Source organism: Aequorivita lipolytica (assembly GCF_007997135.1).
Classification (GTDB): domain Bacteria; phylum Bacteroidota; class Bacteroidia; order Flavobacteriales; family Flavobacteriaceae; genus Aequorivita; species Aequorivita lipolytica.
Map to the genome: position 1 here is coordinate 173015 of NZ_VORU01000001.1, position 57671 is coordinate 230685.

General features: G+C 38.3%; 45 protein-coding genes (2 of these 45 running past the window's edge). 30 read left to right on the forward strand and 15 right to left on the reverse strand.

The features are described 5' to 3' along the window. From ESV24_RS00710 to ESV24_RS00740, 8 genes are all read left to right on the forward strand, one after another. Positions 1–614: the 3' end of an NADP-dependent malic enzyme gene (locus ESV24_RS00710; RefSeq protein ID WP_111813452.1), read on the forward strand. It extends 1669 nt beyond the left edge of the window; 614 of the gene's 2283 nt are visible here — the last part of the coding sequence; its start codon lies off the left edge, out of view; its stop codon occupies positions 612–614. 105 nt (positions 615–719) lie between these two features. Then, positions 720–1301, forward strand: coding sequence for a Holliday junction branch migration protein RuvA (gene ruvA, locus ESV24_RS00715; protein WP_111813454.1), 582 nt, complete (start codon positions 720–722; stop codon positions 1299–1301). A 3-nt stretch (positions 1302–1304) separates the two neighbouring features. Continuing rightward, positions 1305–8537: a T9SS outer membrane translocon Sov/SprA gene (gene sov / locus ESV24_RS00720; protein ID WP_111813456.1), complete on the forward strand. Its 7233-nt coding sequence runs from the start codon at positions 1305–1307 to the stop codon at positions 8535–8537. 20 nt (positions 8538–8557) lie between these two features. Then, positions 8558–8938: a glycine cleavage system protein GcvH gene (gene gcvH / locus ESV24_RS00725; protein WP_111813458.1), complete on the forward strand. Its 381-nt coding sequence runs from the start codon at positions 8558–8560 to the stop codon at positions 8936–8938. After that, positions 8907–9302: a VanZ family protein gene (locus ESV24_RS15635; protein WP_111813460.1), complete on the forward strand. Its 396-nt coding sequence runs from the start codon at positions 8907–8909 to the stop codon at positions 9300–9302. The genes gcvH and ESV24_RS15635 overlap by 32 nt, the downstream gene beginning before the upstream one ends. A gap of 66 nt (positions 9303–9368) precedes the next feature. Further along, positions 9369–10091: an energy transducer TonB gene (locus tag ESV24_RS00730; RefSeq protein ID WP_111813462.1), complete on the forward strand. Its 723-nt coding sequence runs from the start codon at positions 9369–9371 to the stop codon at positions 10089–10091. A 112-nt stretch (positions 10092–10203) separates the two neighbouring features. After that, positions 10204–10983 (forward strand): energy transducer TonB, encoded by a 780-nt coding sequence (locus ESV24_RS00735; RefSeq protein ID WP_111813464.1) that lies wholly within the window; start codon positions 10204–10206, stop codon positions 10981–10983. A 108-nt stretch (positions 10984–11091) separates the two neighbouring features. Beyond that, a complete protein-coding gene (locus tag ESV24_RS00740; RefSeq protein ID WP_111813466.1) occupies positions 11092–13182 on the forward strand; it encodes a gliding motility protein RemB in 2091 nt (696 codons plus the stop codon). Between the two features lie 57 nt (positions 13183–13239). Here ESV24_RS00740 and ESV24_RS00745 read toward each other — a convergent pair whose 3' ends face one another. Then, positions 13240–14223, reverse strand: a complete 984-nt coding sequence (locus ESV24_RS00745) for an MBL fold metallo-hydrolase (RefSeq protein WP_111813468.1) — start codon at positions 14221–14223, stop codon at positions 13240–13242. A 125-nt stretch (positions 14224–14348) separates the two neighbouring features. Here ESV24_RS00745 and cyoE point away from each other — a divergent pair, with 125 nt between their 5' ends. From cyoE to ESV24_RS00765, 4 genes are all read left to right on the forward strand, one after another. Then, positions 14349–15242, forward strand: a complete 894-nt coding sequence (cyoE, locus tag ESV24_RS00750; protein ID WP_111813470.1) for a heme o synthase — start codon at positions 14349–14351, stop codon at positions 15240–15242. Between the two features lie 97 nt (positions 15243–15339). Then, complete coding sequence (locus ESV24_RS00755) at positions 15340–15921, forward strand: cytochrome c oxidase subunit 3 (RefSeq protein WP_111813471.1); 582 nt, start codon at positions 15340–15342, stop codon at positions 15919–15921. A 46-nt stretch (positions 15922–15967) separates the two neighbouring features. Continuing rightward, entirely contained in the window at positions 15968–16951 is a 984-nt protein-coding gene (locus tag ESV24_RS00760; protein WP_111813473.1) for a cytochrome c oxidase subunit 3, read from the forward strand. An 18-nt stretch (positions 16952–16969) separates the two neighbouring features. Continuing rightward, the gene (locus tag ESV24_RS00765) at positions 16970–17353 is read left to right on the forward strand and encodes a cytochrome C oxidase subunit IV family protein (protein ID WP_111813475.1); all 384 of its coding nucleotides are present in this window, start codon (positions 16970–16972) and stop codon (positions 17351–17353) included. 146 nt (positions 17354–17499) lie between these two features. Here ESV24_RS00765 and ESV24_RS00770 read toward each other — a convergent pair whose 3' ends face one another. Further along, a complete protein-coding gene (locus tag ESV24_RS00770) occupies positions 17500–18876 on the reverse strand; it encodes a T9SS type A sorting domain-containing protein (RefSeq protein WP_111813476.1) in 1377 nt (458 codons plus the stop codon). A gap of 265 nt (positions 18877–19141) precedes the next feature. On the opposite strand from ESV24_RS00770, the gene ESV24_RS00775 reads away from it, so the two are divergent. The 12 genes from ESV24_RS00775 (at position 19142) to tsaB (ending at position 29810) form a co-directional block, all read left to right on the forward strand. After that, a complete protein-coding gene (locus ESV24_RS00775; RefSeq protein ID WP_111813478.1) occupies positions 19142–19786 on the forward strand; it encodes a hypothetical protein in 645 nt (214 codons plus the stop codon). Between the two features lie 103 nt (positions 19787–19889). Then, complete coding sequence (locus ESV24_RS00780; RefSeq protein ID WP_111813480.1) at positions 19890–20531, forward strand: SCO family protein; 642 nt, start codon at positions 19890–19892, stop codon at positions 20529–20531. Between the two features lies 1 nt (position 20532). Continuing rightward, on the forward strand, positions 20533–21060 hold the full coding sequence (locus ESV24_RS00785; protein ID WP_111813482.1) for a DUF420 domain-containing protein: 528 nt from the start codon (positions 20533–20535) through the stop codon (positions 21058–21060). Between the two features lie 53 nt (positions 21061–21113). After that, positions 21114–21347 carry a hypothetical protein gene (locus ESV24_RS00790; protein WP_111813484.1) on the forward strand — a complete coding sequence of 78 codons (234 nt, stop codon included), beginning with the start codon at positions 21114–21116 and terminating at the stop codon, positions 21345–21347. Positions 21348–21487: 140 nt separating this feature from the next. Next, positions 21488–22195: an ABC transporter ATP-binding protein gene (locus tag ESV24_RS00795; RefSeq protein ID WP_111813486.1), complete on the forward strand. Its 708-nt coding sequence runs from the start codon at positions 21488–21490 to the stop codon at positions 22193–22195. After that, positions 22188–23432: an ABC transporter permease gene (locus ESV24_RS00800; RefSeq protein ID WP_111813488.1), complete on the forward strand. Its 1245-nt coding sequence runs from the start codon at positions 22188–22190 to the stop codon at positions 23430–23432. The genes ESV24_RS00795 and ESV24_RS00800 overlap by 8 nt, the downstream gene beginning before the upstream one ends. Further along, on the forward strand, positions 23425–24696 hold the full coding sequence (locus ESV24_RS00805; protein WP_111813490.1) for an ABC transporter permease: 1272 nt from the start codon (positions 23425–23427) through the stop codon (positions 24694–24696). The genes ESV24_RS00800 and ESV24_RS00805 overlap by 8 nt, the downstream gene beginning before the upstream one ends. Before the next feature lie 15 nt (positions 24697–24711). Next, on the forward strand, positions 24712–25131 hold the full coding sequence (locus ESV24_RS00810) for a DUF1801 domain-containing protein (protein WP_111813492.1): 420 nt from the start codon (positions 24712–24714) through the stop codon (positions 25129–25131). 61 nt (positions 25132–25192) lie between these two features. Continuing rightward, complete coding sequence (locus tag ESV24_RS00815; RefSeq protein ID WP_111813494.1) at positions 25193–26362, forward strand: efflux RND transporter periplasmic adaptor subunit; 1170 nt, start codon at positions 25193–25195, stop codon at positions 26360–26362. A 69-nt stretch (positions 26363–26431) separates the two neighbouring features. Then, on the forward strand, positions 26432–27868 hold the full coding sequence (locus tag ESV24_RS00820; protein WP_111814096.1) for a TolC family protein: 1437 nt from the start codon (positions 26432–26434) through the stop codon (positions 27866–27868). Between the two features lie 2 nt (positions 27869–27870). Beyond that, positions 27871–29151 (forward strand): efflux RND transporter periplasmic adaptor subunit, encoded by a 1281-nt coding sequence (locus ESV24_RS00825; RefSeq protein WP_111813495.1) that lies wholly within the window; start codon positions 27871–27873, stop codon positions 29149–29151. Next, positions 29151–29810, forward strand: coding sequence for a tRNA (adenosine(37)-N6)-threonylcarbamoyltransferase complex dimerization subunit type 1 TsaB (gene tsaB, locus ESV24_RS00830; protein WP_111813497.1), 660 nt, complete (start codon positions 29151–29153; stop codon positions 29808–29810). Before ESV24_RS00825 ends, tsaB begins: the two co-directional genes overlap by 1 nt. 288 nt (positions 29811–30098) lie before the next feature. On the opposite strand, the gene ESV24_RS00835 is transcribed toward tsaB, so the two are convergent. The 5 genes from ESV24_RS00835 to ESV24_RS00855 form a co-directional block, all read right to left on the reverse strand. Further along, complete coding sequence (locus tag ESV24_RS00835; protein WP_111813500.1) at positions 30099–30800, reverse strand: hypothetical protein; 702 nt, start codon at positions 30798–30800, stop codon at positions 30099–30101. Between the two features lie 53 nt (positions 30801–30853). Next, positions 30854–31699 (reverse strand): mechanosensitive ion channel family protein, encoded by an 846-nt coding sequence (locus ESV24_RS00840; protein WP_111813502.1) that lies wholly within the window; start codon positions 31697–31699, stop codon positions 30854–30856. An 8-nt stretch (positions 31700–31707) separates the two neighbouring features. Further along, the gene (locus ESV24_RS00845; protein WP_111813504.1) at positions 31708–33819 is read right to left on the reverse strand and encodes a thioredoxin domain-containing protein; all 2112 of its coding nucleotides are present in this window, start codon (positions 33817–33819) and stop codon (positions 31708–31710) included. A gap of 73 nt (positions 33820–33892) precedes the next feature. After that, positions 33893–34093 carry a dodecin family protein gene (locus ESV24_RS00850; protein ID WP_111813506.1) on the reverse strand — a complete coding sequence of 67 codons (201 nt, stop codon included), beginning with the start codon at positions 34091–34093 and terminating at the stop codon, positions 33893–33895. A gap of 162 nt (positions 34094–34255) precedes the next feature. Beyond that, positions 34256–35176 carry a NifU family protein gene (locus ESV24_RS00855; protein WP_111813508.1) on the reverse strand — a complete coding sequence of 307 codons (921 nt, stop codon included), beginning with the start codon at positions 35174–35176 and terminating at the stop codon, positions 34256–34258. A 76-nt stretch (positions 35177–35252) separates the two neighbouring features. Here ESV24_RS00855 and ESV24_RS00860 point away from each other — a divergent pair, with 76 nt between their 5' ends. The 5 genes from ESV24_RS00860 (at position 35253) to ESV24_RS00880 (ending at position 48864) form a co-directional block, all read left to right on the forward strand. Further along, a complete protein-coding gene (locus tag ESV24_RS00860; protein ID WP_146743119.1) occupies positions 35253–43766 on the forward strand; it encodes a T9SS type B sorting domain-containing protein in 8514 nt (2837 codons plus the stop codon). 7 nt (positions 43767–43773) lie between these two features. After that, entirely contained in the window at positions 43774–44775 is a 1002-nt protein-coding gene (locus ESV24_RS00865) for a PorP/SprF family type IX secretion system membrane protein (RefSeq protein WP_111813512.1), read from the forward strand. Between the two features lie 486 nt (positions 44776–45261). After that, complete coding sequence (locus ESV24_RS00870) at positions 45262–47361, forward strand: tetratricopeptide repeat-containing sensor histidine kinase (RefSeq protein WP_249041578.1); 2100 nt, start codon at positions 45262–45264, stop codon at positions 47359–47361. A gap of 114 nt (positions 47362–47475) precedes the next feature. Beyond that, a complete protein-coding gene (locus ESV24_RS00875) occupies positions 47476–48207 on the forward strand; it encodes a LytR/AlgR family response regulator transcription factor (protein ID WP_111813516.1) in 732 nt (243 codons plus the stop codon). A gap of 144 nt (positions 48208–48351) precedes the next feature. Beyond that, positions 48352–48864, forward strand: a complete 513-nt coding sequence (locus ESV24_RS00880; RefSeq protein ID WP_111813518.1) for a gamma carbonic anhydrase family protein — start codon at positions 48352–48354, stop codon at positions 48862–48864. Here ESV24_RS00880 and murI read toward each other — a convergent pair whose 3' ends face one another. From murI to ESV24_RS00920, 8 genes are all read right to left on the reverse strand, one after another. Next, positions 48865–49656 (reverse strand): glutamate racemase, encoded by a 792-nt coding sequence (gene murI, locus ESV24_RS00885; protein ID WP_111813520.1) that lies wholly within the window; start codon positions 49654–49656, stop codon positions 48865–48867. Positions 49657–49747: 91 nt separating this feature from the next. Beyond that, the gene (locus tag ESV24_RS00890) at positions 49748–50260 is read right to left on the reverse strand and encodes an OmpH/Skp family outer membrane protein (RefSeq protein ID WP_111813522.1); all 513 of its coding nucleotides are present in this window, start codon (positions 50258–50260) and stop codon (positions 49748–49750) included. 64 nt (positions 50261–50324) lie between these two features. Then, positions 50325–51200: an OmpH/Skp family outer membrane protein gene (locus tag ESV24_RS00895; protein WP_111813524.1), complete on the reverse strand. Its 876-nt coding sequence runs from the start codon at positions 51198–51200 to the stop codon at positions 50325–50327. 39 nt (positions 51201–51239) lie between these two features. Then, positions 51240–53840, reverse strand: a complete 2601-nt coding sequence (bamA, locus tag ESV24_RS00900; protein ID WP_111814100.1) for an outer membrane protein assembly factor BamA — start codon at positions 53838–53840, stop codon at positions 51240–51242. Next, positions 53821–54564, reverse strand: a complete 744-nt coding sequence (gene uppS / locus ESV24_RS00905) for an undecaprenyl pyrophosphate synthase (protein ID WP_111814098.1) — start codon at positions 54562–54564, stop codon at positions 53821–53823. Before uppS ends, bamA begins: the two co-directional genes overlap by 20 nt. 7 nt (positions 54565–54571) lie before the next feature. Continuing rightward, positions 54572–55267, reverse strand: coding sequence for a type IX secretion system protein PorG (porG, locus tag ESV24_RS00910; protein ID WP_111813526.1), 696 nt, complete (start codon positions 55265–55267; stop codon positions 54572–54574). A gap of 100 nt (positions 55268–55367) precedes the next feature. Next, complete coding sequence (locus tag ESV24_RS00915; RefSeq protein ID WP_111813528.1) at positions 55368–56252, reverse strand: NAD kinase; 885 nt, start codon at positions 56250–56252, stop codon at positions 55368–55370. 133 nt (positions 56253–56385) lie between these two features. Next, complete coding sequence (locus ESV24_RS00920; RefSeq protein ID WP_111813530.1) at positions 56386–57042, reverse strand: CBS domain-containing protein; 657 nt, start codon at positions 57040–57042, stop codon at positions 56386–56388. A gap of 88 nt (positions 57043–57130) precedes the next feature. Between ESV24_RS00920 and ESV24_RS00925 the strand changes: the two genes are divergently transcribed. Then, positions 57131–57671 carry the 5' portion of a pyridoxine 5'-phosphate synthase gene (locus tag ESV24_RS00925; protein WP_111813532.1) on the forward strand. The gene runs 173 nt beyond the window's last position, so the window shows 541 of its 714 coding nt (coding positions 1–541); it begins with the start codon at positions 57131–57133; its stop codon lies beyond the right edge, outside the window.

Sequence of the window (57671 nt, forward strand, 5' to 3'; positions counted from 1 at the left end):
ACCCTTCTGTGGTTGTTCCAGTTTTTGAAACTGTTGGAAGATTCGAAGGTGTTACCAAAGTAGCTACAACAAACTTGATGCTTACCAAACGCGGTCCTTTGTTTATTTCGGATACTTCTATAAACATCGACCCAACTGCCAAGGAGCTTGCGAAGATTGCGCAAATGACGAATTATACAATGAAAATGTTCGGCTTGCAACCTGTAATTGCAATGATTTCATATGCTAATTTTGGTTCTTCAAAAGATCCGCACGCAACAAAAGTACGCGAGGCTGTAGATTTGCTTCACAAAAGTAACCCAGACATGATAGTAGATGGTGAGCTACAAACCGATTTTGCGTTGAATCCAGAATTACTTCAGAAGAAATTTCCGTTTTCAAAACTTGCGGGCAAAAAAGTGAATGCACTTATTTTCCCGAACCTCGATTCTGCCAATAGCAATTACAAATTATTGAAAGAATTGAATGGTGTTGAATCCATTGGCCCAATTATGTTGGGGATGGCAAAACCTGTCCACATTTTGCAACTTGGCGCAAGTGTAGAAGAAATTGTAAATATGAGTGCTGTTGCGGTTGTAGATGCGCAGCAGAAAGAGAAGCGGGTGCGGGAGTAAGGGAGCCAAGTAAAATGCAGCTTTTTCCCCAATATTTTCACAAAAACCCCAATGGCAGTTGCAAATAATTATACTATATTTGAGCCTTTAAGTTTTCGTTAACATATGATAACCCATATACAGGGCAGACTGGTTGAAAAAACCCCAACGGACGTAGTGATTGATTGCAATGGAGTAGGGTACTTTGTCAATATTTCTTTGCACACATTTTCCGAACTACCATCCAGTGAAAATGTTAAACTCTTTACGCATTTACTTGTTAAAGAAGATTCCCATACGTTGTACGGGTTTTCAGGCGTTGCGGAACGTGAAATATTTAGGTTGCTTATAAGCGTTTCTGGAGTAGGAGCGAGCATCGCCAGAACGATGCTGTCTTCACTAGCGCCAGATCAAGTTTTGGATGCTATTGCTACAAATGATATAGCAACCATACAGTCAGTAAAAGGAATAGGAGCCAAAACTGCACAACGTGTGGTTTTGGATTTAAAAGATAAGATTTTAAAAGTGTACGGTTTGTCGTCTATTTCTGCCGGAACAAGCAATACGAACAAAAATGAAGCGTTATCTGCTTTGGAGACGCTGGGCTTTGTTCGCAAACAGTCGGAGAAAGTGGTAGATGCCATTGTAATGGAAAATCCGCAGGCTTCGGTAGAAATGATCATTAAACAAGCTTTAAAAAATTTGTAAAATTTGAAGGCAAAAAATTACGTTTACAAGGATGGCTTTTTCAAGCTTTTAGCAATTATAAGTTTCATATTGGTCAGCAATGCTTCGCTGGCTCAAGATTCTACGGCTGTAGGGAATGAAATGGGACGGATGGATCTCCCAAATCCAACCAGCATTCAGGATCTCTATACCTATGATCCCATTACAGATAGATATATTTATACCCAAACCTTGGGTAGTTTTAATGTTACCTATCCTATTATTCTTACACCACAGGAATACCAGCGCCTTATTCAAGAGGAGCAGATGAAGGCTTATTTTAAACAAAAGATAGATGCTGCAGATGGACGTAAGGCGGGTTCTGAAGAAGAACAGAAAAATTTACTTCCAACGTTTTATGTGAATTCAAACTTTTTTGAATCTATTTTCGGCGGAAATAGTATTGAAGTAATACCGCAAGGTTCTGTGGAAATGGATCTTGGCTTGCTTTATACAAAACAGGACAACCCAGCCTTTTCACCCCGAAACCGCAGCAATTTTTCTTTCGACTTTGATCAAAGAATAAGTCTAAGTCTTTTGGCGAAAGTGGGAACCAGACTTCAGGTTACTGCAAATTACGATACCGAAAGCACGTTCGATTTCCAGAACCAGATAAAGTTGGAATACACCCCAACTGAAGACGACATTATTCAGAAAATTGAAGTGGGTAACGTAAGTATGCCACTAAATAGCTCGCTTATTCAAGGAGCGCAAAGTCTTTTCGGTGTAAAAACACAGCTTCAGTTTGGGAAAACAACCATCACAGGAGTTTTCTCTGAGCAAAAATCTGAAACTCGTACTGTTTCCGCTGAAGGTGGCGCAACCATTACGGATTTTGAACTTTTCGCATTGGATTATGACGATAGCCGCCACTTCTTCTTGGCACATTATTTTAGGGACAATTATGATCGTGCGCTAGAGCTTTACCCTTTCATTAACAGTAACGTGCAGGTAACCCGAATGGAAGTTTGGATTACCAACCGCACCAGTAGAACTGAAAACGTTCGTAACATAGTTGCATTGCAGGATATTGGTGAATCAGATCCTACAAATATTGGGTTAAGTGTTCCACCGGGAGGGTTTATAAACGCGCCTAGAACCGCATATCCTGATAATGGTAACAACGATTTTAACCCCTTCGGAATAAATGGTGGTCCACAAACATTGCTTAATCCAGCAATCCGGGATGTTGCAACGGTTCGTCAAGGTTTTACTGGCGTGCAGGTAAGTGAAGGCACAGATTATGTGACACTGGAAAATGCCCGAAGGTTGGACCAGGGAGAATACACGTTGAACTCACAATTGGGTTATATATCCTTGAATCAACGTTTAAACAATGACGAAGTCTTGGCAGTTTCATATCAGTTTACTGTAAACGGAAAAGTATATCAAGTAGGAGAGTTCTCAAATGACGGGGTTGAGGCAAATGGAGGCGTACAAAATCCAGGAGGTGGAGGAAATCCTCCCGGTCAAGAAACAGGACTAGCGCAAAATCTTGTGGTAAAGCTTTTGAAAAGTAGTATTACCAATGTACAGGAGCCAGCTTGGGATTTGATGATGAAAAATATCTACCCCATTGGAGCATACCAGCTTGAAAAAGAAGATTTTAAATTAAATATATTTTATACAGACCCATCACCGATCAACTATATAGAAAAGGCCCAAGGAGGTCCTGAACTTCCCGACGATGTTAAGGATGAAATTCTTTTAAAGGTATTCAATTTAGATAGGTTAAACTTTAATAATGACCCAGTTCAAGGCGGTGATGGATTTTTCGATTTTCTCCCGGGAATAACGGTAGATCAACAAAACGGAAGAATCATTTTTACCACCGTGGAACCGTTTGGAAAGCATTTGTTTGATGAACTTAACGTGCCTTCAGCTCCTGCTAATTATGACATTCCAACTACTTATAACCAAAATCAGGAGAAATACGTTTTCCGAACACTTTACACCGGAACAAAAACCCAGGCGGAACAGCTTGAAAGTGAAAAGAATAAATTTCAGTTAAAAGGAAGTTATAAATCTACCGGTGCAGATGGAATCCCTATTGGAGCCTTCAATATTCCACAAGGTTCGGTTACCGTAACCGCAGGTGGAAGAACTTTAGTTGAAGGGGTGGATTACACCGTAAATTATCAATTGGGAAGAGTTCAGATTTTAGATCCCGGCTTGTTGAACAGCAATATTCCAATTTCTGTAAGTACCGAAAACAATTCCCTTTTTGGTCAGCAAAGCAAGCGTTTTACAGGCTTGAACGTAGAACACAAATTCAGCGATAAATTTTTGGTGGGTGCAACTTATTTGAACCTGAACGAACGCCCATTGACCCAAAAATCCTCTTATGGTGTAGAGCCTATAAACAACAGTGTTTTTGGAATAAATTTAAATTATTCAACAGAAGTTCCATTCCTTACCAGATTAGTAAATAAGCTTCCAAACATAGATACAGATGTAGAATCCAACGTTTCTTTACGTGGTGAATTTGCATACTTAAAACCAGGAGCACCAAAAGTTTCTGATTTTAACGGGAAGACCACAGTATATGTTGATGATTTTGAAGCTTCTCAAACGGGGAATGACATCAGCACTCCTTCCAGCTGGTCTTTAGCCAGTACACCGCTGGATTACGGAGGTGGAGAAGAATTTGCAAATGAAGATCTTCGATACAATTATAGACGTGCTAAACTGGCTTGGTATACCATAGATCCTATTTTTTACAGCAGCCAGCGGCCTGAAGGAATTAATGATGAAGATCTTTCTTCGCCATTTACACGTCGTGTTTTTAGGGACGAAATTTTCCCTAACCAAGATATTATCCAGGGACAGACGCAGGCACTCTTCACATTAGATTTGGCGTATTATCCTTCCCAGCGCGGGGAATATAACTATAACCCCCAAGCCACAAATGGAACACTTCCAGCACCTGAAAATAATTTTGGTGGGATAATGAGATCATTGACTACAACAGATTTTGAAAAATCAAATGTAGAGTATATTCAGTTTTGGGTAATGGATCCTTTCATTTATGAGGAAAATAACGGCAACCCGGGAGGAAATATCAACTTTAACCTTGGAAGCATTTCTGAAGATGTGTTAAAAGATGGCAGAAAGCAATATGAAAACGGCTTGCCTGAAGATGGCGGCAATTTAAATGTTTTGGAAACCAACTGGGGTAAAGTACCATTAAACCAGTCTCTAGTTTACACTTTTGATACAGAAGGACAGCAGCGTACCAATCAAGATGTAGGATTTGATGGATTGAGCAATGCCGAGGAAGCATCCAAATATCCAGGTTTTGGCGATGACACCGCCAATGATGACTACCAATACTTTTTGCAGGCCGATGGCAATATTCTAGATCGCTACTTAAAATATAACGGAACCCAAGGCAACTCACCTGTTGAGGTTACAAATACAAATCGCGGAAGCACTGCCCAACCCGATGTAGAAGATATAAATCGTGATAATACAATGAACACGATTAACAGCTACTTTGAGTACAACGTGCCCATTTATTCCGGCATGAATCGCGAAAACAACGAGTATATTGCCGATGTTAAAGAACTTGAAGTAACTACACAAGACAATAATGTAATCCCTGTGCGCTGGGTACAGTTTAAAATTCCAATCAGCAAGCCAGATCAGGCTAAAGGTGGAATTTCAGATTATAGATCCATTCGTTTTATGCGTATGTACCTTTCCCAATTCACGGAAAACACCGTGTTGCGTTTTGGAACTATGGAATTGGTGCGCGGCGATTACCGAAGATTCCAACAAACATTAGATATTACAGGTGAAGACCCCACACAGGACAATACAATTTTTGAAGTAGAAGCTGTAAGTATTGAAGAAAACGAAAACCGACAGCCAATACCCTATAGATTACCACCAGGACTGGATCGCGAAGAATTGAACAATAACAATAACATTATAAGAGAAAATGAGCAATCACTTTCTTTAAGAGTTTGTGGGCTAGAGCCAAATGATGGACGTTCTGTTTATAAGAATTTTAACGTTGACATGCGCCAGTACAAAAATCTGGAAATGTTTATTCACGCTGAATCATTACAAAATGAAACGGCACTTTCTGATGGACAATTAGTAGCATTTATTCGTTTGGGGAACGACCTTACCAATAACTATTACGAAGTTCAAATTCCTTTAAACCCAACCAATTTTGGAGCAACCAGTGCCGAGGAAATTTGGCCGCTTGCAAATAGATTAAACCTGCGATTGGAATTACTTCAACAAATTAAAACAAGAGTTTTAGGAGATCCAACTATAGATCCTACCGAGGTAACATTCTTTAACCAATCTGAACTTGATGGTGGCTCTACCGGTGGCGAAAATGAGCTGAGAATTGGTATAAAAGGTAACCCAAGTTTTGGTAATGTTCGCAATATTATGTTAGGGGTTAGAAACACGACCAGCAATGATTTGTGCGGTGAGGTTTGGTTTAACGAACTAAGAATGTCTGAACTAAATAATGACGGTGGTTGGGCAGCAGTTGTAAGTATGGATGCCAATCTTGCCGATTTTGCAACGATAAATGCTACGGGCAAAAGGAGTACAGTAGGTTTCGGGTCCATTGAGCAAGGACCTAACCAGAGAAGCCGGGAAGATTTACAACAGTACGACGTAGTTACAAACGTAAATCTAGGACAGTTGCTTCCTAAGAAATGGGGAATTCAATTACCCTTCAACTATGGGCGATCTGAAGAGTTGATTACCCCTCAATATGATCCAGAATTCCAAGACATAGAACTAGAGACCCGTTTGGATAATACAGAAGATCAAGATGAAAAAGATGCTATAAAAGAGCAAGCTGTGGACTATACAAAAAGGCAGAGCGTAAACTTTATAGGGGTTCGAAAAGAACGTACTGGTGAAGCAAAGCCTCAAGTATACGATATAGAAAACTTTACGGGATCCTTTTCATATAACCAAACAGACCACCACGATTTTGAAGTAGAAGACGCGCTGGAACAAAACGTTCGCGTTGGCGCTACTTACAATTATAATTTCAAAGCAAAGCCGGTAGAACCTTTTAAGAAAAATGACTCCTTATTTACGGGTAAATATTGGCAATTTCTAAAAGATATCAACTTTAATTATTTGCCTACCAACATTTCGGTAAGTTCAAATATTACGCGACAATACAATGAGCAAAAGTTCAGAGAATTGAATTTGCTGCCGGGAAGTATTGGTCTCCCTAGATTATACCAACGTAATTTCCTTTTTGACTGGCAATATACTATAAACCACAATTTGACTAAATCGTTGCGTTTCAATTTCACATCTTCAAACAACATGATCGTGAACAATTATGTAGACGATAATGGCTTTGTTAATAATGAAATAGGCGTTTGGGATGGATTCTTTGACGTTGGTGAACCAAACCAACATTTCCAGTCACTACAGCTCAATTATGATTTGCCCTTTAACAAATTCCCGTTTCTAAAATTTATTCGAGCAACCTATTCCTACACTGGAGATTATCAATGGCAGGCCAGTAGTGATCTTTTCAATGAAATTCCAATTCAGTTAAGTGACGGAACTACAAACACATATAATTTAGGAAACTCTATACAAAATGCGAGTACGCACCAAATCAACTCCAGTATAGATATGAATGGTTTTTACCGTTATGTTGGTCTAACCAAAATAAAGAAAAGTAAAACTAGAAAATCTGCTGGAGGTAGTGATGATGGTTCTGGTGATGAAGCCCCTGGAAAAGAAGGAAAATCCGCGCGCGAAGGCAAGTTAGAAGAAGAAAAGAACGGGGAAGTTTCAACCGGAAAAAACAGTGCACCAAATGTTTTGAGTAGGGGCGCTGCTCCTGCGGGAAGTTTGAACGCTGGAGATAAAGCGTTGAATACCGCTATTGGCTTTGCAACCATGCTTAAAAAAATTCAGTTTAATTATCAGGAAAATAACGGTATTTATTTACCGGGATATATACCTTCCATCGGTTTTATTGGTACGCTGAAACCTACCACAGGATTTGTTTTCGGAAGCCAGGCAGAGGTGAGGGAGCTGGCTGCACGCAAAGGTTGGCTAACGCTCTATCCAGAATTTAACGAACAATATACCGAGGTGGAAAGCCGCCAAATGGATATTCAGGCCAATTTAGAACCGATAAACGATTTGACCGTAGACATAAATGGAAGTAGGATTTATTCTGAAAACTATTCTGAAAACTATATAGTTGAAGATGGATTATATAATTCGTTGACGCCAAACACCTTTGGAAACTTCAATATTTCAACAGTATTGATTCAAACGGCATTCAGCGCTAGCGATGAAAACAATTCTGCTGCTTTTGATGAGTTCCGCAGCAACAGACTAACAGTAGCAAACAGACTGGCGGAGGAATATTACCAAGGGAGACCTTTTGAACGCACTGTAGATGGGTATCCAGTTGGTTTTGGTAAAAACAGTCAAGATGTTTTATTGCCATCATTTCTGGCTGCATATAAGGGGAGTAATGCTTCAAAAGAAAAAACAGGAATATTGAGAGACATTCCACTTCCTAATTGGGATGTGAAATATACTGGACTTATGAATATTGCTTGGTTTAAGAAAAACTTCAAGCGCTTTTCGCTTACCCACGGGTATCGGGCTTCGTACACGGTAAACCAATTTCAATCGAACCTTGATTACGATGCAAACGACCCTGAGGCAGTGGACCAGGCCGGAAACTTTAAAGTAAAAACTTTACTTACAAATGTAAACTTGACCGAACAGTTCTCACCGCTACTCCGTATGGATTTTGAAATGAACAACTCAGTAAAAATTCTTGCTGAAATGCGTAAGGACCGTGCACTGTCGTTGAGCTTTGCAAATAATCTTCTTACGGAAATAAAAGGAAATGAATATATTATCGGGCTTGGATACCGAGTTAAGGATCTTCGTATTGCTACAAATTTTGGCGGTAAAAAATCCGTCATTGCGAGCGATTTAAATTTTAAGGTAGATCTTTCAAGAAGAGACAATATAACTATTGTGAGATACTTAGATATTATTGATAATAATCAAACTACCGCTGGGCAAACTATCTATGGTGCGCAATTGTCTATAGATTATGCCTTGAGCAAGAACCTTACGGCTTTATTCTATTACGATCACACATTCTCAGAATATGCCATCTCAACCGCATTCCCGCAAACAACTATTAGAAGTGGATTTACACTTCGTTATAACTTTGGAAATTAAGAACCCTTATATTTAATGATATGAATGTACCATCTAATTTAAAATATACAAAAGACCACGAGTGGATAAAAATTGAAGGCGATATAGCCACTATCGGTGTAACCGATTTTGCCCAAAGCGAGCTTGGCGACATTGTATATGTAGAAGTTGAAACCGTAGGCGACACTATGGAAAAAGAAGAAGTGTTTGGAACCGTTGAAGCAGTAAAGACTGTTTCAGATCTTTTTTTACCACTCTCTGGAGAAATCATTGAATTCAACGAAAATCTTGAATCTGAGCCCGAAAAAGTAAATACGGACGCCTACGGAGAGGGTTGGATGATAAAAATGAAAATTTCAAATCCAGATGAAATAGCTGAACTCTTGGACGATGCCGAATATAAAGCGCTTATTGAAGGCTAAAAACCTATTGCTTTTTGCAATACTTTATAGTTGCCTAATATCCGTACTTTTTTTTGTTCCAAGTCCACAGTTACCGGAAATAGAAGTTTCTGGGACCGATAAAATTGTTCACGGATTGATCTATTTCGTCCTTATTAATCTTTGGATGTTTTATTTTTACACAAAAAACGGATTCAGTCTAAAGCTTAAATGCATTTTAGTTCTGATTATTCTATTGTTGCTATACGGCATAATAGTTGAGATATTACAACATCTATTAACGGTTTCTCGTCAGGCAGACATTTATGATATAGCTGCAAACTTAATAGGTTCATTACTTGGAATCTTTTTTTTCCAAAACATAAAAAAATATTTAAATACTTAAAATTTCAATTAAGTTTTAAATTGAATGATAATTTCTATATTTTAGCAACACTTTAAACCCACTATTATGGAACCCAAAAAAAATCCAAAAGCAGATGTAACCCGAAGAAGCATGCTTTTCTTCCAGCTCGGAATGGTTTTAATGCTCTTCCTTGCCTGGCAGGCAATTGAATGGAAGACCTATGATAAGTCTGATTCCGACTTCGGAAAACTTGACGTAGGCGATGAGCTTGAAGAGGAAATCCCAATTACCCAGCAATTAACGCCACCACCGCCACCACCACCGCCGCCACCAGCCCCTGAAGTTATTGAGGTAATGGAGGATGAAGTGGAAGAGGAAGAAACTGTAATAAAATCTACCGAAGTGAAACAAGATGAAAAAATTGTTGAGGTTAAGGAGATTAAGGAAGAAGTGGTTGAAGAAGAAATTGCCGACGTACCTTTTGCTGTAATTGAAAATGTGCCTATCTATCCAGGCTGCGAAAAGGAAAGTGGGAACGATGCCAAAAAGAAGTGCATGTCTTCTAAAATAAGTGAGTTTATTAATAAGAAATTTGATAGTAATCTTGCGTCAGACTTAGGTTTGGAAGGAAGACAACGTATAGCGGTTCAATTTAAAATTGACAAAAACGGAAAAGTTGTAGACGTGCGCGCACGTGCACCACACCCAAGACTTGAAAAAGAAGCGATGGATGTAGTGAATTCGCTGCCTAATATGACTCCAGGAAAACAAAGAGGAAAACCAGTTGGGGTGCTTTATTCACTTCCGATTGTGTTTGATATTCAATAGAAATTATATTATTTCAAAAACCCCGTCCTTACATCAGTAATGACGGGGTTTTTTGCGTTTTGGCATAACAGTTGTGTTTTCATAAAAGTATTAACGTTTAAATCACTTCATTATGAAAACAACAGGAAAAAATGCTCAAAACAAAAGAGACGAAAAAAAACAGACAAACATTAAATGGAATTCACGTTTGTTCTTTCAACTAGGAATTGTTCTTAGTCTGCTTGTAGTTTTTTTTATAATGCAGACTGATTTTAAAATTAAAACCTATCAAGCTACTTCTACTACATCTCATAGTTTAGAAGAACCACCGATGTTTGATTATGTGATTGATGTGGATAAACCCAAACCTATTGAACCTATAAAAAAGGTTCCTCAAAAACGTGAGCCAATTAAAAGAGTGGTAAAAAGTACTACGTTTGATGTAAAGCCGAATACAGACCCAACAATTGAAACGCCCATTGCACCTACGGATGGGCCAGTGGTAGAAGCTCCCCAAGAGCCTGTAACTGTTGAGCCCAATTCGGGATCAGATAAACCTAGAATACTTGCCAGTGTTGAGTTTGTACCAGTATTTCCAGGTTGTGAAGTCTTGAATACTAATAAAGAAAAAGTAGATTGCATGTCCTCAAAAATTAATTCGTTCATTAATAAAAATTTCAAAAAAGAATTGTTGGAAGATCTTAAACCGAACGAAGACTACAGAATTTACGTAAGTTTTAAAATAGATCTCAATGGTTATGTAACTGATGTGGTTGCAAATTCTAGAAATGCTAATTTAAAAAATGAAGCCCAACGCGTTATAAAAAAGTTGCCCGCTATGAAACCAGGAAAACAGGGGGATAAAAACGTGGAAGTACTGTATAACCTTCCAATTATTTTCAATATTCAATAACAAGATTTTCATTGATTATTGATAGCTCCCCTTAAAAAAGGGAGCTTTTTTTGATTTCGGTCATTACAAAAAAACTGTATCTTTCGGAATTAAACAATCAACCCCCCGATGAAGCATCTTCTCACTCTTTTTATTCTTAATTTTTCAGTAATATCTTTGGCTCAGATCCCTTCGGCCCAATATGAGAAATATCCCGTTTTTGAAGATTGCGAGAGTGCAGAAGTTCAAGCGCTGCAAAATTGTTTTAATGATAATTTGCAACGGTTCATTTTTCAAAATTTTAAAGTACCAGAAAAAGTTTTTGCCGAAAACTATAAAGGAAATGTAAATGTGCTTTTTGAAGTTACCAAGAAAGGAGAATTCAAGGTCCTCTATGTGGATGCAATTTATGAAGAATTAAAAGCGGAGGCGCAACGTGTTTTTGAATCACTTCCTGCAGTAGCGCCAGCAACTTACAATGGCAAGCCCGCTTATGTGCAGTTTACACTCCCCATTGCCATTCCGTTGGTGAAACCGGGACAAAGCATTGTTCAGTCCACCGAAATAATTAAAAAGAATGAGAGGGAAAAATTTGTTGAAGAGTATGATGCAATTGAGAATCTTCCCTACGGAAATGAAGAATATCGCAGCAATATCAATATTCCCCTTTCACACCATAATTACAGTTTGTTTGATCCCGCGATGAACCGTGTGGGCTTAAACAATCACACTGCCCAAAAGCCGTATATCTATTCTGAGGTGAATAAATATTATGATTTTGAAGATGCAAATAAAGAAATTTTAAAAAATAAATCCTCTTGGTTTGGTCGTAAATTGTGGAACGAACATTTTATCACCATAAAAGGGAAAGACTATTGGCTCACCCTGGATCCCGGAGTAGACCTGCAGCTAGGAAAGGATATTGATGCAGATATAGATACTTACAACAATACTCGGTTGATTTATACACAGGGCGGTATTGGTAAACAGATTGGTTTCTTCGGTGTTATTTATGAGAGTCAGGGACGCTTCGCAGACTACTTCAACAGATATGCAGAATCCATTCGGCCCGACGGAGGAAATCCCGCAATCATTCCAGGCCGCGGTATAGCAAAGGGCTTTAAGACGGATTCTTATGATTATCCCATCGCAACTGGGCATCTATCGTACACGCCTTCAAAATATTTCAACATTCAGCTTGGGCACGGTAAAACTTTTTTGGGTGATGGTTATCGCTCTTTGCTTACCAGCGACAATGCAAGTTCATATCCTTTCTTTAAAATAAATACCACTTTCTGGAAGCTGAAATATACCAATACATGGATGTCCCTCCGCGATGTGCGCCCAGATGTTACCGAGGATGGCTCGTTCCGCACAAAATATATAGCAAATCACTATTTAAGCTATAACATTACCAAACGTTTAAACATAGGCCTTTTTGAATCTGTTATTTGGCAAAATGACAACGGCCGTGGTTTTGACGTTAATTACTTAAATCCAATTATTTTTTATCGTGCCATAGAATTCTCAACAGGATCTCGCGGCGGTAATGCTTTGATTGGGATCACCACAAAATACAAAGTGAACGATCAAATTAATTTTTACGGACAATTTATTATTGACGAATTTTCCTCCAGCGACGTTTTTGGCGGAGAGGGAAGTTATAAAAATAAAACCGGCTACCAGCTCGGTCTGAAATACTACAATGCTTTTGGATTTAAAAACTTGTACTTACAGACCGAATACAACAGGGTTCGGCCATATACCTATTCGCACAATACTATAGTTTTAAATTATGGACACAACAACCAGTCTATGGCGCATACACTGGGAGCAAATTTTTCCGAATTTATTGCCATTGCGCGTTACCAAAACGGAAGACTCTATGGCGATGCTAAGTTTATTTTCGCAAAACGCGGTTTTGAGTTCAACACTCCAGAAGATTCGTTTTTTTACGGAGGCGATATTTATGGAACTGAAGACGATCGTATTTCTGACAAGGGCAACGATTTGGCACAAGGAAATACAACAGATTTTTTCCACGCTGAAATTCAGGCAGGATATGTAATAAATCCTGCTACCAATTTAAAAATATACGGAAGCTTTATTTTTAGGAAATTTGAACCCAAAGTGGAAACTGAAACCGTGTTTACAAATCAGACATCTTGGGTAAATTTTGGTATCAGGACAGACCTCTTTAATTGGTACTATGATTTTTAACCGATTATACTTTCATGAGAAAACAATCATGAATCGGCATTCCTTTTATGTGCGGCTTTAGTTTTTTTGTTTTTCGCTTCTCTCCTTTTTCATTTGCTCAATTTTCTCAAGCGCTTTACGGTTCTTTTCATCGTTGCTGTCAATAGAACTTCTCTCTTTGGCAACCTCGCCATAAAGCATTTTTATGAATGCTTCAGTAGTTATAAAACCATCGCCATATCCCTCGGCATCGTAGGCTTTGGTAAGATCCGTCATTTTCATCACTTCTTCTTCAGTATTTTTATTAATGTAGCTTCTTGCTACTCTTTTGTAAGTGTTTGATAGCATATCTATGGTTTTTTGAAGGTCGCTATAACTCCCTACGTTACCGTGTCCGGGAATAATTTTAGTATCTTCATTAATGATCAATTTTGCCTTTGAAAGTCCTTCTATTACTCCCTTTACGCTACCGCCATTTTCAGTGTCAATGAAAGGATATTTTCCATTAAAAAACACATCGCCCGTATGAAGTACGTTGCTGTTGGTAAAATAAACCATTGCATCACCATCAGTATGAGCGTTGTGCACGTGGAAAACATAAATCTTTTCACCGTTGTAATGAAAAGTCATGTCTTCAGAAAAAGTAATCATAGGAAGCATTTCACTAGGTATTTTTTTCTTTTCGCTTTCCCGCATTTCTTCCAGTCTGGTACGTACGTTGTTCTGAGAAAAAATAATCGTTCCAGTTTGTGCCATTACCGCGTTTGCGCCGGTATGGTCTCCGTGGAAATGTGTGTTTACCAAAAACTGAACAGGCTTATCGCTGATAGTTTTAATGTCATCTTGAATTTGTTCAATATGTTCGGCAAATTGATCATCTATCATAAACACACCATCATTGCCAAAACTCAATCCAATATTCCCTCCCTTGCCCTGCAACATGTATATTTTATTATCTACTTTGATCAATTTTGTACTTAGTTTTCTTCCGTCATCGGTTTGTGAAAATGCTATTGAAACAGTAAATAAAAAGACCGCGCTGAAAATTAATTTGGACAACATATTTTTTTGAGTTTTAAATTTGGTTGAAAATACTAAAAATGCTGAAATAAAAGCATAAGATTATTGATATTATATTGCAAAAAAAATACAGGAAGCGTATCTTTGCACAGCCTAAAAAAAAGAGCTTGTCCGTTTCTCAATCACAATCAATTAACCCGTCAGTTATCAGGAATTTTACCGAAATAACCAAGCTTCGCCTTTCGGTGAGTGTGGTTTTTTCTTCGGTGGCAGGTTATTTATTGGGAGCTGAAACAATTGACTTTTTCGTGCTTTTTTTATTGTGTGTTGGTGGCTATTGTATGGTTGGCGCTTCAAATGTTTACAACCAGATCATTGAAAAAGATTTGGACTCGCTAATGGACCGCACAAAAAACAGGCCGTTGCCCGCAGGACATATGAATGTTCGTTCAGCGTTTATACTTGCAAGTATATTGACCGTTCTAGGTGTTGTTGTACTTTATACCATCAATCCTATTACGGCAATGTTTGGCGCCATTTCCATCTTTATGTACGTGAGCCTTTACACGCCCTTAAAAACCAAGACTCCGCTTTCGGTATTTGTGGGTGCATTTCCTGGGGCCATACCGTTTATGCTGGGTTGGGTTGCGGCAACGGGCCAATTCGGCATTGAATCTGGCACCTTATTTATGGTTCAGTTTTTTTGGCAGTTTCCACACTTTTGGGCCATTGGCTGGTTCCTTTTTGATGATTATAAGAAAGCGGGATTTTTTATGCTTCCTAACGGAAAACGTGACAAAGGAACCGCATTGCAGATTATTCTATATTCAGTCTGGACGGTTCTGGTTTCTTTAATTCCTGTATTGGGGATTACTGGCAAATTATACTTGACGCCGCTATCGGGAGCTCTAATAGGTGTTTTGGGAATTGGTCTTTTATACTATGCAATTCGGCTATACAAAGAAAAAACAGCAATAGCCGCAAAACAGCTTATGCTCGCAAGCGTTAGTTACATAACACTTTTGCAAATAATTTATGTTGCAGATAAATTTATAAGATAAAATAAGTTGGGTGCTGGATGCTGGATGAAAATTTTAAAATAAGAAGTTTCAAATCCAGATTAGCAAATCCCGAATTAACGAATTAAAGAAATATAAAATGGATTTAACCCAAGGAAGTCACGAACTAAAAGTAAACAGGGCAAAAAAGAACATGCTTTGGTTTGGCATTATTAGTTTAACGATGAGTTTTGCAGGCCTTACCAGTGCCTATGTAGTAAGTAAAGAAAGACCAGACTGGATAACCAGTTTTGAAATCCCGCCAGCATTTTACATTAGCCTTGCCTTAATAGTGGTAAGCAGTTTTACCGTACATTTTGCGCTCTGGGCTATCAAAAAAGAACAGCACGCTCTCGGAATGTCTCTATTGGTTTCAACCCTTATACTCGGAATATTATTTATTATTTTTCAATTCGTAGGCTTTTCAGAAATCATTCAGAACGGATATAATTTTACTGGGCCCACGAGTAGCATAACCACATCTTTCATCTATTTAGTGGTATTATTGCACGTTGCACACGTTTTTGCAGGGCTCGTATCACTTTTATTTGTAATTTATAATCAGTATAAACAAAAATATAGATACGGTAAAACCCTTGGCATTGAACTAGCTGCAACTTTTTGGCATTTTGTGGATATTGTATGGATTTATCTGTTTTTATTTATTTATTTCGTTAAATAAAAATTAAACGTATTTTTGAACCTTTATTTAAAACCAAATTCTTTTTATGGAAGCTACTGTTGTTAAAACAGGTACCGAAGGAACAACCTGGGGTGGCGGAAACCAACCACTGAAAGCTAGTTACGGCAAAATGATGATGTGGTTTTTCATCCTTTCCGATGCCTTGACGTTTTCTGGATTTCTTGCTGCTTATGGATTTTCAAGATTCAAATTTGTAGATGCCTGGCCTATTGCCGATGAAGTATTTACCCACTTTCCATTTTTGCATGGCGTAGATGCGCCTATGTATTATGTGGCGTTTATGACCTTTATCTTAATATTTTCGTCTGTAACTATGGTGTTAGCTGTAGATGCCGGCCACAAAATGCAGCAGAATAAGGTAATTTTCTACTTGTTTCTTACCATTATTGGTGGTGCTGTTTTCGTTGGCTCACAAGCGTGGGAATGGGCAACATTTATAAAGGGAGATTATGGCGCAATTGAAACTAAGGGAGGACAGATTATACAATTCTTAGATAAAGAAGGCGAGCGTGTTGCAATTAGAGATTTCGCAGTTGCTGCCTCAAGAGATCGCGTAGAACAAACTGGTGATAACGGAATTTGGTATAATACCGAAGGAGAATATCTACCAAGTGTTTCTTATGAACAGGTAAAAGAAGGTTTCTTGGCAAATGATAATCTTTTGGTGAGGCTTCAATATAAAGATGAACACGGACATCATATAATACTTTCCAGAGAGGAATCTATAGCAAAAGTGGTAAACGATGGCCAACTAATCGTGGAAGGTGCAAACTTGCGCCATAACGAATATGGCCATCCATTGTTTGCAAATTTCTTCTTCTTCATTACTGGTTTCCACGGTTTCCACGTTTTGACGGGAGTATTAATAAATATTATTGTTTTCTTTAATGTAATTATAGGCACCTACGAACGCCGCGGAAGTTATGAAATGGTCGAAAAAGTCGGCCTTTATTGGCACTTTGTGGATTTGGTCTGGGTATTTGTATTTACTTTCTTTTATCTTGTTTAGGTTTTCAAAATTTAAAAAATGGCACACGAACATAAATTAGCAATCTTTAGAGGCACTGTAAAATTCAAATCAAATGTCAGCAAAATTTGGGGTGTTTTTATATTTCTTTCTATAGTTACAATAATTGAAGTAGCACTCGGTATAATCCGTCCAGAATTTCTGGTTGATACCCACTTTTTGGCACTGAAATTACTTAACTGGATCTTTATTATTCTTACGCTAGTTAAAGCATACTACATTACTTGGGATTTTATGCACATGCGTGACGAAACAACAGGCCTGCGTAGAGCCGTAATTTGGACTGGACTTTTCCTAATATCCTATCTAGTTGTATTGATACTTATTGAGGGTGATTATATTTATGAAGTCTATAAAAATGGATTTATAAAGTTCAATTTCTAAATTGAAAATGAAATTATAAAAAAAGCCCTCTTTGTGAGGGTTTTTTTATGCCCTGTCCGGTCGAGTCCTTCGGTGAAGTTTATATTGAACGAAGTCGAAATACTCAGAATAAACTAAAGTCGAGCCCTCTTTTTTTGGACAGCTTTTTATTCTTTTATCACTTTAAAGATTTGCTCACCATTATTGGTTTCCAATTTTAGGTAGTAGATTCCCGTTGCATAATTGCTGAAATCAATTTGCAAAGCCTCGCCTTCTTTTTTAAGTAACATTCTTCCAAAGATGTCGTAAAGTTTAATGTTGGTTATGGCTGTGCCTGTTTCTACCTGAACATTTAAAATAGTACTTACAGGATTAGGATAAACCTTAAAATTGTTGGTTTCATTTTCCCCAACGCCCAAAATAGTATAGTTTTCATACCAAGCAATTTTATTGTCGTTCTGTGAAGAACCAATTACGTCCATATCGCCATCATTATCTATGTCGGCAGCGATTACAGATCTGGGCGACTGTACCTCTGTAGTTATAGTCTGTTTTCCCCCGAAACTACCCAAACCGTCAAGATTTTCAAACCAGACCACCTCGCCAGAAAATGTTTCCACACCCGTGGCAAGTACATCCATGTCGTTATCGTTATCCAAATCGGCTACATATACTGCGAATGCAGTAGGCAGAGAGTTTGTGATTATGTTCTTAGGCCCAAAATTCCCAAGACCATCTAAATTTTCATGCCAGGCAACCTCATCGTCACCGTTCGAAGCAGAAAAAACGTCCATATCGCCATCGGCATCGGCATCGGCAACAAAGAGCATATTTGCATATACAGAAAAATCACGAATAACGCGAAAAGGGCCAAAATTTCCCAACCCATCCAGGTTTTCATACCAAAATATTCTAGCGACCCCCGGGGCATATCCATTGCCTACCAAATCAAGGTCCCCATCACCGTCCAAATCGGCAGCTACAACGGATCGGGAGCTCAGTATGTTATCATCTATAATTTTTCTAAAACTGAAATCGCCGCTGCCATCAAGGTTTTCGTGCCAAGCCAAGCCCGAATTGTCAGATGCCGAAACAACATCGTTATCGCCATCACCATCCAAATCGGCTGCTATGACCGAAAAACCGCCATCGGCATTTCCAGCGATTCCTATTTCTGGACCGAAATTCCCAAGACCATCTAAATTTTCGTACCATACCACGCGGTCTAAGGAAGAAGATACTCCCAATACGTCAGTATCGCCATCATTATCCAGATCCGCCGCGTATATTGCTTTTGTTTCACTAAGAAGTCCTATTAGGTTCAAAGAGCTAAAAGTGCCATTACCGTCCATATTTCGATACCAAGCAATATTATTTTTAAATCTTGCGGCAGATAAAATATCTAATTTTCCATCCCCGTCTATATCTGCCGTAAAAACTTGAACCGGAAGCTCTGCCTCTGTAGAAATTATTTGTTGTGGACCGAACTGTGAATAACCATTAAAAAAAACTAATGGTACCAAAAGCAATAAGTATTTCATCATTTAACATTTAAAAGAATGGCTCTAATTTTCTTAGAGCCATTCTATAAGTAAAATTTAATTTTCCTTAAAGATAATATCTTGTTCCGTTGCTCCATCTTCATAATAGTTAATTTTATAAAAGCACTTAATTACAACACAGTAATAAATAATTTATTCCATAGTTTAATAATTAAAATTAACACCCAAAACATTGTCCAACCCCCTTTTACCCCGTATTTTTGCAAAACTACTTTTGGTGTTTTTCAAGTAGTAAAAAAATGCTATAATGAAAAAGTATTTGGTTCTCGGAATCCTGTTTTTATTGCCCATCACGGCCTATGTTTTTTTTGCTTCCGGAAAAAATAACTTTGCCACCCTACCTATAATCACTAATTCTGTTGCCGAACTAGAAAACTTTAAAACACTTGACGGGAAGTCCGTTCAATTGGAAAGGCGTATTACCGTTTTGGGTTTCTTCGGAAGTGATCTGGAAACACATAGGGCTTATGCCTACAATTTGGCACATAAAATTTATACCAAAAACCATCAGTTTAATGAATTTCAATTTGTAATTCTTTTGCCGGAAGGAACGGAAGAACAAGCCCGAGGCCTTGAAGAAAAGCTAAAAGAAATTGCCCCAACTGATGCTTGGTTTTTCGCCTTCGGAAGTGGGGAAGATATAACTGAAGTTTTTCAATCCTTAAAGTCGGACATCACTTTAGACCCCAACCTTTCAACTCCGTATGTATTCTTAATTGATAAAGAAAGGAACCTACGCGGCCGTGATGACGATGATGATGAAGGCCTAATGTACGGCTTCGATTCCAGCACCATTGCAGAAATAAATAACAAAATGAACGACGACGTAAAAGTTCTTTTGGCAGAATACAGAAGGGCTTTAAAGAAGTATAATTCTGATAGGGAAATATAGTAGAGAAAAAAGAGCAAAGAATAAAGAAAAAAGAGCAAAGACATAGCGACATAGTTACATAAGCATCCATAGAATTAATAGCATCAATAGCATCATTTCAAAAATGAAAAAAAATTATTCATACATAGGTATTTCATTCATCATTCTGGTTTTTGGAATTTGGGCAGTGCCTGAGATAGTTAGATATATGCTCGGACCAGATCTTGCTTTTGTAGAAAGAGAAGGAAAAAAGGCGAAAGTTCCGGCATTTTCCTTTACCAATCAAAACGGAAAAACAATTACAAATGATGACTATAAAGACAAGGTTTATATAGTTGAATTTTTCTTCACCACCTGTCCGTCCATTTGCCCAATTATGACGGAAAATATGCTAAAGATTCAAAACGAGTTTTTAGGAAATCCAAGAGTTGGTATTGCTTCTTTTTCTATAGATCCCGAACACGACACTCCTGAAGTATTAAAGGAATATGCTAAAAATAAAGGTATAACCAAACCACAATGGCATCTTTTAACGGGCGAAAAGGAGAAAATATTTAAGCTATCAAACGAAGGTTTCAATCTTTACGTTGGGGAAGCCGCAGAGGTTGAAGGCGGTTTTGAGCATTCAGGTTTTTTTGCGCTCATAGACCAAAATGGTAATATTCGTTCAAGGATAGACGAAAACGGAAACCCAATTATTTATTATGACGGCTTGGAAGATAAAGGAATACAAATGCTGAAGGAAGACATTAAAAAGCTTTTATAGCATGCAAACTAAAACCCAAAACACAAAACGCTACAATATTTGGATATGGATCCTCTCTATTGCAATCCCAGTAGCGGTTGCGGCATTATTCACCGTAAGAATTCCCGGTGTGGAAAGACTGGGTTTTTTGCCGCCAATTTATGCAACAATTAATGGTCTAACTGCAATAATTCTTATAGTTGCGGTTTATCAAATTAAAAAAGGAAATAGAAAAACCCACGAATTACTTATGAAAACCGCTATCGGATTTTCAGTGTTATTTCTTGTAATGTACGTGGCCTATCATATGACCTCAGATTCTACGCCCTTTGGTGGCGAAGGAATGATTAGATACATCTATTATTTTATACTTATAACGCATATTTTATTGTCGATAGTCGTTATACCTTTTGTACTCATAACTTATGTTCGTGCTATTTCCGGACAGTTTTATAAACATAGAAAAATTGCGCGAATCACTTTTCCGCTTTGGCTTTATGTTGCGTTAACTGGTGTAATAGTTTATTTAATGATTTCACCCTATTATTAGGCGTGAGAAGTGAGATATTAGATTTTGAAACCTGAAACCTGAAAGCTGAAACAATGAAACTTAAAGTTTTTATTACGATACTTCTTTTTTTAATAATGATTCTTCCTGCGGAAGCCCAATGTGCAATGTGTCGCGCCGTCTTGGAAAGTGAGGAAAGTGGGCAGACAGCGAAAGGCATCAACAACGGAATTATCTATCTAATGATTTTTCCATATTTACTAATTGGCGGCATCGGCTTTGCTATTTACCGAAGCCGCAAGAAGGCACGCAAAGAGCAAACCTTGTAGTTTTTCTAAATACTGTGTAACACTTCCCCAATATTGGAGTCTTATAAATGGCTGAAACGATTAAAGTATTCAAGTCTTAACAAGAATTTCACATTTAGCAGGGGATTTCCCCTTTATTTTGTAAATCAACAATTTTTAGGATGATAGAGATAAAAGATCTTCACAAATCGTATCACATGGGTAAAAATTCACTCCATGTTTTAAAAGGAATAAACTTCTCGGTTTCTGAAGGCGAAATGGTTTCCATCATGGGTTCATCCGGTTCGGGAAAATCTACCTTGCTAAATATTCTCGGAATTCTTGATGAAGCAGACGAAGGAACCTATACTCTTGACGGAACACTCATTAAAAACTTAAACGAAAAGGTTGCGGCGCGTTATCGCAATAAATTCCTGGGCTTCATCTTTCAATCTTTCAATCTCATAAACTATAAATCTGCATTGGAAAATGTGGCAATGCCGCTTTACTACCAAGGTGTAAAACGAAACATTCGCACAGAAAAAGCCATGCACTATCTCGAAAAAGTAGGCTTGGCAGATTGGGCTACCCATCTTCCGAATGAGCTTTCTGGTGGACAAAAACAGCGTGTAGCAATTGCCCGAGCCTTGGCTAGCGATCCCAAAGTATTGCTTGCAGATGAACCTACGGGCGCGCTGGACACAAAAACTTCTTACGAAGTAATGGAGCTTATACAGGGTATTAACGACGAGGGTAAAACAATCCTCATCGTCACCCACGAAGATGATATTGCGCACATGACCAAACGTATCGTGAATTTAAAGGATGGAATTATTATTGACGATTCGGTAGTAACCCAAGTTAGGGCCAAAAGCGAAGCCTATGTTTAATATTGAACGCTGGCAGGAGATTTTTGAAGCAATTAGCAAAAACAAATTGCGAACTTTTTTAACGGGTCTTTCCGTGGCTTCGGGAATTTTTATTTTGGTTATTCTACTCGCTATCGGTCAAGGCATGTCCAACGGCGTTGCAAAGGAATTTGAAAATGATGCCACTAACCGCATTAGTGTTTGGACCAATGTTACTTCAGTTGAATACAAAGGAATGAATCCCGGTAGAATCATTGAAATGGACAACCGCGATTATGAAATGGCGGTCAATAAAAATAGTGATAAAATAGAACTTAAGTCCGGAGTTTACAGTCGTTGGGGTCAATTGACCACTTATAAAAAGGAAAACGGAAGCTACAGGGTAGAAGGCGTTCGTGGCGATTATCAATTTCTAGAAAACGCAACTTTGGTTGTTGGTAGGTACATTAATCAAAACGATCTTAATTCTTTCGAGAAAAACGCCGTTATAGGAAATCAAGTTTATTTAGATCTTTTTAAAGGAAAAGATGCTATTGGCGAATATATTGACATTGCCGGAATAAAGTTTAAAGTTGTTGGGGTATATACCGATCCCGGCGGAGAAAGGGAAGAAACGCGTGTTTTTATTCCATTAACAACTGCACAACGAGTCTATAACGCTGGCGATAAACTTAGATCGATTGCTTTCACTCTTGAAAAGCACGATAAATATGAAGATGCCCTAGCCGCTTCCGAAGCCTTTTCAGCAGAATTGGAAGCAGATTTAAAAGCCAAACACACCATTGCGCCAACAGATGAAAGGGCGGTAAACGTGAACAATACTTTGGAAAACGCCAAAAAATTTTATGACCTAAATATTATGATTCGGTGGTTCTTTTGGGGTGTAGGTATTTGTACAATAATTGCAGGGGTAGTAGGCGTTAGCAATATTATGCTAATTATAGTGAAGGAACGTACTAAGGAAATTGGCATACGCAAAGCCATTGGTGCACAGCCTTGGTCCATCATTGGAATGATACTTCACGAATCTATTTTTGTTACCGCAATCGCAGGATTTATAGGTTTAATTTTCAGCCTCATACTGTTGCAAGTGGTTGGGCCCTTTATTGAAACAGATTATATCCGCAATCCTTCCGTAGACTTTTCAGTAGCAATTACAACTGTTATCATACTTGTGGTTGCAGGCGCTATCGCTGGTTTTTTCCCAGCTTACAGAGCCGCGAATATTAAACCTATAGAAGCGTTGCGCGATGAGTAAACTATTCAGCAGAGACAGTTGGGCAGAAATCATAGAAGCCCTTAGCAGCAATTGGTTCAGAACCGTTATGACCGCCTTCGGTGTACTTTGGGGCATTTTTATCTTGGTAATTTTGCTCGCTGCTGGCAATGGTTTAGAGAATGGCATAAAACAAGGCTTCAATGGGATGGCAACAAATTCCATGTTTATGTGGTCCCAAACTGCTTCACAACCGTATAAAGGTTTGCCAAAGGGGCGCAGATATAATTTCAAAACAAATGATGTTCCGGCAATTAAGCAAAGTGTACCTGGCCTACGTTTCGTTTCACCTAGAAACCAATTAGGAGGTTTTCGCGGAAGTAATAATGTTGTGCGCGGTCTTCAAACGGGTGCTTTCAACGTTTATGGAGACTATCCTGAAATAATTCAACAACAACCGATGGATATCACTTCGGGACGCTTTGTAAACTATTCAGATATAAACGAAAAACGCAAAGTTGCTATTATTGGGAGCGGCGTTCAAAGTGCTTTATACAATCCGGGAGAAGAGGTTATAGGCTCCTATATTAAAATTAATGGTGTAAATTTTATGGTGGTGGGCACCTATAAAAAGAAAGGAAACAATGGCGATCCCGAAGAAATGCAAAAGGAAATTTATGTGCCCTTCACGGCATTCTCCCAAGCGTTTAATATGGGCGATGTTGTAGGTTGGATGGCTATTACCGCCGAAGATGGATACTCAATAACCGAACTAAAATCGCAAGTTTTTGACGTTATAAAAACACGCCACACCATCAATCCAAACGACGATCGTGCCGTAGGTAATTTTGATCTTTACGAAGAGTTTAGCAAAATAACAGGACTGTTTACCGCACTTAATTTTGTGGCTTATTTTGTGGGAATTTTGGTACTGCTTTCGGGAATCATAGGTATTAGCAACATTATGCTAATTGTGGTAAAGGAACGCACAAAAGAAATTGGCATACGCCGTGCCTTGGGCGCAACGCCGTGGAGTATTCGTTCACAAATTCTATTGGAATCTATATTCTTGACTATCGTTTCGGGTATGGCGGGAATTGTATTGGCAACAGCAGTGCTTTGGCTTGTAAACTATCAACTAAGTGGAATGGATACCAGCGAGATGATGTTTATTAACCCATCCGTCAACATTGGCGTTGTATTTATAGCACTCACAATTTTGATTGTTTCTGGTTTATTGGCTGGATTGATTCCTGCGCAGAACGCAATAAAAATTAGGCCAGTTGAAGCATTGCGAACAGAATAGAAAGATGAAAAAATAATGGAATTTATAAGCGATCCAAAAGTGGCAGCAGTTTTTGAAAGCTATCCCAAGACAATGCAAAAACAAATGTTTCACCTTCGGGAATTGATCTTAAACACTGCGACTGAAACGGATGGCGTAGCAAAAATTGAGGAAACATTGAAATGGGGCGAGCCAAGCTATGTAACAAAATATGGAAGCACGATACGTATAGCTTGGAAAGAAAAAGCTCCAGAACAATACGCAATGTATTTTAAATGCACTTCCCAATTGGTTCCAACATTTAGAACAGTTTATAAGGAAAAATTCAATTTTGAAAAAAACAGAGCGATAGTTTTTAAACTAAATGAGGAAATACCCAATGCTGAATTAAAGCACTGTATTTCATTAGCGCTTACATATCATAAAATAAAACATTTGCCACTTTTGGGTGCTTAATGAAAATATTTTAGACAAAAAAATCATCAATTACAAAACATAATTTCAACAATCAACTAAAATGAAAAAATCAAAAACCATAATCATCCTAGCCACAATTGCAGTGCTTTTTGCAGTATCTATGTATTGGCTCTATTCAAAAAACATGGAAGATCCAATCGTTTATGAAACCGAAAAACCTGCAATGGGTTCAATAGTGAAAAAAACAGTGGCTACTGGAAGTATTGTTCCTAAGGAAGAAGTGCTCATAAAACCAAACATTTCAGGAATTATTGACGAGATTTTTGTGGAAGCAGGCGAAATTGTAAAAGCTGGAGACCTGATAGCGAAGGTGAAAGTAGTGCCGAATGTTTCTTCTTTAAACAGCGCCAAAAATAATATTAGCAGCGTTCGCACACAAGTTGAAACTGCGCGTCTCGCTTTTGAAAACCAGAAGAGCATTTACAACCGTCAGAAAGAACTTTTTGAAAAAGGTGTAATCTCTGCCAATGAATTTGACAATGCGCAATTATCATTCAATCAATCGCAACAAAGACTGAAACAGGAACAGGTAGGCCTTACTGCGGCAAGTCAAAATTACGACATCGTAAGGACCGGAACAACCAGCGGTATGGGTGCTTCGGCTAATACCGAGATTCGCGCTACGGTTTCAGGAATGGTGCTTGATGTTCCCGTAAAAACCGGAAATCAGGTTATCGAGGCAAATAACTTTAACGATGGCACCACAATAGCAACCTTAGCCGATGTAGACAAAATGATTTTTGAAGGAAAGGTTGATGAAAGTGAAGTAGGAAAAATAAAGGAGGGTCTTCCACTTGAAATTACCGTGGGCGCACTTCCCGATAAAACTTTTAATGCCGAATTGGATTACATTGCCCCAAAAGGGGTAGATGAGAATGGTGCGATCCAGTTTGAAATTAAGGGAACGATGAAAAATCTCGATACTACCAATACTTTTATCCGTGCAGGTTTAAGTGCCAATGCTTCTATTATTTTGGCTAAAGCTGAAAACGTTTTGACCATTAAAGAGGCTTTGGTTCAATATGATTCAAAAACCCAGAAACCATTTGTGGAAGTAATGATCGGTGACCAGGAATTTGAAAGAAGAGAAATAGAGTTGGGCATTAGTGATGGGATAGATGTTGAAGTAAAGAGCGGGGTTTCCAAAGATGATAGTATAAAGGTTTGGAACCAATTGAAACCTGCAACACCGTCGGGTAGTAGAGGTTAAATATTTAATTTTATAAAACTTTGTAACGCAATGGCAAAGCAAAAGACTTATTCAACAATAGAAAAACTTATGAAGAAGATAGCAATACCTTTGTTTTTTTTGATACTCACAATTTCATTGAATGCCCAAAACAAACAGTGGACTTTGGAAGAAGCCATTAATAAGGCTTTGGAAGAGAATATCTCAGTAAAACAAGGACAACTGGATGTAGAACTTGCAGATATTGACAAACTAAATGCTATAGGCAATTATCTGCCATCGTTTAATGTTTCAGGATCTAATTCGTGGAATACTGGACTTACTCAGAATATTACCACGGGAGTGCTCCAAAATCAAACTACGCGCAACTTTTCTGCCAATGCTACTTTGGGTATTACAATTTTTGACGGCTTAAACAATTTACGTCAGGCCCAGCGCGCTAAACTTTCAAAACTTGCTGCTCAGTTCAATCTAAAACAAATTGAAGATAATACGGCTCTTTTGGTTGCAAATGCATATTTGGAAATTCTTTTCAATAAAGAAAACCTCGCAGTTATAAAAGCCCAGCATAAAATTACTTCGGAACAGTTAGAACGTTCAAACCAGTTGGTGGACGCAGGTTCTATTCCGCGCGGAGATTTATTGGAAATACAGTCCACATCGGCCAATGAGGAACAACGTATTGTGGTTGCCGAAAATAATATTCGTATTTCGCTTATAAATCTGGCGCAAATTATTCAGATAAAAGACTATGAAAACTTTGATATTGCCGAGTCCTCCTATGAGGCACCATTGACGGACATTACTGAAAAAACTCCAGAGGAAATTATAGCGAAAGCAAAAGCGGAAAGACCAGAACTTCAAATTGCCGAAGCAAACATAGCACTTGCGGAAAAAGACGTGCAGATTGCCAGAAGCAATTATTATCCAAATTTAGAAGGTTTTATAAACTACAATACGCGTGAATCTGGAGCCGACCGAATTCTGCAGGGTGGAGTAGATCCCAATCAGCCAACCCAGGTAATTGGCCAAGTGGAAGATACAGGACAGACCGTGGTTGCGCCCAACTTTGGCCTGCTTACAAGTCCACCGGCACCATTTTTTGAACAGTTGTATCTTAATGACGGAATTTCTTATGGCCTTCAGTTAAATATCCCTATCTTAAATGGATTTTCCACACGAGCTTCCGTACAGCGAAATAAAATAAATGTGAAGCGTGCAGAATTCCAAAAAGAACAGGCAGAGCTCGAGTTGGAATCAAACGTCTATCAAGCTTATACAGATGTTTTGGGAGCCAGAAAAGCATATCAGGCGGCGATGGTTGCCGTACAGGCACAAGAACAGGCTTACCAATACTCAACGGACCGTTTTGATGTGGGATTGCTGAATTCATTTGATTTTAGCCAAGCCAAATTTCGACTTGAAAATGCACAGAGCGAGGCATTGCGGGCAAAGTACGATTATATCTTTAAAATTAAAGTGCTGGAACTGTACTTTGGAATTCCGGCCACAGAGCTAAAATTTTAAGTATGAAGAAAAAAACACTTCTTTGGGTTATTGTAGCCGTAGTTTTGCTGATTGTTATTCTGATTGTTGGGAAAAAAGCAGGCTGGTTTGGAAAATCGGGTGATTTTAAAGAAGTGGAAATTACTCAAATTTCAGCTATCGATATTATTGAAACTGTTGCCGCCACCGGAAAAATACAACCTGAAATTGAGGTCGCGCTTTCCTCAGAAGTTTCAGGAGAAATTATTGAGCTTCCCGTAAAGGAAGGACAAACAGTTGAAAAAGGTGATCTGTTGGTTAAAATAAATCCTGACCTTATTCAAGCTGCTGTAAGCCAATCACAAGCTGGATTGCAAAATGTTCGCGCTCAACTTTCCCAAGCTCAGGCCAGCGAGAAAAATGCTAAACTAAATTATGAGCGTAATAAAGCTTTGTTTGAAAAAGGTGTAATCTCAAAAGCTGAATGGGACAAATCCGTAGCGGATTATGACATGGCGCAAGCAAGTACAAAAGCCGTTTATTACAACGTACAAAGTGCGTCTGCTAATGTGAAACAGTCGGTTGATAATCTTTCCAGAACCAGCATTTATGCTCCCATGAGCGGTACTATCTCAAAGCTTTCTGTAGAATTGGGAGAAAGAGTTGTGGGAACCGCGCAAATGGCCGGAACCGAAATTGTTCGTGTCGCAAATCTTCAAAATATGGAAGTTGAGGTAGATGTAAACGAAAACGATATTGTAAAAGTAGCCGTTGGCGATTCTACAATTGTTGAAGTAGATGCCTATTTGAAACGGGAATTTAATGGAGTGGTTACCGAAATTGCAAACAGTGCCCAAAGCTCACTTACTGCAGATCAGGTTACAAATTTTAAGGTAAAAGTTCGAATATTACCAGAATCGTATAAAGATTTAACACAAGGGAGGCCTGAAAGTTTTTCGCCTTTTCGACCGGGAATGACTGCAACTGTTGATATAATAACCAACAAAAAGAAAAATATTATTGGAGTTCCAATAAGTTCCATAGTAATAAAAACCGATACTACAGATTCAAAAAAATCTTATGCTAGCGAAACTACAAGCGTAAGTGATGAAAAATTTGAGGCAGTTTATGTAAAGGAAGGAGGAGAAGCAAAACTACGCGTTGTAAAGACAGGAATACAGGATGATTCCAATATTCAAATAATATCTGGCTTGAAAGAAGGCGAAATAGTAATTACAGGGCCTTACAACACAGTTACAAAATCACTAAAGCAAGGAGATAAAGTGGAGGTTGCTGACCCCAAAAAAGATAAAAAGGAAAAATAATGGCGGTTATTTTATGTCTTGAAACAGCTACTACCAATTGTTCCGTGGCTCTTGCCATAAATGGTGTAGTAAAAGCCATTCGTGAAGAAAACAATCAAAAATTCTCCCATGCCGAAAAACTCCACGTATTCATTGAAGAGGTTTTGGCAGAAGCAAATATTGATAAAAGCGATTTGAACGCCGTAGCGGTTAGTAAAGGGCCAGGTTCTTACACGGGGCTTCGCATTGGCGTTTCTGCTGCTAAAGGTCTTTGCTTTGCGCTGGATATTCCACTTATTTCCACTTTAACCTTAGAAATACTTGCGCAACAAGTAGCAGATGACAATTCCTATATCATCCCATTGCTCGATGCTCGACGAATGGAGGTTTATTCCGCAGTATTCAATTCTGAAAAGGAACAAATTCGCGAAACTAAGGCTGAAATATTAAATGAAAATTCTTTTGGGGAATATTTGGAAGAACGCAAAACTGTGTTTATTGGTGATGGTGCAAATAAACTTGAAGCGATATGTTCTCATAAAAACGCCTTGTTTATAAACGATGCATTTCCCTCATCTTCAGCAATGGCATCTTTGGTGGAGGCTAAATATAAAATAAGCGACACAGAAAATGTCGCTTATTTTGAACCCTTTTATTTAAAGGAATTTATGTTGGGATAGTTTTTCTGTATTACTATTTGCTCCTCCTGAGGCGCCTCCATTAGGAGTGTTGAAGTTTTTCTGGGCGGAACAAACAGAAATGAGAAGCAAGCCGGTAGATAATAAAATGAAATTTTTCATAATAGCAAAAATTTATTTGTGTAACTCTATAAAGATACTGATTTACTGTACTTAACACTATTTCTTTCGGAGCCATAAGTGATAAATAGAAAAAAGGTTCAAAAAATATGATGCAACTATATCATATTTTTTGAACCTTTTTATAGAGAATTGAACTCGTCCCGAATATTATAATAAAGAATCGAAATAAGCAATTGCTTTTACCAAATCGGCTTCTTTATCAAGGTCAAGATCTTTTTCCTTAATGTATTTTTTCATTTCGCTTTTCTTGCGATCCATCATTTTCAGAACTTTAGACTTGCTGCTTGGCATCTCTAAAAACGTACCGTCTTGTACCAAATAATAAGTTACAGTTTTAGGAAAAGAAGGCGGTGTATCGCGCTGATAACTCGTCTGGGCCTTTTGGGGCTCTCTGTAAAGAGCCTTCGTCTTTTTATACAGATCGTACGTTTTTCCATCGCTAAGCACGTTAAAGTAACCGCCTTTTTCATTACTTCCTTCATAGGGAACAAACACATAAAGATCCTGGAATATTTTCACAAAAATATCTGGCGATTTTATTAAAGCACCATAATTAGCATCTGTTGGGTTCTTTTTGATTTCAATTTCGTCCGCATAGGCATTATAGCGCATCGGCACATCGTCTTTAATGAGCTGATCTTCCTGAAATATTTTTCCTTGAACAAAATTCGGATTTGCATAAGCCTCATCTTTTACCGCGGCAAACTGTGCTTCAGTAAGTCCGAAAGCCAAAGATTTTTGATTAAGGTCAATTGTTCTTGAGTAAATATCAAAATTCGTACTAGCTCGTTGTGCAAAAATTGGTGCCAAAAATAAAATGGCAAGACTAGATAAAATTATTTTTTTCATTATGTATATTTTAGATATGTTAATATTAGAAAATTTCCTACAAACTTAAGGATTTATTTTTTTAAACCTTCCAAATTAAAATGATGCAAATCGCGCTGTGGGAAAGGTATTGAAATTCCAGCAGCTTCCAATCTTGTTTTTCCTTCTTCCAAAACTAGCCAACGCAAGGCCCAGAAATCCTCGTTATTTGCCCAGTAGCGCACCGTGAGGTTTACTGAACTATCGCCCAGTTCTGCAACGGCAACCATCGGCATTTTATCTTCTATTTTAAAAACGGTTTCCTGTTCCGAGACAAGATCAAGCAAAATTTGTTTAGCTTGCTTTATATCATCATCATAACTTATGCCAAAAGTCAGCGTTTCACGTCTTACGCCTTCTTCGGTGTAATTTATAATGTTTTCATTGCTCAGTTTTCCGTTCGGAATAATGGCGAGCTGATTTCCAAATGTGATAAGTCTGGTATTGAATATAGAAATTTCCTTTACGGTTCCTTCCACGCCCTGAGCCTTTATCCAATGGCCCACTTTAAAAGGTTTTAACAATAATATTAAAACTCCTCCAGCGAAATTGGACAGTGTACCTTGCAGCGCAAAACCTACAGCAAGACCCGCTGCACCAATAATTGCAACAAGTGAGGCCGATTCTACACCAAGTTGGGTTATTACCAGAACAAAGAGTAAAATCTTAAGCCCCCAATTTATCAAACTGGCAATAAAATTTTCCAAAGTAGGTTCATAATCTTTTTTGTCAAAGAACTTTCTAATAAACCGATTGACGATCTTTATAATCCAAAGCCCAATCAGCAGCATTAAGACTGTTCCAATAAGACTGGGCAGAAAATCAATTAATTTTTGGCCATACTTTTCGATATAAATATCCAAGTCCTGAAATTTTTCCATAAAATTTTTTATTTTTTATTTAATGATTCAATTGCAATTTTTGTGTCTTCCACGGGAAGTTTGCACGCGTTGTTTACGCAAACGTAGATAAGCGTTGCGTCTGGAGTGTATCGATTTTCAAAAAGCGGCCCGCTTTTTTCGCCCTTACTTCCCGCAATTATCATATTGGGCAGATAGTGCTTGTTGAATTCCGTTACTTTTTCCGAGACATCTTCGCCCACAATTACCACTTCGTAAAAGTCCTTTTGAAAATTAGACAATAAATCCAGCCAGTTTGAAAAGCCGCTGGGATATTGTTCTATTTCCGCAGAAACGTTTTTCAGCATTTGATGCGAAATTTCGTCGAAACCGGTTTCTTCAAAATATTTTGAAAGCACGAAAAGATTTTTCGCCATCACAGAATTTGAAGCAGGAATTACATTATCGCGATATTCAAAATTTCTTGTTACAATTGCGGCGTCTTCTTTAGAGGTGAAATAGAACATATGTTTTTCTTCGTCAAAAAAGTTAACTTTTGCGTACTCTGCCATTTGCTTTGAAAGCTTCAGCCATTTGTCATCCAGCGTTACTTGGTATAAGTCTATAAAAGCTTCGATGGAGAAGGCATAGTCTTCCAAAAACCCATTGATGCTACTTTTGCCATCTTTATAATTGTGGAAAAGCGCACCGTTTTTTTGAAGTTGTTTTTTTGAAATGAATGCTGCGTTTTTTAGTGCGGCTTCCAAATATTCCTTTTTTCCGAAAGCTTTGTATGCATCCACATAACCCTTCAGCATCAATGCATTCCAAGAGGTTAATGTTTTATCATCCAATCGTGGTTTTGGCCTTTTGTTGCGATAGGCAAGTAGCGTATTTTTCCAGTTTTTCTTTTTTTGTTGAAATGCTTCGGAAGTAATTCCAAATTCCTTCTTAATTTCAGCATCCGTCTTTTTTCGGATTAGCACATAATGATTGTTTTCCCACTTTCCGTAGCTGTTCACATTATAGTATTCCTTAAATATTTCGAAATCGTCCTTCAACAATTCCTGCAGTTCTTCCGAAGTAAAAACATAGAAAGCACCTTCTTCCAACTTCCCTTTTTCATCTTTGCTATCGGCATCCAGGGACGAATAAAAACCGCCTTCTTGGTTGGTCATATCGCGCGCTGTAAACGCTAAGGTTTCCTCAACAATCTCTTTGTAAAGTGGTTTTTTTGTTACCAAATAGGCGTTGCTATAGAGACTTACAAGCTGTGCATTGTCATAAAGCATTTTCTCAAAATGTGGTATGTGCCATTTTTCGTCCGTACTGTAGCGTGAAAAACCACCGCCTAATTGGTCGTAAAGTCCACCGTAGGCCATTTTGTCCAAAGTAAGCGTTACAAAATCCAACAATTCTGTATTATTTTCTTCAACGGCTTGCCTCAAAAGAAACTCTAAATTGTTCGGCATCATAAATTTTGGAGCGCCTTTGAATCCGCCATATAAGTTATCGAAATTCTGCGATAAATTCCTAACTATTTCCGAAGTGGGATATTTCGTAAAATCTACATCCGCAGTATTTAAATGAACCAAATCCATGCTTTTTATACCTTCTTCCAATCTATTGGCGTATGCAATCAGTTTTTCGGGTTCATTGGTATAAGCTTCCTGAATTTGCTCCAAAGCGTTTATCCAATCATTTTTCCGGAAATAGGTGCCGCCCCAAACCGGTCTTCCATCGGGCAGTGTAACCACATTAAGCGGCCAGCCCGCGCTTCCGGTCATTAATTGCACCGCATTTATATAAGTTTGGTCCACGTCCGGCCGTTCTTCGCGATCCACTTTTACCGAGATAAAATTCTTGTTCATTACCGCAGCTACGGTGCTATCCTCAAAACTTTCGTGCTCCATCACATGGCACCAATGGCAGGCGGCATAGCCAACGCTTATTATAATGAGTTTCTTCTCCTTCTTTGCTTGTTCCAGGGCCGCTTCGCCGTAAGGTTTCCAATTTACGGGATTGTGGGCGTGCTGAAGCAGGTAAGGACTGGATTCGTGGATTAATTCGTTTGTAAAGAGATGTGTTTCCAAGGTTTCTTTTTTTGAGGAATTGCAACCAAAAAATAAGGTTAGTGCCGATAAAGCTAATAGTAAGCGCATAGCAGGAATTTATGAAAAACAAAAATACGCTTTTGAAAGCTCAAAAGCGTATTTTCTAAAATTCATGGGAAATTTAATTTACTTCAAAAGTGATTTTTACATTTACACGAAAATGTGTGATTTTGTCATTATCAATTACGCAACTTTGCTCGCGTACATATACAGAGCGAATATTTTTTACGCTTTTTCCCGCCTCATTTACTGCATTTCGGGTTGCCTCTTCCCAGCTATCTTTTGAGCTTGCAAGAATTTCAATTACTTTTAATACTGCCATAATTTTTGGTTTTTTCCCACCTCTATAAAAAATTGAGGTTTCAGGATAATTAATAAAACCTCAAGATACAATTATTGAGAGCTATTAATCTGAAAATTAAGTTAAAAGGAAAGGATTGGGCATTAAAAAAACATCCAGCATCCGCCATCTAGCTTCCGGCACTTATCCATTCACCGCAACCACGCTATCTATGCGTCCCTGCAGCATTTCTTTTAACATCGTTTCAATTCCATTCTTTAAGGTAATTGTAGATGATGGGCAGCCGCTACATGCGCCTTGGAGAATAACTTTCACCGTTTTTGTTTCCTCGTTAAAAGAATCGAATAAAATGTGGCCACCATCCCTCGCCACGGCAGGCTTTACATATTCGTCCAAGATGGAGATAATTTCTTTTTCCAGCGCTGTGTGGTCTTTTGAAGTGTTTTCTGAAATTTTTTCTTTTGAAGAAATAGCTTGATCAGAATTTGTGGCATTTAATATTTCGTCATTTAAAACAGGTTTGCCGTCTTCAATGAATTTTCTTATAAACTCTCTAATTTCCATAGAGATTTCTGGCCATTCTGCCACATTGTATTTCATAACCGAAACATAATTGGCGCTAATGAATACTTCTTTTACAAAAGAGAAGTTAAACAATGCTTTTGCCAAAGGCGAATGCGCTGCCTCATCAATATTTTTGAATTCAAAAGTTCCCGTTGCTAAAGGTTTGTTGGCAACAAATTTCATCACTGAAGGATTCGGGGTGCTTTCGGCATAGATGCTTACCGGAATTTTCTTAGGATTGTCTGTTTCAGTAATTACAGGCTTTCCAGAATTTAGATACTCTCCAATGGATTCTGCCACTTCCTCTTGCACGTCTTGCCACTCAACAATGCTATATTTTTCAATAGCGACGAAGTTTTGCGATATATATACGGTTTTTACAAATGGAAGGTAAAAAAGCTCCTGCGCCAAAGGACTCACTTTTGCCTCGTCAATATTTTTGAATTCGTAGCTGGTAGAGCGAGTTAAGAAAGAATTAGCAATAAATTTAACAATATTTTGGTTGCTAGTTTGAGAAATCTCTATGTTAAAGTGGGACATTTAATTGTTTTTTTTACAAAAATATAAAAAGAAAAACAATGTATTCAATATATTTGGCACTGTAATTCCCAATTTTATGAAAAAATTAATACTTCTCCTGACATTAGCGTTTCCTTTTTTTGGTTTTGGACAAAATCCAAATGATATAGCAGAATTCATTCAATTTAATGGCCGATATGATTTCCTCGCTTTTGGTAATACACTAAGTACTGCAGAAAATAATGGCGGTAATAATCCATGTGTCTTATTGCCACAAAGTGATGCGGATTTATTTCTCGGCATTGGTGAAAACGTAGTTGCCGCTTATTTGTATTGGGGCTCTGTTGGAACAGGCGATTTTAATGTAATGCTCAATGGTACGGCTGTAAATGCAGATGAAACATTTGACCATATTTTTAATGCACAACCTTATTTTGCTGCTCGGGCAGATGTTACAAATTTAATTGCAGCTGCTGGGAATGGTACTTATACCTTTTCTGGCATGGACATTCCACAAGCAACTTTAAATAACTATTGCGGAAGCACCAACTTTGGAGGCTGGGCAGTATATGTTATTTATGATAATCCCGGAGGTGAACTCAATCAAATAAAAATATTCGATGGATTGCAAAGTGTATCTGCAAATAATACACAGTTAAATATTAGACTCGATGGTATCGATGTTTCATCAGATTTATTATCAAAAATTGCATTTTTGGCTTGGGAGGGCGATTTAGTTCCTTTTCCAGGCAGAAGAGAATCTTTAGAACTTACTACAATATTTGGCACGTATTCTCCATTTAATGCTATAAATCCCGCAACCAATAATTTTAATAGTACCAATAGTTGGTCTATTCCACAATCTACTACCAACTATCAGATGGACTTAGATTTTTATGATCTTGTAGGTATAAATCCGCCAATTATACAACAAGGAGTAGAATATATTGATGTTGTTCTTATTTCAGAACAGGATTATATAATGGTAAATAATATTGTTACTGGTGTTAACTCTGAACTTCCCGATGCTACCATGGAAATTGACGATCTTGGGATATTATGTCAGAATGGCGATATTGATATTGAATACACGGTTTATAATGTTAACAGTACGAACGAATTGCCTCCAAATACTCCTATCGCCTTTTATACGGAGGTAGGTGGTGTCCGTAATCCTCTCGGCCAAGCAGCAACAGTCAATGAAATTGCTATAGGCGGTTCAGAAAGCGGTACCGTTAGATTAAACCTTCCGGTCGGAACTCCCAATATTTTTAATTTAATTGCAGTTGTGGATGATATTGGCACCAATAATCAGCCACCCGATGGCATTGTGCTTGAAACAGATGAAACAAATAATGAATCTCCTATATACCCCGTAGATCTTAATCAGCAACTGCTTATAATAGATCCGGGACCTGCGTGTATGGGTTCTCCGGTTATTTTGGATTCTGGACTTACCGCGCCCTTCACGTTTAAATGGTTTGAAGCTGGTGATCCGGTAAATCCTATTAGTATAAATCCAACATTGGTCGTTACTGCAAACGGAACATATTATGTAATTGTAAAGGATGGTAGTTGTGATGCGACTAGTAATTCAGTAGTAATTACCTTTAGACCCCAAGCTGTTGCCAATCCCGCGCCAGATTTACGCCAATGTGACTTCGGCACTACGAATGGTGTTTTTGATCTGACTGAAAATGATGATGATATTTTAGGCGCTCAGGATCCAGCACTTTTCACAATAAAGTATTATGAGACGGAAGCGTTAGCAATAGCAGGCGTTCCCGGCACGGAAATTCTTGGCGGAATTAAATTTATAGACCTTCCATCTCCAGAAAGAATCTGGGCACGGATTGAGGATAGTGCAAGTGGAACCTGTTTCGACATTACTGATTTTGATATATATTTCAGTCGCGCCATTGCTGGAGAAGTGAACGACAGAAGTTTTTGCGATTTTGATAACAATGCCGGCGAATTCGTTGACCTTGAAGTAGAATTTAACGTTGAGGTTTTGGATGGACAACCTTCTTCAGATTATACAATTACCTATCACAGTAGTCAGGCAGATGCTGATAATGACACTGGAGCTTTGCCAATTCCATATTTTGTAAATGCTCCTGGCCCAGAAACAATATTTGTAAGGCTTGAAAATAATGATGATCCTACTACTTGTTTTGATACTCTTCAAAGTTTTACCATCAGCATAGATGCACCGCCAACCATAAATACTTCGCCACCAAATTTAATTCTTTGTGATGGCAACAATGATGGTTTTGAATTTTTCGACCTCACATTGCAGACAGATGTAATAACTCTTGGTGATCCTTCATTGACGGTAACTTACCACGGAACGCTTATAAATGCAGAGAACGATGATTTCGAATTGCCCAACCCATTCGAAAATAATAATAGATATTTAGATTTTCCAGTTACCGACCCTCTGGATGCTGCTTACGGAACAGGCGGGGTTTGGGCACGTGTTTCTCAAGGCGGAAGTAGTTGTGTAAGTATAGTTCCTTTTGCTTTGGAAGTTCGTTTTTCACCAGTAGGAATTACACCAGAACCTTTGCGTGTTTGTGATGAAGCAGTTGCCGATGGTATTGCTCGTTTTGATCTTACTGTAGTGAGAGATGAAGTTCTGGGAACTTTAGATCCATTGGGCTTTGATCTGTATTATTTTGAAGATTTTTCTCAGGCAGTACTTGCTGGTCAGCTTGCTATAACCCCAACACCAGATTTTTCGCAAGCAATACAAGTGCCAACGCAACATCTAAATACTGCAAGTCCATATTTTCAGGATATTTTTATATTAATTGTAAGTAATACTAACGGAACCATTCCACCAAACCCTAACAATGCGGAAGGTTGTTATGATATAGTTACCTTAAATTTAATTGTAGATCCGCTTCCAGAGGATTTTGGACCTTTCGAGATGTTTCTCTGCGATGATGAACTACAAGGCAGTACATTGACTGATGGAATTTCAACCTTCGACCTTACAAGCATAAATCCAGATGTAACCAATAATGATCCTACCATTACGGTTGAATGGTTTTTGACATTAGCAGATGAGATTGCGAACATTCCTATTCCAAATCCAACCACCTTTCAAAATACTACAGATACACCCCAGACCATATTTGGAAGGGTTACTTCTGAATTTGATTGTAAAATATTGGTTAGGCTTACCTTGAACGTAGTGCCAAACCCGAATCCAAATTTTAACCCGGAACCATTAGAACTTTGTGACAATGGCCCGGATGGCGATGACGGTATTGCAAGCGGTTGGGATCTTACTCTGGCCGATAGTGATATAATATTTAATGAACTTAACATAATTGTAACATATTATGACACGGAACCGAAAGCCATAGCTGGTGTTCCGGGTACTGAAATTGTGATGCCTTATACCAATACGGTACCTTTTAATCAAACAGTATTTGCCCGTGTTGAAAAAGAGGTTCCACCAGCAGCTCTTGGATGTTTCACAATTGTGGAATTGGAGCTGATTGTAATTGCACTACCCGATAAACCACTAACGTCTCCGTTCACGCCTCCATTCCAAAATCCATTTATTGGTTGTGATGAAAATGGCAATGGTTCTGGCAGTTTTGATTTGACCCTTCAGAATGACGGTGTTATTGGTATTCAAGACATCGCGAATTTTGCGCCAATTACCTATTACGATACAAGCCTTGCAGATGCAGAAGCAGGTATTCCCGGTACTGAAATTGCCGACCCAACAAATTATCCTGCTTCAGGAGGTGAAACCATTTGGGTTCGTTTGGAGAGTTTGGTAACGGGCTGTGTGCGGGTAACAGAATTCACACTTGAACTCGAGCTTTTCCCAGCCATCGGTGTGGGTGAAGATTTAACTGAATGCGACGATTTAACAGCTACTAGTACAGACACAGATGGACTAGCTGTTTTCGACCTTAGGCCCAACACGACACGAATTCAAATGGGCAATATAAATTTGGATGTATTTTATTATGCAACTCCAATTGACCAAATAAACAACAACCCAATTACAAACATTGCAGCGTATCGCAATATAGTACCGTTTCAACAACGTATTTATGTAACCGTATTCAGCGAGAATGGTTGTAGGGCAACCAACTTTTTCTTTATTAATGTTGAGGCTACGCCAGATGCTTTTTCACCAGGGGTCATGATTGCTTGCGATGCGGACAATGATGGTTTTGCCCTGTTTGACCTTAGTACCCAAACAGATTTTATTTCAGGCGGTGATGGGAATCTTACGGTAACTTATCACAAAACTTTATTATTGGCCCAGAATAGTATTCCACTACCATTAATCTATGAAAATGACGAACGTTATAATGATGTGCCAATTACCGATCCCACCGATGCACGGTATGGAACAGGCGGTGTTTGGGTAAGAATAGTAGATGTAACGAGTAATAACCTATGCCCTAGAATTTTATCATTCGCTTTAAAGGTGCAAAGTTCTCCGGTGGCTACAGTACCTGCACCTTTACATGAGTGCGATGATGATCCAGAAGATGGGGTTACAACTTTCAACTTAACAGAAGTTGAAGCAGAAGTTTTGGGAACCTTAGACCCTAATGGCTATGATCTTTATTATTATGTAAATCTTGCCGATGCACAATTGGCTGGTGACCTTGCTATAACGCCAACACCAGATTTTTCATTGGCAGAAGCTAATCCGGGAGCTTTTAGGAATACAACTAACCCACAAACTATCTATATACTGGTAGTTGGCAATGAAAACAGCGTATTGCCACCAAACCCTAACGGAGGCGAAGGTTGCTACGACATTGTGGAATTGCAATTGATTGTAGATCCAATTCCAGGAAATAATGGACCATTGACCATGGATAAATGTGATGACGAAGTAGCAGATAGATTTACTATTTTTGACCTTACCGTGAATAACTTTACAATTACCGGCGGTGATCCTAATTTAACAGTAGCGTGGTTCGACTCTCTAGGTAATCCAATTCTGGACCCAGTTAATTATACAAACATAAACACGCCAGAAACGGTTGTTGGAATAGTATCATCACAATTTGGATGTTCTAACAGCGTCCTCGTTACTTTAACAGTATTGCCAAACCCCACTCCTAAAATGAATCCAGAGCCCATTGTGTTATGCGATGATGATGACGATGGAATTTTGGACATATTTGATCTTACAATACGAGATACTGAAATATTAAATGGTGAAGACAATGTTTCCATTGCTTATTATGAAACCGAACAGCAAGCAATAGATGCCGTTCCGGGAACAGAAATAATAGGGCTTTATCAAAACACAACGCCTTACACCCAAATAGTGTATGCTCGGGTAACAAATGATGTGCCGCCAGAATTGCTGCCTTGCTACACAATTGTAGAGCTTCAGCTTATTGTTGTGCCGCTACCAGATGCACCCGATAGTACATTTGAAGACCTCTTTGCTTGTGATGAAGATGGCGATGGCGATGCAATCTTTGATCTCACCGTTCAAAATAATGCTGTATTTGGCATACAAGATCCAGATAATTTTGAACCAATAACCTATTATATAAGCCTAGCTGATGCAGAAGGAGAAACTAATGCTATTGATCCTGCAAATGCTTTCGAAAGTATTAGTAGAACAGTATGGGTGCGTTTAGAAAGTTTGGCTACGGGATGCGCAAGAATTACACCATTTCAAATTGTAGTGGGTACATTCCCGGGTACCGGAAATGCTGAAGACTTGGTACTTTGCGATGATGAAGTAAATGGAAGTACCAATGACGATGAAATTTCTACATTCAACCTTACCGAGAATACTCCAAGAATCACAGGCGGCGATGCTACCTTAACGGTTATTTACTATGCTTCGGAGCAAAATCAAATAGACGATATTCCTATTGTAAATCCTGGTGCCTATAAAAATGAAGTAAGTCCGGAGCAAACAATATTTGTTACAGTACTCGGTCAAAACACTTGTAGGGCATCGCTCACTTTCAAGATAATTGTAAATCCAAACCCAGAGCCTGTACAGCCAACGCCATTGTTTGCCTGCGATGTGGATAATAACGGTTTTACATCTTTCGATTTGGATAGTAAAACTGCTGAGATTCAAGGTAGTGATCCAACTTTACTGATTACTTATCACGAAAGCTTACAGGATGCCAAAAATGGTTTTGCTGCACTTACAAGTCCTTATGAAAATATATTTGCTTTCAACCAAACTATTTTTGTGCGGGCGGCCTACAATAATCCACCAGGCGGAACAGGTTGCTATACTATTGTAACTCTAGAATTGATTGTAAATCCAACGCCAGTTGTTCCTTCAGATTTACCAGATCTTATAGCTTGTGATGATTCTGGTTTTTCAGAATTTAATCTTACAGACCAACAAGATTTAATATTCGGAAGCCAATCTACGGATGATTATACGCTCACTTACCATTTAAGTCAAGCTGCTGCAATTGATGGCACCCCGTTTATTGCGCAACCAGAGGCTTACACAAATACTTCCAATCCTCAAACCATTTGGGTTCGTTTGGATGATAATGCTACGGAATGCTTCAAAATTGGTCAATTCAACCTAGTAGTAAATAATGGTTTGCCAATAATTGATCCGTCTCCTTTAGAGCTGTGCGATGATTTAGGTGAAATAAATGATGGTATTACCACATTCGATCTTACTCAGAAAAATAGCGAAATTACTAACGGAGTACTTACGCAAGGAGTTTCCTATTTCATTACAGAGCAAGACGCACAGGACAATACAAACCGTATAGATCCAGATACTGCTTATGTAAACGTAGATGCTAACGGAAACCCAATCAATCCACAAGTATTGTTTGTAAGGGTGGAGGATAGTAACAGTGAGTGTATCTCATTCACCACGCTTACTATAAGGGTTATTAGTAATCCAAACCCCACACCTCCAACGCCAATTGAGCTTTGTGATGTTACTTTAATTGTACCGCCTGGACCATATGACGAAGTTGAGATTTTTGATCTAACCAGTCGCAATGCTCAAATCCTTAATGGAAATAACTGGACGCTGGATTATTACGAAAGCTATAACGAAGCAGTAAATGAATTAGCTCCAATTCCTGCAGCAGATATTACAGCCTATCAAAACAAAACTAATCCGCAGATTATATACGTTCGAACCACAAACCCAACATCCCTTTGTTTTGAAATTGTGGAATTGGAACTTATCGTGAATCCATTGCCCGATGATACCGCAATAGTTTCACCATATATAGTTTGTGCACCGGATGACAGCGAAATTGGGGTGTTTAATTTGGAAACTAAAGTGGAAGAGATTTTGGGCGGACAGTCCCAACTACTTTTTGAAGTAAGTTTTTACTTAAGACCGATTGATGCCGAAAACGGAACCTTTGCGATAGTAAATACAACTAACTATCAGAACAAAGACGCAAATAACAACCCAATAAACCCGCAGACTATCTATACCAATATAAGGAATATAGAAACGGGTTGCGATATTGGAGGTATTCAAAGTTTTGACCTTATTGTTCAGAAAGGCGCCATTGCGGTAGCACCTGCAGAACCCTTTATAATATGTGATAATCTTGCACCAACAGATGGTTTTGCAGAGTTTGATCTGGACGATGTAACCAATCAGCAAGTATCAGATCTGCGTGCAGAGATATTGGCTGGTCAAGATCCTGCAATATATGGTATAACCTTCCACGAAACTTTGGAAGAAGCAGAAGCCGGTATAGAAGAAATAATCTTTCCGTATGTGAATATCATAAACCCACAGCGAATTTATGTTAGGGTAACAAACAACAATAATACGAACTTACCTAGATGTTATGCAGTGGTTGATATGGTGATTAAAGCAGAACAATTGCCAGAGATTTCTCTTGATGGTGAATACCGTCTATGTGTAGATGAAAACGGAAACCCCATCGCTGAAGAAGAAGGTAGCGACTCCCCACCACTTATTGATACGGGATTGGATCCTTCGTTATATACATTCCTTTGGGACTTAGACGGAGTAATCATTGTTGGTGCAACAGGACCGTCCATTATCGCGCTTCAAGGAGGAGTTTATACTGTAACCTATACTGAATTGTCCTCAAATTGTGAGGGCAGTGCAAGTGCTACGGTAATAGTTTCTTCACCACCATTTACCTATGAAGCAAACTTGTTGAATGGCGCTTTCGCAGGAAACCATATTATTGAGGTTATTGCTACGGGTAACGGCACTTATCAATATCAATTGGATAATGGGCCATTCCAGGATAGCAATATATTTGAAAATGTAGAGCCAGGCAATCACACCATTACTATTAAAGATATATATGGTTGTGGTACGGTAACTTTTGACGTTGGCGTGATTGATTATCCACCATACTTTACTCCAAACGGAGACGGCTATCACGACACTTGGAATATAATTGGCATTGCAGCAGGAGACCCGACGGCGAAAATATATATATTTGACCGCTACGGAAAACTGATAAAACAAATCAGTCCGCTAAGTTCAGGATGGGACGGTACCTACAGCGGTAGCCCACTGCCATCAAGTGATTATTGGTTCCGAGTGGAATATACCGAAGACGGCAACGCAAAAGAATTTAAAGGACACTTTACCCTAAAACGATAACTGTATTATGTACATAAAACGAATTCCCCTTATCCTATTTTTGTTAACATCGCTTTATGGATTTTCCCAAGATGGTATACCGGTTTATTCAGATTATTTTTCTGATAACTTGTATTTGCTGCATCCCTCAATGGCCGGTGCCGCAACGCATAATCAATTGCGTTTAACGGCACGCCAACAATGGTTTGATCAAAATGAAGCCCCAAACCTACAAACGGTAAGCTTCAATGCACGATTGGGAGAGCAATCTGGAGTGGGTGTTATTTTCTATAACGATAGAAACGGGTACCATTCACAAACGGGAGGATATATTACCTATGCCCATCATATTATGTTTTCAAGAAGTGAAGCAGATCTTAACCAGTTATCTTTTGGCTTAAGTGCCGGACTTACCCAATCACGATTGGATGAAACTAGTTTTGACCTGTCAGATTTTGATCCAGTGATAAGTGGCATAATTCAAAGTACATCCTATTTTAATGTTGATGCTGGTCTTTCCTATAATTTCTTAGACTTTTCAGGACACTTTACCGTTAAGAATATCATCTTTCAAAATAGATCTATTTACAGTGAACAGTTTGAGTCAAACAACCAACGTAAATATCTTTTATCTGCGGCATACGCCATTGGAGAGTATGGAGCAGCTTGGAGCTATGAGCCATCCTTCCTTTTTCAATGGAGCGAGCGCACCGGTGAGCAGGCTGTAGATATAAACTTTAAAGCATACAGAACCATGGATTTTGGGCAATTATGGGGTGGTTTGTCTTACAGAAGAAGTCTAGACGGTGCAGAATACCTAAATGGCGAAGAAGTAAAGGCTCAAAAACTGCAATGGTTTACACCAGTTTTAGGTATAAATTTCAAGAACTTTATGTTTGCCTATACCTATTCATACCAAGCTGGAAATGTAAAATTTGAAAGCGGTGGTTTTCACCAAATTACCTTGGGCTACGACTTCTTGGGAGGAAGACCCGAACCGTACGACTGTAACTGTCCTGCAATTAATTAATACGTTATCATAAAGCAATAAAAAGCCTGATACAATTTTATGTATCAGGCTTTTTTTATGGAAGAAAATTTACTGCCAAGTATAATTATTTTTCTGCGCTTGTTTTTTTATGGCCTGGACCATGGCATTTTCTAAGGCGTTGTTTGTTTCTTTTGTGTTTTCTGCAATGTATTTCGGTCTTGTTTATTCAATTTCAAGATTTCTCTTTGAATCGCTTCGATGAAGTTTTTCTGAAAAAAACCTGCCTTGAGGAAGCACTCCATTCCATTTAGTAAAAGTAACTTTTGGATGAGCCAAGTATTAATTTTGAGTCATTGCAGAAGCTATTTCATAAAAATGTAATTTTAGGCATTGCCGTAAAGTGCGTATGTTTACCGTTTTAATAATGAAATGAAAAATCTCCTTTTCTTTTTTTTGGCCTTTGCCTTTTTTTGTTCCGCTGAAAGCTTTTCGCAAGTAAAGAGGCAAGCGGAAAACAAACCTTTTATGCTGAAAGGTGAAGTGATAGATGGTGAAACAAATATGCCAATCGCAAAAGTGAACGTTGAAATTTTGGGCGGACAATACACCACGACGAACTTATCGGGAAGATTTGCCATTTCAGCCAAAATAGGGGACGAATTGGTTATTAAAAGCGACGACTTTTTAACCGTTTATTACACCGTTGCCAAAAACGATTTTATAACCGTTCGGGTCGAAAAAGCGCTAGGACAACCTGCGCCATCAGTATCTAGAAGTTCTCAAGATAACAAGCAAAATAGCTTCAGCGTTTATCTAGATTCTGCAAAATACTTTCTGAAAAGAGACGCGCAAAAAAGTATTGAATATGTAACCCGTGCCTTGGAGCCGGGCCGCAATAAAACTATTTCAAATAAAGAAAACAGTCAAGCTTTTGAAACCTTGGGAGATATTAATTTGTTTTGGAACCAACCAGATTTAGCGGTCGATAACTACAAAAGAAGTATTCAAAACCTTTCAAATACAGATGTTTCCATCAAGTTAGCAAAAGCATTTGCGCAAAATAAAAACTATCAGGAAAGCATTTCGGCTTTTCAAAATTTGTTGAAAGCAAATCTTTCAGCTTATCAAAAAGTGGAAGTGCACGAAGGCTTGGGCGATACTTATAAAGCAATTGGAGACGGAGTTAAGAGTGTTTTCAATTATCAGAAAGCGCTGGACGCAGCCAAAGAAAATAGCATAACTCCAAAAATTACAAATCTAAATTCCAAGATTGGGGAAGCATACGCAGAAAGCGGTGCATTGAGCGAGGCCGAAGTGTATTTTGATAATTCGCTGAAACTCGCAAAAAAGGAAAACAAACAGCGTGCTGTTTCCGAAAAAAACAAAGTAGCAGATTTCTATAATCAAAATCGTGAATATGAAAAGGAAATCCAGCTTCGAGAGGAAACTTTGGAAGAGCTTAATACGATGGGAAAAGGAGCAACTGTTGAAGACGAAGCATTAACCTCTCAGCGCCAAAATTATAAAATTGCCAATGCCTTTGTAGCCCAAGAAAAATACAAACAAGCCATTCCGTATTTAGAAAAGAGCATTGCCGAAGCTGATATACGAGAAGATTTAGTAGTGCAAAAAGACGCTACCCGAAAGCTTTCCGAGATTTATCGCGACATTGGCGAATTTGATAAAGCTACTGAAAGTTACCAGCGCTATGTGGAAGTTGTGGATGAGCTTTATGTGAAAAAGGAGCAGGAAATTAGCCAAGCGGCTCGCTTTACCAAAGAGATAACTTTGAAACAAAACCGAATCGTTAGTCTTGAGAATGACCGCAAACTAAATGAAAGTCGCTATAAACTTGCTTTTGAAAATCAAGAACTTATAGAAAGGAATAGCAAAATTCAAAAGTGGGTTATCATTTCATTGGCTATAATTGTATTGCTACTTTTTTTTGCGGCTTATACCCAATACAAAAATGTGAAACAGCAAAAATTCGCCAATAATGTTTTGGCCTTAAAATCACTTCGGTCGCAGATGAACCCGCATTTTATTTTCAATGCGCTAAATTCTGTAAATAGTTTTATCGCAGTGAACGACGAGCGTGCGGCCAATAAATATCTAACAGATTTTTCACTGCTTATGCGTTCTGTTTTGGAGAACAGCGAAGAAGATTTTATTTCTTTGGAAAAGGAAATCGAGCTGCTGGAACTTTATGTGAAATTGGAACATTTCAGATTTAAGGATAAATTCGATTATAGGTTTTCAGTAGATAAGAATATAAATTTGAACGAGTTTGTAATTCCGCCAATGTTGCTTCAGCCCTATGTGGAAAACGCCGTTTGGCACGGGCTTCGATACAAAGAGGAAAAAGGTTTGCTTGAGATTAATTTCAGAAAAATAGATTCCAAAACCGTTAAAATAACAATACTGGATAATGGCATTGGCCGTGCAAAATCCGAAGAATTCAAAACCGAAAACCAAAAGAAGCAAAAATCCAAAGGAATGGGCAATACCCAAAAACGAATTGCTATTTTAAATGAAATGTACAAAGACAAAATAGTTGTGAAAGTGGAAAATGTTTTTGAGAACAATGAAGGCACCAAAGTTGAACTTATTTTAAAGAAAGATTGATGTGGGCTGCTGGGTGCTGGAAGACCGATGACGGGAGAAGGAACAAAGAACAATGAATAGACAAGAAACAATAGAAACAATAGCATCAATAGCATCAACAGAACCCAGAAAATCATGAAACTAAACGCAATTATCGTTGAGGACGAAGAAACCAGTCGGGAAATTCTGAAGAATTATTTGGCCAAATATTGCCCAAGCATAGTTTTAAAGGGCGAAGCTGCCAATGTAGAGGAGGCCTTGGTTTTAATTCGGAATAACGATTTGGACTTGGTTTTTCTGGATGTGGAAATGCCTTATGGAAATGCGTTCGATTTGCTCGATAAAGTAGGCGATAGGCAGTTTGAGACCGTTTTTGTAACAGCTTACAATCATTATGCAATAGATGCCTTAAATGCCCACGCATCGTATTATTTGCTAAAACCAATTTCCATAGATAAGTTAATTGAGGCAGTAGATTATGTGCTTGAAATTAAACAAAAGGAGAACAGCCTTCAAAATTCAATTTTAAAGCCATTACAAACACAAGTTGCAGGTAAGATAACAATACCACTGCAAAACGGTTTTGAAGTGTTGCAGATGGAAGATATACTATATTGCCAGGCGGATGACAATTACACCCAGATCTATTTAAAGAAAGGAAAGCGATTGGTGAGTAAAACCTTAAAATATTTTGAAGATTCATTGTCTGAAAGTGGCTTTGCACGCGTACATAAATCCTTTTTGGTGAATGTGAACGAAATCACGGAATACAAAAAAGGCAAGGGTGGGAGCGTGGTCCTTTCCAGCGGCAAGGAAATAATGGTGAGCCCTTCAAGGAAAAAGGAATTGTTAGCTTATTTTGGGTAAAAGTTGAATGATACTGCTTGTAAGTTTGATGAAATAATGTGAAATAATTTTATTTTTGAAACCTGAAACCTGAAACCTGAAACCTGAAACCTGAAACCTGCAACTGTCACCCTGAGCGCAGTCGAAGGGCTTAAACCTCAAACGATGATAATTAAATCCGTAAACGGAAAACACCCGCAAATCCCAGAAGATTGTTTTATAGCTGAAAACGCTACTATTGTCGGCGATGTCGTGATGGGCAACGATTGCAGTGTTTGGTTCAACGCCGTTATTCGTGGCGATGTGCATTTCATCAAAATGGGTAACAAAGTAAACGTGCAGGATGGAGCGGTAATTCATGCAACCTATAAAACTTCGCCTACTACTATTGGTAATAACGTTTCTATTGGTCATAACGCAATCGTTCACGGCTGTACCATTCACGATAATGTTTTAATAGGTATGGGAAGCATCGTTATGGACGACTGTGTTGTGGAAAGCAATACTATCGTTGCTGCGGGAGCAGTTGTTTCAAAAAATACAAGGGTCGAAAGCGGAAGTATTTACGCAGGAATTCCAGCAAGAAAAATCAAAGACATAAGCCCAGAGCTCACCAAAGGTGAAATTGAACGCATTGCCAACAATTATGTAATGTATTCCTCCTGGTTTAAGGAATAATCAAAACTCCATTTTTTCTACCGAAATCTTTTCGGAATAACTTTTTAGAAGAAATCTTAAAGTATCCGTTTGGGCATTTGTAAAAAACTGAAGTTTTGGCTGTGTGTTTTCTTCCCGAAGCAAGTTTACACTTTGAAGCACTGTTTTGGTCTGCCGGGCAACGGCTTCTCCAGAATCTATAATCGTTACATTTTCGGGAAGTATTTTTTTTAACTGCGGAATAAGGTACGGATAGTGGCTGCAGCCCAAAACTACATAATCAACGTTCGCAGCTATCATAGCCTTGGTGTGTTTTTTTAACAAGGAAATCATTTCGGGCCCGTTCAGATTTCCAGCTTCTATCAATGGAACGAGTCCCTCACCTATAATTTCCACGACGTTTGTATCCTTCTTGAATTCTTGTGTTATTTTGCTGAAAAGCGCACTGCTCAATGTTCCCTTAGTAGCCAAGATTCCGATGCTTTTTGAATTGGTCAAGAGGGCTGCCGGTTTAATGGCTGGCTCTATGCCAATAAATGGAATATCGTAATTTTCACGAAGGTTGGTAATTGCGTTTGTAGTTGCGGTATTACAGGCTACAACGATAATTTTAGCTCCGAGATCAAGTAATTTTTCAGTGTTTTTAATACTGAGAGTTGTAATTTCTTCGGAAGATTTATTTCCATAGGGAGCATTTTTACTATCGGCGAGATAGATAGTATTTTCAAATGGTAAAAGTTTATGTATTTCCTGCCAAATGGAAGAACCGCCAACACCGGAATCAAAAATACCTATGGGATTATTTTTTTTCATCAGGTAAATGTAGCCAATAACTTCAAATTAAGGTATAAAAAAACTGCCCACGAAGCGCGGGCAGTTCCTTAAAAATTTCTTTTGGAAAGAATTACATTCCCAGATCTTTTTTCACATCTGCCATTAGGTCTTTTCCATCGGCAAGTATTACGCCGCCGCTACCTACTGTAGAGTCAAGTACGTATTGATAACCTTGAGCTTTAGCAACTTTCTGGATAGTACTTTGAGCTTTTTCTAGGATTGGTTTAAAAATATCTGTTCTTTTTTTATCCAAATCCTGAAGCGCTTGCTGACGGTATGCTTGAATATTATCCTGCATTCCTTGAACTTCTTGAAATCTCTTTTGATTCTCTTCATCAGATTTTCCAGCGGCTTCACCATCATATAATTTCATCTTGGTTTCAAGTTCTTTGGCCATCGCTTTAATTTCTGTATCGTATGTTTTCTGAACTTTTTCTAACTGGCTCTGTGCAGCTTTGTATTCTGGCATAGCCTCTATAAGTTCTTGTGCATTGATGTGTGCAATTTTGGATTGGGCATTTACAAAACTTGTAGCTCCCATAAATAGCGCCATTGCAACTAAAACTATTTTCATTTTTTTCATTGTAAGTGTATTTAATTTAAGTGTTATTCTTTTATTTGTATTGATTATTAAATATTAAAATTATTTATTGACCATCTCCTTCTTCGCCATCGCCACCTTCTGGGAGATTGTTCTTATTTTGACGTACATTCATTATTGAGTCTCTTCTTCTATCTCTTTCATCTATTAATCGCTGTCTGCGTTCGTCAAACTCCGCTTTTTTAGCCGCTCTGATGGAGTCACGTTCTTTTTGACGTTGGGCCATCATTTCTTCACGCTCGCTCTTTTTAGCTTCAACTATTTTTTCGCGCTCCTGCTGCTTTTCTTCAATTGCTTTTTCCCTTTCAGTAACGGCACCTTCTTCTTCAAGAGAAAGTTTTTCGCGTTGTTCTATTTCACGTTTTTCTTTTTTGTCTGCGGCCTGTACTCTTCTGCCCGCGCGCTCAATACTTCGTAATACTAAATCGCTGATGTCATTTCTTTTTGCTGCGAAAAGCATAACCACATCTGCAGATTTATCAAAAATGAAGTCGTATTTTTTGTTTTCAGCAATTTCTTGAACAATATTGAAAACTTGATCTTGAATAGGCTGAACCAACTGTCTCCTCTGTATCATTAAGTCGCCATTCGGGCCAAAACGATCTTGCTGGTATTGAAGCATTTCGTCTTCCTTTATTTTTATTTCCTCATCCCTTTCATCTATCAACTCTTTTGTTAAAAGAACCCTTTCATTCGCAAGATTCAATTTCATTTGGTCTATTTCTTTTTGTTTCTTTTCAATGTCCAGTTTCCAGCGTTGAACTTTCCCCTCTAGTTGAATGGAAGCTTCTTTGTATTCTGGAACGCTTTCCAGGATATATTCCATATCGATATATCCTATGCGAACCCCTCTTTGAGCTTCAGCCATAAAGGTGAAGCAAAAAAGGAAAAGGGTAAAAAATAGTATTTTTTTTGTCTTCATATTAGTTGGTTGTTGTTTAAGAAAAAATCGTGCCAGTTTTTAAAATTGCTGTCCAATAATAAAGTGTGGTTCCCATCCGTTCTTTTCGGTTCCACCCAAAACTGGGTCAAATCCATATCCAAAATCGATTCCCAAAAGTCCGAATGCGGGCATAAATATACGTAATCCTACACCAGCGGAACGTTTCAGTTCAAAAGGATTGTAATCTCTGAAGCCGTCATAAGAAGCTCCTCCCTCTGCAAACCCAAGTACATAAATGGATGCCATCTGCGCCAAAGTTACTGGATATCTTACCTCTAACGAAAATTTATTGTAAATCGTATTTCCGTCAATAGGGGTAAGAGATTGATTTGGATATCCTCTCAACTGGATTACTTCGCGGCCATCTAGGCTATAAGCTCCAAGGCCATCACCACCAACAAAATATCTTTCAAAAGGTGGAATCCCGCGATCTTGGTTGTAGGCTCCCAAAAATCCAAATTCTGTGTTGGTTCGCAATACTAGCTTTTCAACCAGTTTTGTGTACCAAGTTCCCTTGAATTTAATTTTATAGTACTCCAACCATTTGAAACGTTCTTGATCTATAGCGGAAATTCTCTTGTTATCGTCAACAAATTCGGGATTATCAGGATTGGTTAATGCAAGCTGGTCTCTTTCTCGGGAAAGCGCTTTATAATCTACACTGTTAAATGCAGAATAGGGCGGAGTCAACTTTGCTGTAATGCTAAAATCTGAACCCGAAGTAGGATATATTGGGTTTGTTGCCGTGTTATTTCGGCTAATGCCAATGGTATAGGCAAGGTTATTTGAATAACCATCACCGAAGGTGAATAATCCAGTGTTATAATTATTTAAGTTATAATGTTGGAAACTAATTGCATTAGACCATACAAAGTAATCATCTGGCCATTTTACTTTTTTGGCAAGGCCTACAGAACCTCCAGTTATGGTAAAGCTTCTGGTTTTGTCCGCTCTACGCTGTCTTGGATCATAATAATTCTGAATGGTATGTGAAAAAGAGGTGGACAATTGTACAGGTTTTCTTCCCCCCAACCATGGTTCTGTAAGCGAAAGGCTATAGGTTTGGTAATAGCTACTTGCCTGTGCACGAATGGATAGTTTTTGACCGTCGCCCATTGGCAGCGGTTTGTAAGAACTTAGATTGAAAATGTTCCGAAGTGAAAAGTTATTGAAGGAAAGCCCAAGAGTTCCCACAAAACCACCTCCGCCATAACCTCCTTGAAGTTCAATCTGGCTAGATCCTTTTTCAACTACAGAGTATTCCAAATCAACAAGGCCGTTGTTTTCATCAACTTTTTTGAAGTTTGGTGAAAGTTGTTCCGGATCAAAAAAGCCTAACTGTCCTAATTCACGAATAGTTCTTACCACATCGCGTTTGCTATATTTTTGGCCTGGACGGGTTCTTAATTCCCTATAAATAACGTGATCGTTTGTGCGATCGTTTCCAATAACCGTTACGTGATCAAAATAGAATAAACTACGTTCCATAATCCTTATTTCAAAATCGATGGTGTCGTTACGTACGGCAACTTCTACTGGGTTTATACGCGCAGCTAGATACCCATTGTTCTGATATAAATTGGTAAGATCGTTTGCTTCTGGGTCACTATCATCCTGAATGCGTTCTTGCAGTAGGATGCCGTTGTAAACTTCGCCGGTTTTAATTCCAAGAATTTGGCGTAATTGGCCGTCAGTAAATACGCTGTTTCCAATGAATTTGATATCGCCAAAATAATATTTATCTCCTTCTTCAAGATTTATATCGAGCGCTACATTTTTTCTGTCAAGCACCCGCAATGTATCGTTAATAATACGTGCGTCACGATAACCGTTTGATTTGTATTTTTTCAGAAGTGATTCTCTGTCTTCCTCAAATCCTTCTTCGGTAAATTTTGAGCGTTTCCAAAAACGGATTAGGTTTTTGCGTTTGGTCTTTTTCATGGAACGGCGTAGTTTACCATCGCTAAACTGTTCATTCCCTTCAAAGTTGATATTTTTAACTTTAACGCGCTTTCCCTTGTCAACTGAAATAACCATATTCCTTGATTCCTCAACACCTGTTGAATCGGTATAGGGAGTGGTATTTATGGTAACTTCGGTATTATAAAAGCCGTCTTTTTTATATAGGTTTGTGATGTAGTTTTTTGTAGTGGTAAGTAGGTTTTTGGTAATCTTAGCGCCAGCTTTAAGGTCGTTGTCCTTAATTATTTCTTTTTTCTTCGCTTTGCGAACACCTTTACCCGAGATAACTACTTCCCTGAGCTTGGGCAATTCCACGATGTATAATTCAAGATCAACATTGTCACCTTCTACATTGGTTACGTAGAAAGCGATGTCGCTAAAAAGATTTTGTTCCCAAAGTTTTTTGGTTACCTGGCTCAATTTTTCACCGGGAATATAGATTCGGTCCCCTTTTTTGAGTCCTGTAAAGGCAATAACCGTTTGTTCGTTGAAGTTTTGTGCACCCGTAACGGTTATTTCGTTTATAGTGTATTTTCTTCCGCTGTCAAGTTCTTTTTGCTGCGCTTGTAGTGAAAAAACGGAAAGTATTGTAAATAGTAAAATACAATAAGATTTTCTGTATATGTGCAATAGGGAACTATTGTTTAAGTTGTTCACTGGTTTTTCCAAATCTTCTTTCTCTGTTTTGATAATTTAATATTGCTTCAAAAAGATGGTTTTTAGTATAATCCGGCCAAAGTGTTTCAGTAAAATACAGTTCGGCATATGCTAATTGCCAAAGTAGAAAATTACTAATGCGCTGCTCGCCACTGGTGCGGATTAACAAATCTACATCTGGTAAATTTTGCGTGTAAAGATGATTATTTATTACCGTTTCATCAATATCGTGCGGCGAAATTAGGTTATTTTTAACTTTAAGACTAATCTCTTTTATTGTTTTTGTAATTTCTTCCCTAGAACCATAACTGAGTGCAAGGGTTAAGGTCATCCGGTTATTATCCTTTGTTTTCTCTATAACATCGTGCAGCTCTTTGTGTGCTTTTTTGGGCAAAGCATCTAGATTGCCAATAGCGTTTAACTTTATATTGTTATCCTGCAGAGTCTTTATTTCTTTTTTAAGCGAAGAAACCAAAAGTTTCATCAACAGTTCCACTTCCAATTTTGGACGGTTCCAGTTTTCTGTTGAAAAAGCATAAAGTGTTAAAAAAGGAATTCCAATTTCTGCGCTTCCTTCCACAATTTCGCGGACAGCTTTGCTGCCATTTTCATGGCCAATAGAACGGAAAAGACCTTTCTGCTTTGCCCAGCGGCCATTGCCGTCCATAATTATGGCAAGGTGCTGGGGTAATTTTTCTTTGTCTATTTGGTCTTTTAGGTCCATCGTCATTTTAAAAGTTGCAATAGCAGGGCTTTCTTCCGAAGGCAAAAGTAACGGTTATACCAGTAAAAACATACCAATCGTTGTTATTTGTATTCCCGAATTTCAGATTGTCAAAATCGGTCTCGCCTTTAATTGGGTTGCTTCCGTCGAGGTTATCGGTGAAAGTGTATCGGGCCCCAATTTCAAAGCCGATCATTGCGTTGCTGCTAATATTTGCTTTATAACCTAAAACCATTGGGATGGCAAAGGTTGAGGCATTTTCATATTCAATAAAATCGACACCATCACCATTTTTTACGAGAGCATTGTATCCAAAATAGGTTAGCCCTGTATACAGATAGGGGGTAGATATGGCTTTTTGGCTGTGTACGTCAAAATCCCAAAAGGTATATTCCAATCCTACGGAAACTTCTTTTAATCTATTAATGAAATGATAGCCACGCTGTTCCCGGCGACCGTTGGAACTCTTAGCATCATCACCTTTTATTTCAGCAAAAAGAGCTGATGCCCTAAACGAATGTCGCGCACTTCGGTTCCATTTAAATAGACCTCCTACGGCAAAGCTATTCGGATTAATGTAATTGGTTTTTCCAACGTCACCTATATAATTGGCTCCTCCAATCATTCCGCCTATTTCATAGGTTTGGGAATGTGCAAAGAACACTGTTGAGAGTATTAAAAATACAGTCGCGAAATACTTCATATACTTTAAAAGTTTGCAAATATAACAATAAACTTGGCTTGACATTATTGGAAGCCAATTTGTCTCTGTTTGATTAACAAATTTTGATGGATTTTATTGTTTAGTTGCGCTTGTCTTCGCCCCACAAAAGTTTTTTGCGAAGGGTTTTTATAAAGCTATCGTCGTGGAGTTGCAGCAATTTTATAGTGAACGGAGCTTTTTTAATTACAATAGTGGTTTCGTTTTCCAAAGTAGCAATTCTGGAATCCATGGAAACCAAAAAAGTGTTTTCGCGTCCTGAAACTTTTAGCGAAATGGTGCTGGAATCTGGAATTACCAAAGGCCGGGCATTAAGATTGTGCGGCGCTATTGGGGTAAGTACAATGTTATTTGCCTCTGGGTCAATTACCGGTCCTCCACAACTTAAAGAATAGCCAGTTGAACCCGTTGGCGTCGCCACAATAAGACCATCGGACCAATAGGAAGTTAGGTATTTATCGTTAACAAAAGTTTCCACTTTTATCATGGAAGTTGTATTTCGCCTGTTTACTGCAACTTCATTTAAGGCAAAATTTAAGGGTTTGATTTCTGCGCTCTGCGGAAATGTTTCTACAGTGAGCAAGCTTCTTTCAGAAATAGAATATTCGCCTTCTAAAATCTTACTTAGGCTTTCGGTCATCTCCTCCTTTTGTATGGTTGCCAAAAAACCAAGTCTTCCGGTGTTTATTCCAACAATGGGAATGTCTAAATCTGCCACAAATGTTACCGCTTTCAGAATAGTTCCATCACCACCAATACTGAAAAAAAGGTCGAAACTTTTATCCAATTCAGTAAAAGTAGAAAAGCCGGAAAAATTTTTTGTAATGTCTTGATTTTTATTGATGATGCCCAGAAAATTTGCCTCAATAAGCACTTCGGCCTCTCTTTTTTGAAGCGCATCCAGCAACATCTGAATGTATATTTCAGAATTTTCGTGATAAAACTGTCCGTAGATACCTATTTTCATTTAAATAAACTTGATGCAATTAATGTTGTGGATTTTATTAATTTGACTACTGACTACTGACTACTGACTACTGACTACTGACTACTGACTACTGACTACTGACTACTGACTACTGACTACTGACTACTGACTACTATATATTAAGATACTTGTCCAAATAATCGGAGCGTTCCTTCAAATCCTCCAAAAACTTATCTTCTTCGTGATGGCTAATCACGTTGTAATTATACCTTCTAAAAGTCTGCGCAATACTGTTCATTGCTGTGTGGCCTATTTTTACAGTTAATTGTACAGTTCCGTCAGTTATTTTTGAAATGAATACTCCAAAAATCCGCGTTCCGTTAGACTCCACTATTTGGCACACCTCGCTGAAAGAATAATCCTGAATGCCTTTTTCAACCACAATAATGCCCCCTGTTTCATTCAAGAAAGGTGTGTTGTTGAAAAGACTCATAATATCGCCCAACTCATAATATCCTAAATACTTATTTTCTGCCCCAAGAACGGGCATGATATTGCTATTGTTTAATGCGAAAGCTTCCAAAATATCCAGCCAATTGGTATCTTCCAACACGTGAAAAGGCTCCAAAGCATATTGAAAATCACTCAGCAATTTTTTGTTATCAAAACAATACGCATCGTTTTCAGAAACACAACCTATATAATGACCGTCTTTTTCAACAGGAACGTGTGAATAGGTGAGTTGATTAAAAACTGTTTGCACATCCTTTATTTTGGCAGAAACGTCAAACGCTTCAATATCGTTAATGATGTAATTAAGGGTTTCCATTACTAATTGTTTTTAATGCAAATTACTTAAAATAAAGGTTCATTAGCATTTAGAAGGTTTGTATTTTTGTTAATTATAATACAAGGAAATGACAAAATTAAGCGTAAACATAAACAAAATAGCCACATTGCGCAACGCACGCGGCGGTAATGTTCCTGATCTTTTACAGGTTGCAAAAGATGCTCAGAAATTTGGTGCACAGGGAATTACTATTCACCCAAGGCCTGATGAACGCCATATTCGTTACCAAGATGCATATAATTTAAAATCCATTGTTTCAACAGAGTATAATATAGAGGGAAACCCGATGGATGATTTCACGGAAATGGTTTTGGAAATAAAACCTACACAAGTAACGCTCGTCCCAGATGCGGTAGATGCAATTACTTCCAACGCCGGTTGGGATACTGTGAAGCACAAAGACTATTTAAAGGAAATTATTTCTGAATTTAAACGAAACGGAATCCGCACTTCAATTTTTGTAGATCCAGCTTTAAAAATGATTGAAGGCGCTGCCGAAACCGGAGCGGACCGAATTGAATTGTACACAGAGGAATTCGCCAAGCAATATTCGTTAGGAAACAAAGATGCTATAAAACCATATACAGAATGTGCGATTCTTGCGAACA

Bases quoted from the DNA above. Each gene is read 5' to 3' on its own strand.
- ESV24_RS00820 (WP_111814096.1), top strand. From the start codon at position 26,432: ATGAAGAAGATAGCAATACCTTTGTTTTTTTTGATACTCACAATTTCA.
- ESV24_RS00870 (WP_249041578.1), top strand. From the start codon at position 45,262: ATGCTGAAAGGTGAAGTGATAGATGGTGAAACAAATATGCCAATCGCA.
- ESV24_RS00760 (WP_111813473.1), top strand. From the start codon at position 15,968: ATGGAAGCTACTGTTGTTAAAACAGGTACCGAAGGAACAACCTGGGGT.
- ESV24_RS00840 (WP_111813502.1), bottom strand. From the start codon at position 31,699: ATGGAAAAATTTCAGGACTTGGATATTTATATCGAAAAGTATGGCCAA.
- ESV24_RS00780 (WP_111813480.1), top strand. From the start codon at position 19,890: ATGAAAAAAAATTATTCATACATAGGTATTTCATTCATCATTCTGGTT.
- ESV24_RS00850 (WP_111813506.1), bottom strand. From the start codon at position 34,093: ATGGCAGTATTAAAAGTAATTGAAATTCTTGCAAGCTCAAAAGATAGC.
- ESV24_RS00875 (WP_111813516.1), top strand. From the start codon at position 47,476: ATGAAACTAAACGCAATTATCGTTGAGGACGAAGAAACCAGTCGGGAA.
- ruvA (WP_111813454.1), top strand. From the start codon at position 720: ATGATAACCCATATACAGGGCAGACTGGTTGAAAAAACCCCAACGGAC.
- ESV24_RS15635 (WP_111813460.1), top strand. From the start codon at position 8,907: ATGCCGAATATAAAGCGCTTATTGAAGGCTAAAAACCTATTGCTTTTT.
- ESV24_RS00795 (WP_111813486.1), top strand. From the start codon at position 21,488: ATGATAGAGATAAAAGATCTTCACAAATCGTATCACATGGGTAAAAAT.
- ESV24_RS00865 (WP_111813512.1), top strand. From the start codon at position 43,774: ATGTACATAAAACGAATTCCCCTTATCCTATTTTTGTTAACATCGCTT.
- ESV24_RS00735 (WP_111813464.1), top strand. From the start codon at position 10,204: ATGAAAACAACAGGAAAAAATGCTCAAAACAAAAGAGACGAAAAAAAA.
- murI (WP_111813520.1), bottom strand. From the start codon at position 49,656: ATGAAAAAAAATAATCCCATAGGTATTTTTGATTCCGGTGTTGGCGGT.
- ESV24_RS00890 (WP_111813522.1), bottom strand. From the start codon at position 50,260: ATGAAAAAAATGAAAATAGTTTTAGTTGCAATGGCGCTATTTATGGGA.
- ESV24_RS00810 (WP_111813492.1), top strand. From the start codon at position 24,712: ATGGAATTTATAAGCGATCCAAAAGTGGCAGCAGTTTTTGAAAGCTAT.
- gcvH (WP_111813458.1), top strand. From the start codon at position 8,558: ATGAATGTACCATCTAATTTAAAATATACAAAAGACCACGAGTGGATA.
- ESV24_RS00755 (WP_111813471.1), top strand. From the start codon at position 15,340: ATGGATTTAACCCAAGGAAGTCACGAACTAAAAGTAAACAGGGCAAAA.
- tsaB (WP_111813497.1), top strand. From the start codon at position 29,151: ATGGCGGTTATTTTATGTCTTGAAACAGCTACTACCAATTGTTCCGTG.
- ESV24_RS00745 (WP_111813468.1), bottom strand. From the start codon at position 14,223: ATGTTGTCCAAATTAATTTTCAGCGCGGTCTTTTTATTTACTGTTTCA.
- ESV24_RS00775 (WP_111813478.1), top strand. From the start codon at position 19,142: ATGAAAAAGTATTTGGTTCTCGGAATCCTGTTTTTATTGCCCATCACG.
- ESV24_RS00765 (WP_111813475.1), top strand. From the start codon at position 16,970: ATGGCACACGAACATAAATTAGCAATCTTTAGAGGCACTGTAAAATTC.
- ESV24_RS00770 (WP_111813476.1), bottom strand. From the start codon at position 18,876: ATGATGAAATACTTATTGCTTTTGGTACCATTAGTTTTTTTTAATGGT.
- ESV24_RS00895 (WP_111813524.1), bottom strand. From the start codon at position 51,200: ATGAAGACAAAAAAAATACTATTTTTTACCCTTTTCCTTTTTTGCTTC.
- ESV24_RS00790 (WP_111813484.1), top strand. From the start codon at position 21,114: ATGAAACTTAAAGTTTTTATTACGATACTTCTTTTTTTAATAATGATT.
- ESV24_RS00825 (WP_111813495.1), top strand. From the start codon at position 27,871: ATGAAGAAAAAAACACTTCTTTGGGTTATTGTAGCCGTAGTTTTGCTG.
- ESV24_RS00915 (WP_111813528.1), bottom strand. From the start codon at position 56,252: ATGAAAATAGGTATCTACGGACAGTTTTATCACGAAAATTCTGAAATA.
- ESV24_RS00805 (WP_111813490.1), top strand. From the start codon at position 23,425: ATGAGTAAACTATTCAGCAGAGACAGTTGGGCAGAAATCATAGAAGCC.
- ESV24_RS00800 (WP_111813488.1), top strand. From the start codon at position 22,188: ATGTTTAATATTGAACGCTGGCAGGAGATTTTTGAAGCAATTAGCAAA.
- ESV24_RS00785 (WP_111813482.1), top strand. From the start codon at position 20,533: ATGCAAACTAAAACCCAAAACACAAAACGCTACAATATTTGGATATGG.
- ESV24_RS00845 (WP_111813504.1), bottom strand. From the start codon at position 33,819: ATGCGCTTACTATTAGCTTTATCGGCACTAACCTTATTTTTTGGTTGC.
- ESV24_RS00835 (WP_111813500.1), bottom strand. From the start codon at position 30,800: ATGAAAAAAATAATTTTATCTAGTCTTGCCATTTTATTTTTGGCACCA.
- ESV24_RS00860 (WP_146743119.1), top strand. From the start codon at position 35,253: ATGAAAAAATTAATACTTCTCCTGACATTAGCGTTTCCTTTTTTTGGT.
- ESV24_RS00920 (WP_111813530.1), bottom strand. From the start codon at position 57,042: ATGGAAACCCTTAATTACATCATTAACGATATTGAAGCGTTTGACGTT.
- ESV24_RS00740 (WP_111813466.1), top strand. From the start codon at position 11,092: ATGAAGCATCTTCTCACTCTTTTTATTCTTAATTTTTCAGTAATATCT.
- ESV24_RS00730 (WP_111813462.1), top strand. From the start codon at position 9,369: ATGGAACCCAAAAAAAATCCAAAAGCAGATGTAACCCGAAGAAGCATG.
- ESV24_RS00880 (WP_111813518.1), top strand. From the start codon at position 48,352: ATGATAATTAAATCCGTAAACGGAAAACACCCGCAAATCCCAGAAGAT.
- ESV24_RS00855 (WP_111813508.1), bottom strand. From the start codon at position 35,176: ATGTCCCACTTTAACATAGAGATTTCTCAAACTAGCAACCAAAATATT.
- ESV24_RS00815 (WP_111813494.1), top strand. From the start codon at position 25,193: ATGAAAAAATCAAAAACCATAATCATCCTAGCCACAATTGCAGTGCTT.
- uppS (WP_111814098.1), bottom strand. From the start codon at position 54,564: ATGGACCTAAAAGACCAAATAGACAAAGAAAAATTACCCCAGCACCTT.
- porG (WP_111813526.1), bottom strand. From the start codon at position 55,267: ATGAAGTATTTCGCGACTGTATTTTTAATACTCTCAACAGTGTTCTTT.